The 57,671-nt window shown below is 64.0% G+C and carries 45 protein-coding genes and 3 pseudogenes (1 of these 48 running past the window's edge); 22 read left to right on the top strand and 26 right to left on the bottom strand.

Going from position 1 to position 57,671, the window contains the following annotated elements:
* Together X727_RS137940 and X727_RS137945 are read right to left on the bottom strand one after the other, a co-directional pair.
* Nucleotides 1-257: the beginning of a F0F1 ATP synthase subunit delta gene (locus X727_RS137940; protein ID WP_023688887.1), read on the bottom strand. It extends 304 nt beyond the left edge of the window; only the first 257 of its 561 coding nucleotides appear in the window; it begins with the start codon at nt 255-257; its stop codon lies beyond the left edge, outside the window.
* Nucleotides 258-503: 246 nt separating this feature from the next.
* Nucleotides 504-899, bottom strand: a complete 396-nt coding sequence (locus X727_RS137945) for a DUF4345 family protein (RefSeq protein ID WP_023684099.1) — start codon at nt 897-899, stop codon at nt 504-506.
* Between the two features lie 138 nt (nt 900-1,037).
* On the opposite strand from X727_RS137945, the gene X727_RS137950 reads away from it, so the two are divergent.
* Entirely contained in the window at nt 1,038-1,226 is a 189-nt protein-coding gene (locus X727_RS137950) for a hypothetical protein (protein WP_023726136.1), read from the top strand.
* A 16-nt stretch (nt 1,227-1,242) separates the two neighbouring features.
* On the opposite strand, the gene X727_RS137955 is transcribed toward X727_RS137950, so the two are convergent.
* The 5 genes from X727_RS137955 to X727_RS137975 form a co-directional block, all read right to left on the bottom strand.
* Entirely contained in the window at nt 1,243-1,938 is a 696-nt protein-coding gene (locus X727_RS137955) for an aspartate/glutamate racemase family protein (RefSeq protein ID WP_023726135.1), read from the bottom strand.
* Nucleotides 1,939-2,048: 110 nt separating this feature from the next.
* Nucleotides 2,049-3,383, bottom strand: coding sequence for a SidA/IucD/PvdA family monooxygenase (locus tag X727_RS137960; protein ID WP_023835223.1), 1,335 nt, complete (start codon nt 3,381-3,383; stop codon nt 2,049-2,051).
* Nucleotides 3,380-5,200 carry an IucA/IucC family siderophore biosynthesis protein gene (locus X727_RS137965; RefSeq protein ID WP_023835222.1) on the bottom strand — a complete coding sequence of 607 codons (1,821 nt, stop codon included), beginning with the start codon at nt 5,198-5,200 and terminating at the stop codon, nt 3,380-3,382. The genes X727_RS137960 and X727_RS137965 overlap by 4 nt, the downstream gene beginning before the upstream one ends.
* Nucleotides 5,197-6,261 carry a GNAT family N-acetyltransferase gene (locus X727_RS137970; protein ID WP_023835221.1) on the bottom strand — a complete coding sequence of 355 codons (1,065 nt, stop codon included), beginning with the start codon at nt 6,259-6,261 and terminating at the stop codon, nt 5,197-5,199. Before X727_RS137970 ends, X727_RS137965 begins: the two co-directional genes overlap by 4 nt.
* Nucleotides 6,258-7,919, bottom strand: a complete 1,662-nt coding sequence (locus tag X727_RS137975; protein ID WP_245274217.1) for an IucA/IucC family protein — start codon at nt 7,917-7,919, stop codon at nt 6,258-6,260. The genes X727_RS137970 and X727_RS137975 overlap by 4 nt, the downstream gene beginning before the upstream one ends.
* A 244-nt stretch (nt 7,920-8,163) precedes the next feature.
* Here X727_RS137975 and X727_RS137980 point away from each other — a divergent pair, with 244 nt between their 5' ends.
* A complete protein-coding gene (locus tag X727_RS137980; RefSeq protein ID WP_031204741.1) occupies nt 8,164-9,330 on the top strand; it encodes an MFS transporter in 1,167 nt (388 codons plus the stop codon).
* An 11-nt stretch (nt 9,331-9,341) separates the two neighbouring features.
* Here X727_RS137980 and X727_RS1000000169240 read toward each other — a convergent pair whose 3' ends face one another.
* The 5 genes and pseudogenes from X727_RS1000000169240 to X727_RS137995 all read right to left on the bottom strand — a co-directional run bounded on the left by X727_RS1000000169240 (nt 9,342) and on the right by X727_RS137995 (nt 15,762).
* On the bottom strand, nt 9,342-10,040 hold the full coding sequence (locus X727_RS1000000169240; RefSeq protein ID WP_023835219.1) for a hypothetical protein: 699 nt from the start codon (nt 10,038-10,040) through the stop codon (nt 9,342-9,344).
* Between the two features lie 52 nt (nt 10,041-10,092).
* A pseudogene (locus X727_RS1000000169235) lies at nt 10,093-10,704 on the bottom strand (MFS transporter); the annotation flags it as partial.
* Nucleotides 10,701-11,081: a hypothetical protein gene (locus tag X727_RS137985; RefSeq protein ID WP_155923622.1), complete on the bottom strand. Its 381-nt coding sequence runs from the start codon at nt 11,079-11,081 to the stop codon at nt 10,701-10,703. The pseudogene X727_RS1000000169235 and the gene X727_RS137985, both read right to left, overlap by 4 nt.
* Nucleotides 11,082-11,089: 8 nt before the next feature.
* A complete protein-coding gene (locus X727_RS137990; protein WP_050591331.1) occupies nt 11,090-13,294 on the bottom strand; it encodes a TonB-dependent receptor in 2,205 nt (734 codons plus the stop codon).
* A gap of 284 nt (nt 13,295-13,578) precedes the next feature.
* Nucleotides 13,579-15,762, bottom strand: a complete 2,184-nt coding sequence (locus tag X727_RS137995; RefSeq protein ID WP_023684089.1) for a primosomal protein N' — start codon at nt 15,760-15,762, stop codon at nt 13,579-13,581.
* Nucleotides 15,763-15,852: 90 nt separating this feature from the next.
* Between X727_RS137995 and fsa the strand changes: the two genes are divergently transcribed.
* Nucleotides 15,853-16,509 (top strand): fructose-6-phosphate aldolase, encoded by a 657-nt coding sequence (fsa, locus tag X727_RS138000; protein WP_023684088.1) that lies wholly within the window; start codon nt 15,853-15,855, stop codon nt 16,507-16,509.
* Nucleotides 16,510-16,598: 89 nt separating this feature from the next.
* Here the strand turns inward: fsa and lptE are convergent, their stop codons facing one another.
* Nucleotides 16,599-17,195: an LPS assembly lipoprotein LptE gene (gene lptE / locus X727_RS138005; RefSeq protein ID WP_023750361.1), complete on the bottom strand. Its 597-nt coding sequence runs from the start codon at nt 17,193-17,195 to the stop codon at nt 16,599-16,601.
* Nucleotides 17,182-19,824, bottom strand: a complete 2,643-nt coding sequence (gene leuS / locus X727_RS138010) for a leucine--tRNA ligase (protein WP_031204737.1) — start codon at nt 19,822-19,824, stop codon at nt 17,182-17,184. The genes lptE and leuS overlap by 14 nt, the downstream gene beginning before the upstream one ends.
* 148 nt (nt 19,825-19,972) lie before the next feature.
* On the opposite strand from leuS, the gene X727_RS138015 reads away from it, so the two are divergent.
* The 4 genes from X727_RS138015 to X727_RS138030 all read left to right on the top strand — a co-directional run bounded on the left by X727_RS138015 (nt 19,973) and on the right by X727_RS138030 (nt 22,565).
* Nucleotides 19,973-20,635, top strand: a complete 663-nt coding sequence (locus X727_RS138015; RefSeq protein ID WP_023745345.1) for a YggS family pyridoxal phosphate-dependent enzyme — start codon at nt 19,973-19,975, stop codon at nt 20,633-20,635.
* 89 nt (nt 20,636-20,724) lie between these two features.
* A complete protein-coding gene (locus tag X727_RS138020) occupies nt 20,725-20,979 on the top strand; it encodes a type II toxin-antitoxin system Phd/YefM family antitoxin (protein ID WP_023684084.1) in 255 nt (84 codons plus the stop codon).
* Nucleotides 20,979-21,380, top strand: coding sequence for a type II toxin-antitoxin system VapC family toxin (locus tag X727_RS138025; RefSeq protein ID WP_023684083.1), 402 nt, complete (start codon nt 20,979-20,981; stop codon nt 21,378-21,380). The genes X727_RS138020 and X727_RS138025 overlap by 1 nt, the downstream gene beginning before the upstream one ends.
* Nucleotides 21,381-21,515: 135 nt before the next feature.
* A complete protein-coding gene (locus X727_RS138030) occupies nt 21,516-22,565 on the top strand; it encodes an aldo/keto reductase (RefSeq protein ID WP_023700208.1) in 1,050 nt (349 codons plus the stop codon).
* Between the two features lie 51 nt (nt 22,566-22,616).
* Here the strand turns inward: X727_RS138030 and X727_RS138035 are convergent, their stop codons facing one another.
* Complete coding sequence (locus X727_RS138035) at nt 22,617-23,525, bottom strand: LysR family transcriptional regulator (protein ID WP_023700207.1); 909 nt, start codon at nt 23,523-23,525, stop codon at nt 22,617-22,619.
* Nucleotides 23,526-23,648: 123 nt separating this feature from the next.
* Between X727_RS138035 and X727_RS01000000165130 the strand changes: the two are divergent.
* Both X727_RS01000000165130 and X727_RS138040 read left to right on the top strand, forming a co-directional pair.
* Nucleotides 23,649-24,760: pseudogene (locus X727_RS01000000165130) on the top strand (MFS transporter).
* A 43-nt stretch (nt 24,761-24,803) separates the two neighbouring features.
* Nucleotides 24,804-25,838 (top strand): aldo/keto reductase, encoded by a 1,035-nt coding sequence (locus X727_RS138040; RefSeq protein ID WP_023688867.1) that lies wholly within the window; start codon nt 24,804-24,806, stop codon nt 25,836-25,838.
* Between the two features lie 60 nt (nt 25,839-25,898).
* Here X727_RS138040 and X727_RS138045 read toward each other — a convergent pair whose 3' ends face one another.
* Nucleotides 25,899-26,171: an usg protein gene (locus X727_RS138045; RefSeq protein WP_023668649.1), complete on the bottom strand. Its 273-nt coding sequence runs from the start codon at nt 26,169-26,171 to the stop codon at nt 25,899-25,901.
* A gap of 305 nt (nt 26,172-26,476) precedes the next feature.
* On the opposite strand from X727_RS138045, the gene acs reads away from it, so the two are divergent.
* Entirely contained in the window at nt 26,477-28,432 is a 1,956-nt protein-coding gene (acs, locus tag X727_RS138050) for an acetate--CoA ligase (RefSeq protein WP_023835211.1), read from the top strand.
* Between the two features lie 9 nt (nt 28,433-28,441).
* Nucleotides 28,442-29,179: an MOSC domain-containing protein gene (locus tag X727_RS138055; RefSeq protein ID WP_023835210.1), complete on the top strand. Its 738-nt coding sequence runs from the start codon at nt 28,442-28,444 to the stop codon at nt 29,177-29,179.
* A 66-nt stretch (nt 29,180-29,245) separates the two neighbouring features.
* Here the strand turns inward: X727_RS138055 and X727_RS138060 are convergent, their stop codons facing one another.
* Together X727_RS138060 and X727_RS138065 are read right to left on the bottom strand one after the other, a co-directional pair.
* On the bottom strand, nt 29,246-30,514 hold the full coding sequence (locus X727_RS138060) for a cyclopropane-fatty-acyl-phospholipid synthase family protein (protein WP_023818257.1): 1,269 nt from the start codon (nt 30,512-30,514) through the stop codon (nt 29,246-29,248).
* Nucleotides 30,515-30,900: 386 nt separating this feature from the next.
* Nucleotides 30,901-31,770: a transglutaminase family protein gene (locus X727_RS138065; protein ID WP_023700201.1), complete on the bottom strand. Its 870-nt coding sequence runs from the start codon at nt 31,768-31,770 to the stop codon at nt 30,901-30,903.
* 178 nt (nt 31,771-31,948) lie between these two features.
* Here X727_RS138065 and X727_RS138070 point away from each other — a divergent pair, with 178 nt between their 5' ends.
* Nucleotides 31,949-32,614 (top strand): HAD-IA family hydrolase, encoded by a 666-nt coding sequence (locus X727_RS138070; RefSeq protein ID WP_023668644.1) that lies wholly within the window; start codon nt 31,949-31,951, stop codon nt 32,612-32,614.
* A 142-nt stretch (nt 32,615-32,756) separates the two neighbouring features.
* On the opposite strand, the gene X727_RS138075 is transcribed toward X727_RS138070, so the two are convergent.
* A complete protein-coding gene (locus X727_RS138075) occupies nt 32,757-32,963 on the bottom strand; it encodes a DUF1674 domain-containing protein (protein ID WP_023688862.1) in 207 nt (68 codons plus the stop codon).
* Nucleotides 32,964-33,068: 105 nt separating this feature from the next.
* On the opposite strand from X727_RS138075, the gene htpX reads away from it, so the two are divergent.
* On the top strand, nt 33,069-34,094 hold the full coding sequence (gene htpX / locus X727_RS138080) for a zinc metalloprotease HtpX (RefSeq protein WP_023835209.1): 1,026 nt from the start codon (nt 33,069-33,071) through the stop codon (nt 34,092-34,094).
* Complete coding sequence (locus X727_RS138085) at nt 34,085-35,545, top strand: RsmB/NOP family class I SAM-dependent RNA methyltransferase (RefSeq protein WP_023835208.1); 1,461 nt, start codon at nt 34,085-34,087, stop codon at nt 35,543-35,545. The genes htpX and X727_RS138085 overlap by 10 nt, the downstream gene beginning before the upstream one ends.
* 19 nt (nt 35,546-35,564) lie before the next feature.
* Here the strand turns inward: X727_RS138085 and X727_RS138090 are convergent, their stop codons facing one another.
* The gene (locus X727_RS138090; RefSeq protein ID WP_023835207.1) at nt 35,565-36,455 is read right to left on the bottom strand and encodes a phytanoyl-CoA dioxygenase family protein; all 891 of its coding nucleotides are present in this window, start codon (nt 36,453-36,455) and stop codon (nt 35,565-35,567) included.
* A gap of 141 nt (nt 36,456-36,596) precedes the next feature.
* Here X727_RS138090 and X727_RS138095 point away from each other — a divergent pair, with 141 nt between their 5' ends.
* The 3 genes from X727_RS138095 to purH all read left to right on the top strand — a co-directional run bounded on the left by X727_RS138095 (nt 36,597) and on the right by purH (nt 41,101).
* On the top strand, nt 36,597-37,436 hold the full coding sequence (locus tag X727_RS138095) for an AraC family transcriptional regulator (RefSeq protein ID WP_023693199.1): 840 nt from the start codon (nt 36,597-36,599) through the stop codon (nt 37,434-37,436).
* A gap of 217 nt (nt 37,437-37,653) precedes the next feature.
* Nucleotides 37,654-39,378, top strand: a complete 1,725-nt coding sequence (locus X727_RS138100) for a heparinase II/III family protein (protein WP_023742197.1) — start codon at nt 37,654-37,656, stop codon at nt 39,376-39,378.
* Nucleotides 39,379-39,484: 106 nt separating this feature from the next.
* Complete coding sequence (purH, locus tag X727_RS138105; protein ID WP_023835205.1) at nt 39,485-41,101, top strand: bifunctional phosphoribosylaminoimidazolecarboxamide formyltransferase/IMP cyclohydrolase; 1,617 nt, start codon at nt 39,485-39,487, stop codon at nt 41,099-41,101.
* A 44-nt stretch (nt 41,102-41,145) separates the two neighbouring features.
* Here the strand turns inward: purH and X727_RS138110 are convergent, their stop codons facing one another.
* Entirely contained in the window at nt 41,146-42,525 is a 1,380-nt protein-coding gene (locus X727_RS138110) for an MFS transporter (RefSeq protein ID WP_031204734.1), read from the bottom strand.
* A 275-nt stretch (nt 42,526-42,800) separates the two neighbouring features.
* A complete protein-coding gene (locus tag X727_RS138115; RefSeq protein ID WP_023704965.1) occupies nt 42,801-47,588 on the bottom strand; it encodes an NAD-glutamate dehydrogenase in 4,788 nt (1,595 codons plus the stop codon).
* A 131-nt stretch (nt 47,589-47,719) separates the two neighbouring features.
* Between X727_RS138115 and X727_RS138120 the strand changes: the two genes are divergently transcribed.
* Nucleotides 47,720-48,283, top strand: a complete 564-nt coding sequence (locus X727_RS138120) for a peroxidase-related enzyme (RefSeq protein ID WP_023835202.1) — start codon at nt 47,720-47,722, stop codon at nt 48,281-48,283.
* A gap of 26 nt (nt 48,284-48,309) precedes the next feature.
* Here the strand turns inward: X727_RS138120 and X727_RS138125 are convergent, their stop codons facing one another.
* Nucleotides 48,310-48,921, bottom strand: coding sequence for a LysE family translocator (locus X727_RS138125; protein WP_023835201.1), 612 nt, complete (start codon nt 48,919-48,921; stop codon nt 48,310-48,312).
* Between the two features lie 140 nt (nt 48,922-49,061).
* Between X727_RS138125 and X727_RS02960 the strand changes: the two are divergent.
* Nucleotides 49,062-50,104, top strand: a pseudogene (locus X727_RS02960) (L-idonate 5-dehydrogenase).
* A 335-nt stretch (nt 50,105-50,439) separates the two neighbouring features.
* Nucleotides 50,440-51,066, top strand: a complete 627-nt coding sequence (locus tag X727_RS138130; RefSeq protein ID WP_196815023.1) for a DUF1062 domain-containing protein — start codon at nt 50,440-50,442, stop codon at nt 51,064-51,066.
* A gap of 59 nt (nt 51,067-51,125) precedes the next feature.
* Here X727_RS138130 and typA read toward each other — a convergent pair whose 3' ends face one another.
* Nucleotides 51,126-52,955, bottom strand: coding sequence for a translational GTPase TypA (gene typA, locus X727_RS138135; protein ID WP_023835198.1), 1,830 nt, complete (start codon nt 52,953-52,955; stop codon nt 51,126-51,128).
* Between the two features lie 143 nt (nt 52,956-53,098).
* Between typA and X727_RS138140 the strand changes: the two genes are divergently transcribed.
* On the top strand, nt 53,099-53,431 hold the full coding sequence (locus X727_RS138140) for a hypothetical protein (RefSeq protein ID WP_023681425.1): 333 nt from the start codon (nt 53,099-53,101) through the stop codon (nt 53,429-53,431).
* 47 nt (nt 53,432-53,478) lie between these two features.
* On the opposite strand, the gene X727_RS138145 is transcribed toward X727_RS138140, so the two are convergent.
* Nucleotides 53,479-55,053, bottom strand: a complete 1,575-nt coding sequence (locus X727_RS138145; protein ID WP_023835197.1) for an alkaline phosphatase — start codon at nt 55,051-55,053, stop codon at nt 53,479-53,481.
* Between the two features lie 260 nt (nt 55,054-55,313).
* Nucleotides 55,314-56,597, bottom strand: a complete 1,284-nt coding sequence (locus X727_RS138150; RefSeq protein WP_023835196.1) for an MFS transporter — start codon at nt 56,595-56,597, stop codon at nt 55,314-55,316.
* A 73-nt stretch (nt 56,598-56,670) separates the two neighbouring features.
* Between X727_RS138150 and X727_RS138155 the strand changes: the two genes are divergently transcribed.
* Nucleotides 56,671-57,288, top strand: a complete 618-nt coding sequence (locus X727_RS138155) for a TetR/AcrR family transcriptional regulator (RefSeq protein WP_023835195.1) — start codon at nt 56,671-56,673, stop codon at nt 57,286-57,288.
* The last annotated feature ends 383 nt before the right edge of the window (nt 57,289-57,671 follow it).

The raw sequence follows: 57,671 nt of genomic DNA, 5'->3' as shown, positions 1-57,671 counted from the left end.
ACGCGCAGGAAATTGCCGGTCAGGCCGGTGATGCCGGCCTTGTCGGCGATCGACGCGATTGCCTTGGCCTGGTCCTCGCTGGAGAACACCGGGCTGTTGATGAGGCGCGTCAGGTCGGCGCTGTCATCCAGCATCCTGGCGAAACTGTCGAGGTCGGCCTCGACCTTGGCCACCGAATTCGACTGCCGCGCAAGTTCGAACAGCGAACCCGCGTAGCGTTCTGCGACACCCGAGATTGGCGATGACGATTGAGCCACGGACCGTCTTTTCTCTTGTCTGAGGGGCCGCAGATTGTTGGCGCGAGCAAAAACTCTGGCTAAATCTTTGACCTTACTAAGTTTTTCCAAGCACGGAGGCGCGGCTTCCGCTATCCCCGGCCGAAAGTCGATTGCCGTCTAGCACAGGCATTTTAAGACCGCAATGCGTCGTCCCGCATGCTTTTCGGGCACTATTGTCGCATCCGGCCGCAGAGTTCAACCGAAGCCTTTGGATTGGCTGCCGATTCAGGGCAGAAAGCCGAAGACGAAGGCAAGCGGCAACGCGGCCAGGACGAGTTCGACGACGATCGACGCCCAGTTGAAAGGCGTGTTGGCGCCGTCCGACATCATCGACAGCAAACGGCCAAAAGCGGTGAACAGCCAGGAAAAGCCGAGTGCCATATAGAGCCACGGCTGCGCCAACAGAATGCAGCACAGGCTGACGCCGAGATAGAAGCCCGACATCCGGCCGCGCCCTTCCGCGATTGCCGCTGCCCTTTCGGGCCGGACCTGCAGCCGCAGAATCCGAAATGCCAGCCCTGGCGCGAGGAAAAACAGCAGACCGAGCGCCAAGGTGACGACGGCGCTGGACCAAGCCAGCCATTCGCCCTGGCTGGTCGGCCACGGAAACGCAAATTCCATCTTGCTTTCATCCCCTCACAGCAATGCCGGATGTATTGAATGTCGCTGCAAAAAGAAGTCAAGCGCGCGGCAGTTTTGGCACGCAATTCGTGAAGGAGCGGAAGGCTGTTTAGGCCGCGCGCGCGTCCGGCCAGCATCGTGGCCAACCTGTATTGTCAGGCGACGCCTCACTCCTATCTGCAGGACCGGTTTTGCACAGCCAAAGGCCCCGACACCGATCGCCTTTATTTCCTGACCGGGCACCTCAATCTGGCCGGCACGGAAGCAGATCGATGGAAGCTGAAAGTGGTCGGCAGCGGCAATGTCGCCGTGGCCGCCCAGCCCTGATCTCTGTTTTGGCCCTTCAGGGCAGCATGAATGCGACCGCCGCCTCGGCATGGATGCGCGTGGTGTCGAACACCGGAATGTCGAAATCGCGCTCGCCAATCAACATGGTGATCTCGGTGCAGCCCATGATGACGCCATCGATCTTCTCATCGCGTCGCAGACGGGCGACCTCGTCGATATAGGCCGCCTTCGATGCCGCGCTGACGATGCCCCGGCAGAGCTCGTCGTAGATTACCTGGTGCACCATGTCGCGCCCGGCCTGGTCCGGCACCACGGGCTGCAGCCCGTATTTCTCCGTCAGTCGGCCCTTGTAGAAATCCTGCTCCATGGTGAAGCGGGTCGCCAGCAGCGCCGGCCGCTTGACGCCGGCGCCCTTGACCGCGACGGCCGTGGCGTCGGCAATGTGGATAAGCGGGATCGACACCGCCGCCTGCACCCGGTCGGCGAGCTTGTGCATGGTGTTGGTGCAGATCAAAAGCCCCTCTGCGCCGCCCGCCTCCAGCTTGCGCGCCGCATCCGCCAGCAGCACGCCCGCACTGTCCCAGTCGCCATGATGCTGCCGGTCGGCGATTTCGGCGAAGTCGAAGGAATAGAGCAACAGCTTTGCCGAATGCAGCCCGCTCAGCCGCTCGCGCACGATCTCGTTGAGCAGGCGATAATAGATCGCCGTCGATTCCCAGCTCATGCCGCCGATGAGGCCAAGGGTTTTCATGCGCTGAGCCTCCAGCAGGACCGAACGATCTCTCTCACAGAAAAGCTTTACGGGTCGATGTCAACCTTAACGCGCGCCGTACCACGCTCTTCGGCCCGCCTCCACAAACATCACCGCGCGCCCGATTCGGTCATCCTCGCATTGGCGCCGAGATGATGCAGGCTTTGTGTCGTGTGCCTTGAACTCCAGGCAACCGGCGGATCGGGCAGATCGAGATCGAACTGTGCCCGCCCGAGCAGCGAATTGACGATCTTGGCGCTGCGCCAAGCCATCAGGCTGAGCTGCGGCTCGGCTATGCCATGGCTGAGCCGGCCGGCATTGAGCGCGTAGATCCGGCGGTCGTCGGGCCCGTCCCATTCGACCTCGAAGCTGGCGTTGAGCCTGTAATGACCGCGCTCGTCCAGCGCGATCCTGTTCATGAGCGGCGCCATGCAATCAGGAATGGCAAAGGCATAGCCGGTGGCCAGAACCACCGCATCGACGGTGCGCGTCTCGATGGCGCCGTCGAAGCCGTTGCGCATGATCAGCCGGTATTCGCTGCCTTCCCGCGTCACGTTCAGCACTTCGCGGTGCGGCGTCATGTTGACCGCCGTCGTTTCCTCCGAGAGGTGCCGCAGCGTGTAAAGCTGGCGATAGATCGCCTTCAGTGTGCTCGTCGATGCGCCGTCACCGGCAAGCAGTTGCTGTTCCAGGATCGTCTCACGCCGCCCTTGCGGCAGCCGATGGAAGCTTTCGACATAGCCCGGCGTGAAGAGTTCGTCGGTGAAAGGCGAGTCGTCCAGTGGCAGGAAATTCGGCCGCATCGAGATCCACTCGATTTCGCGGCCGGCGAAGCGGTCGGAGGAGATCAGATGCAGAAGCACTTCGGCGCCGCTCTGGCCACCGCCGATCACGGCGACACGCTGTCCGCTCAGGCGATCGAGGCGGTTGGCGGCCTGGGCGTTGTGGAAGCATTGATCGGAGGCCGCCGCCCGCGCCCAGGCGGGGATGTTGGGCACCAGCCCGACGGCAATGGCGAGATTGCGCGCGTTCACCTGCTCGCGGCCGATATGCAGCCTGAAATTCGTTCCGTCGAAGTCGATCCGGTCGACGGCGCTGGCGAAGCGCAGCGAAGACAAGTTCTCACCGACCCATCCGAGATAGCGGGCGAATTCCGGCCGCGGGATGGCTGAGAAATCCGCGTTGAGGAATTCATAGAACCGCTTCTGCGCGACCAGATAGGACATGAACGACCATGGGCTGGTCGGATGCGTCGCGGTGACGAGATCCTTGAGGAAGGATGTCTGCAGTTCGACGCCCGGCAGCATCATGCCCGGGTGCCATTCGAGCCGCGTCGCCCGATCGAAGAAGCGCGCTTCGACGCCGTCCACCGCATCGAGATGGGCGGCGAGGCTGAGATTGAACGGCCCGATGCCGATGCCTGCGAGGTCAAGCGTATGGGTCATGGCGAACTCCTTATGGAGCTGGCTGGGCTGATGGGAGATCGCCGGGCTGACTCGGGGTTAAGCGGATTGTCGAGCGGTGTGCCAAGGTCAGGCAGAGGGCGTTCGTCGCTGTCGCCGTAGCCGATGGCGAAGCGCACCTTGTTGATGGCGATGCGTGGGATCTTCGGAGCAAACAGATCGAAGAGCGCGAACCGTTCCGACAGCTCAGGGTTCTGCGCCTGGTAGCGCCGGATGGCGGCGGCCAGGATGGCGTAGAAAGTCCTCTCGTCGAAGCGGTCATAGGCGGCCAGCGCCTCGGATAGGAAGCGCAGAACGCTGACGATGTGTCCCGTTTGCAGATGCTGGAGAAGATGTGCCGGTGGCCGACGCTTCAGCGTCGACAGGATTTTGGGGTCGAGGCCGGCCAGTTCGGGAAACGGCTGGTCGACGAGATCGAGGTCGCCCTGGAAATCCTTGACCGCCACGCCGAGAGGCGTCGCTCCGTCGAGGATGATGGTGACGTTCTGGCCATGGGCGATGAAGCCGACGCCGTAACGGCACATGAAGTGGTAGAGCGGCACGAAGGCCGTGGAGAACAGGCGATCGAGCCATGCCTCCGGACCAAGGCCGGACTGCTCCATCAGGGCGCTGGCGATCGGCCTGCCATGCGCGTCGCGCTGCGGCAGGGCGCCCATCATCATCGGCCGCTGGCCCGCTGTCAGATCCTTTTCGGGGCTTTCGCGCCATATGGCGCCCAGCATCTCGCAAAACTGATAGGGCGCGCCTTCAACGCCGGTATAGTGCGGATGCGGATAGAAGGCGCCGGCGACTTCCTGCAAGACCTTGACGTCCTTGAGCACCGGGTCCGCGGCCGCCACCGTGGCCAGCCAGCGCGACAGATCGGCGCCGATCGCCATGTATTTGCCCGGCACGCCGCGCCACGCTGAGGTGTTGAGGATGGTCAGCGGCAGCTTGACATGCAGCGCCTCGGGCCGTGCCACATTGGCAAGCGTGCGCAGCGACTGCAAGGGCAGGAACGCGTCGCCGAACTGGCCAAGCGGCACCAGCCGGCCGGCAGCGATCTCGCTACCATATTGCGAGGCGATCATCGCCTGCCACTGCCAGGGGTGGACCGGCAGCAGCCTATGCGTCGATCGCGAGATCCCGGCGGCGCTGAAAGCCGCTTCGAGCCTTGCGCGCTCGTAGTCGCCGAGTGCGGCCTGCAGCAGCGCCTCTTCGTCGAGCCCGCAGTCAAGCGCCAGCAGGCAGCGATCGCTGGCGGCGGCAAGCCAGAAGAGCTGGAATGCGGTGGCCGATTCTGGCGCGTAGCGCTCGAAGTCGTCCCGTCCCCAGCCGAGCCGGCCCTTGTTGGCGGGCGCCTTCGGATGGCCGTCGAGCAATGCCTGCAACTCGGTATCCGGCAGCGCGGCTAGTTCGGCGGCTGGTCGATTGCCGCGGGCTTTGGCGATCCGCATGTCGGCCATCAGCGTGTTGTAAAGCTCCTTCGCATAGGTGCAGAATGTTGCCGGCGGCATGCCGAGCGTCTCGCGCGCGTCGGCGAAGAAGGCGACCGCATCGTCGACCGGCAGCTCGATGCCGGCATCGCGGGTCAGCGTCTCCGGACGGACGGCGATCTGACCCCACAGGCGCCGCGTCGCGGCAAAGCGATAGGTCAAGCCGGGGCCGAGCGTCAGTTTCCATCGGCCGGGCGAAAGCTCGCGGGGCGACAGGCACTCCTCGAAGGTCAGTTCGGAAATGGCCTTGGCGACGGCATCGCGGTTGATCGCGGCCCAGCGTGTCGCCTCGCCCGCTTTGGCAATCGGTTGCTGCACCGTCACATCGGCACCTCGCGGAAGAAGCGTTCCCGCTCGCAGCAGACCAGTGCCGCGCGCTTGTGCGGGAAGTCGAACTCCTTGACTTTGTCGTAGGCGGCGCCGGCGCAATAGCTCAGCATCTTCTGGTGCGCTGCGCGTGGCTCGCCGACGACGCGCTGCGTGCGCGGCTCGTCGAGGAACAGATAGTGGGTGACGGAACGGAACAGAGCCAGCGTCTTCGGCCGGCCGAGATGGCGCGTATTGCCGATCAGCCCATGCCAGCCGCGGTCCCAGTCGAGCGGCTCGTAATAGGGCCCGAGCCGGTCCTCCTTGGCCCAGTAGAACTCGAAATAGCCGGTCGGCTCGCCGTCGAAGCTGGCGATGACGCCGAAAATATGCGGATCGCTTTCCTGCTCGGCGAGATATTTGTCGAGCTCCTCATGGCCCCGGGCAAGCTCCCAGAAGAAGGCGATACGGCCATCGTTCATCCAGCGATGGAAGAGGTCGAGATCGGTCCGGCGGTCGATCGGCCGCAACGACACGGTGAGACCGATCTCGGCAATCCAGCGTTCGTACATCGGGCCGCAGGGGCGCGGTTGGCGCAATGGCGGCAGCCGGTCTTGCGGGCCGATAGCGGTCGTCAATGCCGGATAGGTGACATGCGAGGCCTGGCTGCGCCACAGCAGCGGCAGCTGGCGGAGGACCGAGCGATGGATGACGGCGCGTTCCGGTTCACCCGGAACCGTCTCGGTGGCCAGCGCCGAAACCGGCCACAGCGTCTTGGCCGCCGGCAGGAAGGCGCGGTCGAAGGAAGGATGCAGGCGCAGCGCGGCGTCGACGAGACCTGCAAGGATTTGCGGTTGGTCGAGGCGGCCGCCAGTGAACGCGACATCGTCGATGAGCAGGCGGCCATCCGCGATGGAGATGCGGGCCTGTCCCACCGCTGTTCCCTCAGCGTTGACCAGGCTGACATGGCCATCGCCGGCACGGATGGCGAGCGGCTCCGCGGCCGAGGCCAGATGCTGCCATCCTTCGTTGCCGGCGACGGTGGCGGGTGACCAGTTCTTCGCAGCCTCGATGTTCATGCGTATTCTCTCACATGCAGGGGGTTGGGAAGCTCGACGTAACCTGCCAGCGGATCGGTCACCTCGGTGTTCTCATTGATGTCGCGCAGCGCGATCAGGAAATTGCCCTTGGCAGCCAGCGTCGGCGCGTTGAGCAAATAGTCGACGCAGGACCGGTCAGCCATCGGCGTGGCAGCCAGCCGCTCGAGCGAGCGGCGGAATATCGCCAGCAGATCGTCTTCGTTGGTGAGGCCAGCGGCGGCAAGGGCTGCGACGGCGGCGAAAGCGCCATTGACGACCAGATAGTAGCCGAACAGCTTCGCAGCCGCTTCCGCTGGGAAGACATGATCGCCCGCCTGACCAGCCTCGGGCACGAATTCGCGCAGCCTGGGCAGGAATTCCTCGACATACCCGGTGCCCTGGCAGTCGCGAAAATAGAGCGCATTCGGCCAGCCGCCGGCGAGGCCGACGACGAGGTTCTGCTGATGGGCGCCGAACAGCAGGCCGAATTCCGAGAAGGCAACGATAAACGGCTCGATGGCGGCATGAAGGAAACGCTCGAACCACAAACGCGCCGTTTCCTCGACAGGTCGCTTCTCGTCGCGGGCGATACGGTGGACCAGGTCGGACAGATGGCTTTCGGTACGGCCGGGATGGCGCTCGCAAAGCGCGCCGAGAACGGCAGCCGGCGGATTGCCCGTGCCGCGAAACGGATTTTCGCGAAACGAGACGATGGTATCCGTCATCAGCCGGCCGTCTTCGTCACGCAGGCCGAACCAGGCGGGCTCACCCAGCACCGTCATGGTCGGGCAGCGCCGCTGCAAGGCATAGCCGAGCTTGCCCTTGACCAGCCGGTGCACCGAAAGGCCGCGCCGGCACTCATGCTCCTCGACGATGCGCCTGGAATTGGTCAGGCGCAGGCTGAGCGAGAATTTCAGCATCCACTCGGCTTCAGCTGAATGAACCGTGCGCAGCGAGGTCGTGGCCCGCCACGCTGGTCCGCCGAGCCCAACATCAACGATACGGCCGGCGCGAAACAGGCGCTCGACGGGGTCTTCCAGCACGAGCCGTACGGCCTGCCACGGATGCATCGGAACGAGAACCTTGCCCTGTTGCTTGCCAGCCCGAGCAAGCAGCTGCGGATCGCTGGCGGCAAGCCCGCGGACCATCTCGGTGACATCTAGCGGCTCGACGCTGCCCCCAGTGAGGATGGTCGGGTCGACGGCCCACCAGCGCAGTTTGAACGCATTGCAGTATTCATGCCCGAAGCGCGCGGAATCCGTGTGCGTGAACTCTTCGCGACTCATCGGCGCCGGATGCACGGCATGGCCGAAGCGCAGGGCGCTTTCGGCATCGATGAAATCAGGATCGCCTTCGGAGAAGGGCCGCGACGATCCACGCGCCGCAGTCGCGTCAGCGATTGCGGCGATGCTGGCCAGGCTGCGGCGCAGGAAGGTCAGTCGGCTTTTCGCTGTCGCCCGGCCGGCAATGTCGGGATCCGCCAGGATCAGCGCCAAAAGGCTGAAAAGGTCGATCTCGGTCGCTTCGCCATCGGCCCCCTCGTTACTAATATCGAGGCGCCAGAGCGGCATCGCTAAATCGTGGTAACCGACCTTCGAGCGATGCCGCGCTTCGACGAGCACCGCCGCGCGCGAGGCAGGGAAATTCAGACGCAGCACGGCTGCCTGCGGCCGAAACAGCGCGGTTTGCCTGGCGTCGACGAATTCCCAGCCATTCCATTCCCGCAGCAACGCGTTGAGTAACGGGCTTAATGCAGAGGAAGATTCTGGTCCTACTTGTTCCATGTGCATCTCGATAAATCCTAATAATACTGCAGATTACATCTATAAGTCGTCGTCTTTAAACATTTATGTTGATTAACTATTATAAACAAGAAATAAGCTTGGTCTTATGACGACCGGTATGAAAAATCGATCTTCGCTTCTGCGCCGCCTGGCGATCGCGGTCTCGGCAATCGGCTTCGGCCAGTCGGCCTTCGTATCGCTCGTTCCCCTGGTGATGGAGCGGCTGAGGCTCGACACGTTTGCCATCGGCGCGGCAACTGCTGTCGGCGCGGCGGCCTTTCTGGTCGGCTCGCCGCTGTGGGGTCGCATGGGCGAGCGGCTTGGCCATGCCAGGCTGCTGCGCTTGCTCGGCCTCGCCATGCTGGCCGGCCAGGCGGTGTTCGCCATTCTGCTGATAGCCGGCACGGGAGCCGCGCTGGGCATCGCTTTGCTGATGCTTTCGCGAACCGTGTACGGTTTTGCCGCGTCCGGCGTCATGCCGACGGCGCAGGTCTGGGCCAGCCGCTCGGCTGCCGATGACAGGCGACAGGCCGCGCTGGGACTGCTTGGCGCCGGCGTCAGCATGGGGCGGCTGGCCGGCGCGCTGGCGGCAACGGCTGCCGTCCTGTCGCCGCTGCTGCCGCCCATCCTGTTCCTGTTCAGCCCGCTGTTGCTGTGGCTCGCGCGGGGCAAAGGGGAAGCCGGCGGACGGACCGACGGCAGGGCGGCCGACGTTGGCCGTGGAATATCGCCCTTCGATCGCCGCGCTCTGCCTTGCCTGGCGATGGGCTTGTGCCTGACGCTCGGCTTCGGACAGGTGCAGATGATGCTCGGCCCGATGGCCCAGCAGCGTTTTGGCCTTGGTGCGACGCAGGCCACGACGGTGACCGGCCTGGCCCTGATGCTGGTCGCCATCGTCATGGTTCTGGTCCAGGGACTGCTCATGGCGCGCCTGCGGCTGGCGGAGCGCAACAGCGTCGTCGTCGGCTGTCTCATGGTTTGCGTCGGCATGACGGCGCTGGCCGTCACGGCCAGCCATGTTGCCTCGGCAGCGTCTCTGGTGGTGGCGGCGGCCGGCATTGCCCTGGCGACACCCGGCTACACCGCCTGGCTGATGAAGCGCCTGGAGCCCGGCGAGCAGGGCGCGGCGGCCGGCTGGCTCACCAGCACCCATGTGCTCGGCCAGAGCATCGGCGCATTGGCCGGCGGCTTTGCCTTCACGCTCTGGCCCTTTGCGCCGCTGGCCGACTGCGCGGCGCTGGCGCTGGCCGCTGCCTGTCTCGCTGCCATGGTTCGCAAGCGCTAGCCAAACCGCGCTCATTCGGCGAGCTCCGGCAATGGCGGCATCGGAGTACCCGGTTGGGCTTTTGCGGTATCGGCGAAATGGGCATTCAACATGCGATAGGTCGCCACCACGGCGATGCCCGACAGCACGGTCGCCAGGGTGAACAGCGCGGAGTAGCCGAGCATGTCGGCGAGGCGCCCGGCAAGCATGGAGCCGACGAGGTAGACGATAAGCTGGGCGCAGGACAGGATGGTGAAGTCGGTGCCCGGCTGGTCCGACGACGTCACGGCCATGAACAGGCTATAGAGCGCCACGATCTCCATGTAGCGCACCAGCGTCTGCAGGAACGAGGCGCCGAAGATCGGCCAGAAGCCGGCGATAGCGCCGAAAGCATGCAGTGCAAAGATCAGGAAGCAGATGGTGCGCAGCGCGCCGAGCAGGCCGAGCACCGAGGCGGCGCCCCTTTTGTGCAGCAGCCATGCCGCCAGCGCCGAGCCGCCGAGCCCGACGGTGAGCGCGGCGCCGCCCGAGAGATAACCGATGATGTCGAGCGGCACGCCGGCATCGACGAGATAGGAGCCTTCCATCGACTTCACCAGCCCCTCGCTGGCGCGGTAGATGAGCGCGATCCACAGGATCTGGCGTGCCTCGGGCCGGCGCAGGAAACGCAGGATCGAGGGGCGGTCGATGGCCGCCTGCAGCGCGCTGGCGACGGGATCGGTCTCGCGCATGGCGAAGGCNACGCAGGATCGAGGGGCGGTCGATGGCCGCCTGCAGCGCGCTGGCGACGGGATCGGTCTCGCGCATGGCGAAGGCAGCAAACAGCGGGATGACGGACAGCGCGGCCACCATGGCCACCATGGTTTGCCAGCCGGCATGATGATAAACCAACAGGCCGAGCGTGCCGCCGAGAACGACGCCGAGCGCGAAGGCGCCGCCCTGGATCGCATTGCCGATCGGCCTGTCCTTCGGGTCGAGATATTTGGCCGCGTAGCCGTCGGTGGCGATGTCCTGGGTCGACATCAACAGGCTCACGACAAGGCCGACGGCAAAGATACCGGCGACATCGGTCGGCTCGATCCAAAGCATGGCCGCGATGCCGGCGATGACGCCGATCTGGGTGATGATGACCCAGCCGGCGCGATGGGCGCGGGCCACTGGCCGAAAGTGATCGACCAGCGGCGCCCACAGGAATTTCAGCACCAGCGGCAGCATCAGCAGCGCCATCATGCCGATGGCGGTGCGCGACACGCCTTGCTCGCGCAGGATCGGCGGGATCGTCGCGGCAAACAGATAGCTCGGGATGGCCTGCGCCAGATAAAGGCAGGCGAGAACGACGAAAAGCCGCAGGCGCGAAAGCCCGGCGGGCGCCGGCCGGTCTGTGTCGCCGCTCATTTGACATAGTCCTTCGGTGCGTAACCGTTCAGGAAGGCGCCGGCCTCCGCCCGGCTGCGGGTGACGAGCACTGGAAAGCCGAACAGGCTTTGCCAGACGCGCTGCATGTTCTCGTCGGCGGCGGTGCGCACCAGTGCGCAGGCGCGACAGATCTTTTCGAGCTGCTCGCGTTCCGCCTTGTACCAGAGGTTTTGCGCCTTGCGCTGGGCGTCGCTCAGCGCGATCTCGATGCCGATATCGACCAGCAGCACGAACGGCTCTAGTTCCTGCGAAAGGCGGCCGAGCGCCTCGATATAGCGCGCGCCATCCGCCGGATCGGCGGGCGCTTCTGCCAGCAGCGAGACCAATGCACCGTTTCGTTGGAGAGACACCGCCATCGCCGCCCTCAGAATGTGATCTGGTAGGACAGAGCGACCGAACGCCCCAGCCCCGGAACGTCGGCGCCGCGCGTCGCCGATGCGGAAGGGTTGATGTAGTAGGTGTCGAACACATTGCGCACGGCAAGGTTCAGCACGCTTTCATTGGCGAACGTCTTCGATACGGCGAGATTGACCAGCGCAGCGCCGTCCAGGTCCTGGGTGGCGATGCGGTCGCGCCCGGAAAACAGCTCCAACTCGCTGCGCAGGGTCAGCTCGTTCTCGAAACGGGTGGTGAGATAGACCAGGCCCTTGTAGGTCGAGGGGATACGGTTGTTCGGCAGATACTCGTTAGCTTCGATGTGGCCGTCGTGATCCGCATCGTATTTGCCTTCGACATAGCCGACCGATCCGCCCAGCGTAAACATGCCGCTGAGATCTGCCTCGAGATTGGCTTCCACGCCCCAGATGCGTTCCTTCTGCTGCGATACCCGGTTGTTGACGATGTCGTAGCTGACGCCGTTGTCCGAGGTCGACAGATAGGCGCTGACGCCGCCGCGATAGTCGCCCCAGTCGCCGCGCAGACCGGCTTCCCAGGTGTTCACCAGCTGGGGTTCAGGCGCGATATCGGCATAGCTGATCGCGTAATCCGGCGCGTTGGTGCACGGCAGCAGCGGCCGGATGGCGGTGCCATAGGCGTCGCAGGTTTCGGCGTTGGAGTTCAACCCGGCCCGGCGGGTGAAGCCGCCAATGTCGGTCAGGCTGTAGCCTTGCGAGAAATTGCCGAAAAGCTGCATCCTTTCGGTCAGATCGTAGACGGCGCCGGCGTTGAAGGTGACGGCGTCGTAGTCGAACGAGCCGCCGGTCACCTGGATCGCCGGCAGGCCGATAATGTTCCGGCCTAGCAGAACGGCAGCGGCAGGCCGGGTGAAGTCTTCAACGTTGAGATAAAACTGGTCGTAGCGCGCGCCGCCGCTGATGCGAAAGCGATCCGTCACCGGAATTTCGCCCTGCGCAAACAAGGCGACCGAGTTCTGGGTCGTGGGCGAGATGGCGTCCTGGCCGTTGGTCAGCTGCTGATCGGTGGCATCGAAGACGTGGTCGGCGCCCCAGGTCAGCGTGCTGCCCTGAGTGATAAAGTCCATCGGAGTGTTGACGGTCAGGTTGACGCCGCTGCGCCGCGATTGCAGCGCCGTCTGGTTGAAGTCGGCGGTCGGGTCCGTACCCGGCGGCAGGATCACCGGCCGCGTCGGGTTCGTCGGTAAATACACCTGGCTGTTGACGGCCGAGAATTTGGTAAAGGGCGACTGCTTGAAGATGTCGTTGTAGAACGCCTTGACCTCGAGGTTTCCGAGCGCGAAGTCGCTGTCGGTGTATTTGGCGGTCAGATATTTCGAATCTTCCTTCAGCGGCTTGCCTTCATAGGGATCGCCGAAATCCGGGGAGACGGGATTGGTCGTGTAATCGGTGAACCAGTCCGGCTTCTGGTTGGCATAGGTCCAGTCGACGCTGGCCTCGAAGCGCCTGGAATCGAACTGGTAGCCGGCCACGCCGAACAGATTGCCCGTGCCGGTGCGGTCGCCGCCGCCTTGGCCAAGCATGGCGTCCGAAGCCACCTCGTTGCCGTGGCCGCCATAGGTGCGACGCGACAGATCGCCGGACGCCGAGAAGAAATAGTCGAAATCGCCTTTCTTGCCCTCGACCGAGACGCTGGTGCTGGGCCCGGCCGATTTGCCGGGATTCTCGGTGAAGGCGGTGACGCCGGTGCGCACTGTCACCTTCGGCTTGTCGCTATCGCCGCGCTTGGTGATGAAGTTGATCGTGCCGCCGGTGGCCCCGGCGCCATAAAGGCTGGACGCGCCATTGATGACTTCGATGCGCTCGACCGAATTCAGGTCGATCATCGACAGGATGCGTGAGACGTCCCGCAGCGGTGTGTTGCGCGGCACACCGTCGACCATGATGAGAACGCTGCGCCCGCGGAAGGTTTCCGAAGCGCCGGAAATGGTCTGGTTGCGTGGCGCGTAGCCGGGGACGATGCGGCTGATCAGGGTCGCGGCGTCGATATTTTCCTGCGTTGCTTCCTCGACCTGTTCCTGTTCCACGACCTGGACAGACTGGGCGACGCTGGAAATCGACCTTTCATTGCGGCCGGTGACCAGGATCTGGTCGAGCACGGTGGCTCCCTGCTGGTCTGTCGGAGCGGTTTCCTGGGCAAATGCCGCGCCTGCCATAATCGACGAACCCAAAGCCGATGACCAAAGAAGCGTACTGAAAAATCTGCGCATGCATGCTGTCCCCATCCATGCCCTGGTCCCCAGCGCCAGAGCGGAAAGGCCCAGTTATAATTCATGATAAAATGAGTCAACATTTATTTTGTGGCTTTTCAAATCAGGATTAGTCAGCGAACGGATGAGAGCCGGGTACATGAACGGCGCGCATTTTAGCCGGCACTAAGATGCTGAGTTTTCTTGACAAACGGCTTACGGGCGGCCGGCGGCGGCGTCAGCCTTTGTGCTTACAAGAAGCTCTGCGGATCGATGTCGACCTGCACGCGGACCGAGCCGCGCTGCTTCGGCCCTTCGGCCAGCATGGTTCGGATGAAGCCTTGGATGTCGGCGCGCTTTTCACCCTGGATCAGCAAACGGAAACGATGGCGCCCACCGAGCAGCGACAGCGGCGCCTCGGCCGGACCGAGCACGAACAGGTCGCTGGCCTGGGGTGCTGCACGGCGCAGGCCGCGCGCGTGGCCTTCGGCCTCGGCCCGCGTCACCGCACTGACGATGACGCCGGCAAGCCTGCCGAAGGGCGGCAGGGCTGCCCGTTCGCGCTCAGTGATCTCGCGTTCGTAAAAGGCCTCGGCATCGCCCGAGACGATCGCCCGCATCACCGGATGGTCCGGCTGGAAAGTCTGCAGCAGGCCGAGGCTCTTCTTGCCGGTGCGGCCGGCGCGGCCGGTCACCTGGCTGAGCAACTGGAAGGTGCGCTCAGCGGCGCGGGGATCGCCATTGGCGAGGCCGAGATCGGCATCGACGACACCGACCAGCGTCATGTTGGGAAAGTTATGGCCCTTGGCGACCAGCTGCGTGCCGATGACGATGTCGGCCTCGCCATTGGCAATGGCCTCGAGCTCCAGCCGCAGCCGGCGCACTCCACCCATCAAATCGGATGACAGGACGATCGTGCGCGCGTCGGGGAAATGCGCCACGACTTCTTCAGCTATCCGCTCGACGCCAGGCCCGCAGGCGACCAGATGGTCGAGCGTGCCGCATTCCGGGCAAGCCTCCGGCCGCTTCTCATTGTGCCCGCAATGATGGCAGACGAGTTGGCCGCGAAAGCGGTGCTCGACCAGCCAGGCCGAACAAACCGGGCAGCCGAAGCGGTGGCCGCAGACACGGCACAGCGTCAGCGGCGCATAGCCGCGCCGGTTGAGGAACAGCAGCGACTGCTCCTTCTTCTCCAGCGTACGTTGCATCTGGTCGATCAGCAGCGGCGACAGAAAGCCGCCGCGGGCCGGCGGCGCGCGCCGCATGTCGATCGTCTTGAGATCGGGAAGCGCGGCTTCGGCAAAGCGCGCCGACAGCACCGCCCTGCTGTAGCGGCCCTGCTGCGCATTGACCCGGCTTTCGACCGATGGCGTCGCCGACGCCAGCACCACCGGGAAGCCGCTGATATGGCCGCGCACCACCGCCATGTCGCGCGCATTGTAGAAGACGCGATCCTCCTGCTTGTAGGCGGGGTCGTGCTCCTCGTCGACGACGATCAGCCCGAGCTCGCGGAACGGCAGGAACAGCGCCGAACGCGCCCCGGCAACGACGCGCACGCCGCCTTCCGCCACCTGTCGCCAGACCTTTTCGCGCATTCGGGGCGGCAGGTCGGAATGCCATTCCGCCGGCTTGGCGCCGAAACGCTGCTGGAAGCGTTCGAGGAAGGCATGCGTCAGCGCGATCTCCGGCAGCAGGATCAACACCTGCCTGCCCTGGTCGAGGGCTGCCGCCACCGCCTCGAAATAAACTTCCGTCTTGCCCGAGCCGGTGACGCCGTCGAGCAGCGTGACGTTGAAAGCAGCGGCCGCGACATTGGCGCGCAGCATGGCGGCCGCGTCTGCCTGGTCCGGCATCAGCTCCGGCATGGCGTAGGAGGGATCGGGCGCGGCGACCACCGGTCGAGGCGGGATCATCACCGTCTCGAACACGCCTTGCGCCTTGAGTCCCTCGACCACCGTCGACGACACGCCCGCCGCGTGCGCCAGGCCGGATCGCGTCCAGGCAAGCCCCCCTTCCGCCGTCTCCAGCACGCGCGTCCTGGCATCCGTCATCCGGTCGGGCATGACGAGGGTCCGCTGCAGGCCCTCGATCCATGGTTCGGGATCGAACGCCTCCGGCGCGCGCAACAGCATGCGCGCCACCATGCCGGGCGGCGACAGCGTGTACTGCGCCACCCAGTCGACGAAGCGGCGCATGCCGCGGTCGATCGGCGGGCAGTCGAAGACCTGTTCGATCGGGCGCAGCTTTTTGGCGTCGATATTCTCGACCGCACCATCCCAGACGATGCCGGCAACCTGGCGCGGACCGAGCGGCACGCGCACGATCGAGCCCGGCACCACGCGCACGCCGGCAGGCACAGCGTAGGTGTAGGGCCGTTCGGCCGGCATCGGCACCAGCACCGGCGCGGCTGCGACAAAGGGCGAATCTTCGATCATCGGGCGTGACCTTGCCCCGACTTTGGTCTAGATCAAAGGGCAACCCGGAATGTGCATGGCATGCACATGGAAATCTTTCAGGAGACCCCCATGAAATTTTTTGTCGACACCGCTGACATCAAGGACATCAAGGAACTGAACGACCTGGGGCTGCTCGACGGCGTGACCACCAATCCCTCGCTGATCCTGAAATCCGGCGGCAAGATCGCCGAGGTCACCAAGCAGATCTGCGACATCGTCAAGGGCCCGGTTTCGGCCGAGGTCGTTGCGATCGAATACAAGGACATGATGGCCGAGGCCAACATCCTGGCCAAGATCGCCGACAATGTCTGCATCAAGGTGCCGCTGACGCTCGACGGCCTGCGCGCCTGCAAGACGATCCGCACCGAGATGAACCGCATGGTCAATGTAACGCTGTGCTTCTCGGCCAACCAGGCGCTGCTGGCGGCCAAGGCCGGCGCCTCGTTCATCTCGCCCTTCGTCGGCCGCGTCGACGATACCGGCGCGGACGGCATGGAACTGATCCAGGAGATCCGGCAGATCTACGACAATTACGATTTCGACACCGAGATCCTCGTCGCTTCGGTTCGCACCGTGAATCACGTCAAGCAGGCAGCCCTGATCGGCGCCGATGTCGTTACCGCGCCGGCCGCGACGCTGAAGGCGCTGGTCAAGCACCCGTTGACCGACAAGGGCCTGGATCAGTTCGCTGCCGACTGGGCCAAGACCGGCCAGAAGATCGGCTGAGATCGGTTCGATACAAACGAAAAAAGGCCGGGAAACCGGCCTTTTTGTTGCGGACTGCTAAAAGTCTAGTTGGCAGCGCCAGGGAATGCTCAGGCCTTCTTGCCGTGCCTGACCAAGTCCTGGGCGACCGACAGGCTCACCATTTCAGCCAGTTCACGCGCGGCGCGGTTCTCGGCGTCGAGCTGCGCCCGGTAGGAGGCGAACTCCTGCGTCGGCTTGTCGAAGGATGATGGGATCGACCGTTTGCCGGTTGCGATCACCACGCCGGTCCTGGCATCGGTCAGCACATAGTTTGCGGTCAGCGTCACCGTGCCTGCCGTCGGCTCGTCTTCGTCGGTCTGGATCTGCACCACCGCGGCCGATTCGACCAGTTCGGTGACGCCGAGATCGAGCATGTAGACCGGCGCCGGCGGCTCGCCGGCGCCTTGACCAAAGGCAAATATCAGATTGTTGCGGACCTGCTGGGCGTAGCGGGTCTTGACCGGCTTGACCGCGACCGACGCCAGTTCCGCTGAAGCGCTGAGCGTCGAGCCGGCCGTCAACGGCGCGCTGGAATAGAGCGGCCTGACCGTACAGGCCGAAACCAGCGCCATCGAAGCGACCATGCCGTACAGCGCTGCGCGGCGCAGCAAGCGCGTCGTCTTTTCCAGATCGGGCCCCATCCTTCTGAGGTCAAGCAACGACATTGACGATCCTCTGCGGCACGATGATCACCTTGCGGGGCGCCTTACCTTCCAGCGCTTTCTGCACGAAGTCGAGAGCCAGAACCGCTTTTTCGACCGCACCTTGGTCCGCGTCGCGGGCAATTGTCAAATCGCCGCGCTTCTTGCCGTTGACCTGGACCGGCAGCACGATCTCGTTGTCGACGACCAGCGCCGGATCATAGACCGGCCATGGCCGTTCGGCGACCAGATCGGTGCCGCCCAGCGTGTGCCAGCACTCTTCGGCCAAATGCGGCATGACCGGCGCGACCACATGCACAAGAATCTCCACCGCCTCGCGGCAGGCGCCTTTCAGCGCCGCGTCGGCCTTGCCCTCGGCGACGTCGTTGAGCGGCGCGGTCAAGGCATTGGCCAGTTCGTAGATGCGGGCGATGGCCCGGTTGAAGCCGAGCTTCTCGATATCCTCGCCGATAGCCTTCAGGATCTTGTGCGCGGCCTTGGAAACGGCGCCCGCCTCGCCCTCCGGCGCCGCCTGCGGCTTGGCGCCGTCAAGCGTCTCGGCGGCAATGGACACCAGGCGCCAGACACGCTGGATGAAGCGATGTGCGCCGGCGGCGCCATCGTCCGTCCACTCGACGTCGCGCTCGGGCGGCGAATCCGACAGCATGAACCAGCGTGCGGTGTCGGCGCCGTAGCCGTCGGTGATGTCTTCCGGGCTTACCGTATTCTTCTTCGACTTCGACATCTTTTCGAGCGAGCCGATCGCCGCCTCTTCGCCGGTGGCGATCTCGATGGCGCGGCGCTTGCCGCCGACATCCTCGATCCTGACCTCAGCCGGCGACAGCCAGCGGCCATTGCTCGACGCACCGCCGACGCGGTAGGTCTCATGCACCACCATGCCTTGCGTGAACAGGCCCTTGAACGGCTCGGCCAGGTCGAGATGCCCGGTCGCGCGCATGGCGCGGGTGAAGAAGCGCGAATAGAGCAGATGGAGGATCGCGTGCTCGATGCCGCCAATATACTGGTCGACGGCCAGCCAGTCATCGGCAGCCTTCGGCTCCGTCGGCTCATTGGCCCAGGGCGCTGTAAAGCGCGCGAAATACCAGGACGAATCGACGAACGTGTCCATCGTGTCGGTCTCGCGGCGCGCATCCTTGCCGCATTGCGGACACTTCACATGCCGCCAGGTCGGGTGGCGGTCGAGCGGATTGCCGGGACGGTCGAACTCGATGTCGTCGGGCAGCTTGACCGGCAGGTCGGCTTTCGGCACCGGAACCACGCCGCAATCCTCGCAATGGATCATGGGGATCGGACAGCCCCAGTAGCGCTGGCGCGAAATGCCCCAGTCGCGCAAGCGGAAGTTCACCTTGCGCTCCGCCATTGGCCGCCCGCCTATGGTTTTCTGCTCCAGGAGCTTTGCCACCTCGTCGAACGCCTGCTCCGGCTTCATGCCGTCGAGGAAACGCGAATTGATCATCACGCCGTCATCGACATAGGCGTCTTCCGTGACCTGGAAGGTTTTGGCGTCGGCATCTTCCGGCATCACCACCGGGATCACCGGCAGGCCGTATCTGTTGGCGAAATCGAGGTCGCGCTGGTCGCCCGACGGGCAGCCGAATATGGCGCCGGTGCCGTATTCCATCAAAACGAAATTCGCGACGTAGACCGGCAGGGTCCACGAGTCGTCGAACGGATGCACGACGCGGATGCCGGTGTCGAAACCTTTCTTCTCGGCCGTCTCCAGTGCGGCCACCGACGTGCCCATATGTCTGATTTCTTCGATGAACTTGGCCAGTTCGACATTGCTCTCGGCGGCCTTCCTGGCCAGCGGATGATCGGCGGCGACCGCCATGAAGGAGGCGCCGAAAATGGTGTCGGGCCTGGTCGTGTAGACTTCCAGCTCGCTCGTGTCGCCACCAATCTTGCTAGAACTTGGCTCTGCCAGCGGCCAGCGGACCAGCAGCCCTTCCGAGCGGCCGATCCAGTTCTGCTGCATCAGCTTGACCTTTTCCGGCCACTCGCCGAGACCGTTCAGCGAATCCAGCAAGTCCTGCGCGTAATCGGTGATCTTGAAGAACCACTGCGTCAACTCACGCTGTTCGACCAGCGCGCCCGAGCGCCAGCCGCGCCCGTCGATGACCTGCTCGTTGGCGAGCACCGTCATATCCTCCGGGTCCCAGTTGACCTTGGAGGATTTGCGCGTCACCAGCCCCTTCTCGACGAAATCGAGGAACAGCATCTGCTGGCGGTGGTAATAGTCGACGTCGCAGGTGGCGAACTCGCGCGCCCAGTCCAGCGACAGGCCCATCATCTTGAGCTGCTCGCGCATGGCGGCGATGTTGGCGTAGGTCCATTCCTTGGGATGGACCTTGTTCTGCATCGCCGCGTTTTCGGCCGGCATGCCGAAAGCGTCCCAGCCCATCGGGTGCAGCACGTTGAAACCCTTGGCCCGCTTGTAGCGCGCCACCACGTCGCCCATCGTGTAGTTGCGGGTGTGGCCGATATGGATCTTCCCCGAGGGATAGGGGAACATCTCCAGCACGTAGTATTTCGGCTTCGGATCGTCGTTATGCGCTTCGAACAGCTTCTTTTCGGCCCAGGCCTTCTGCCATTTGGGCTCTGACGCGCGCGGATTGTATCGTTCGGTTGCCATCGGATGATTTTCACTTAAAAGCAGGCGCAGACCGCCGGACAAGGCCCGGTGGCCGAGGTAAATGTCGTCGCGGTGTTCACCATGGATTGCCGGACCCGTCAACTGCGGCGAGCCGGCCAAGACGATTAAAGACAGGCAGGATATGGGCATGGCCAGCGCCGTCGAACAGTTTTTCGCCGTCAAGACGAGGATCGCTGCCGCCGAGCGCGAGGCCGGCCGTGACGCCGGTTCGGTGACGCTGGTTGCGGTGTCGAAGACTTTTGAGACCGACGTCATCCGCCCGGTCATCGAGGCTGGCCAGCGCGTCTTCGGCGAAAACCGCGTGCAGGAAGCGCAAGGCAAATGGCCGGCCTTGAAAGCGGAATTCCCTAATATCGAACTGCATCTGATCGGCCCGCTGCAGTCGAACAAGGCGAGGGAAGCCGTCGCTCTCGCCGACGTCATCGAGACCGTCGACCGCGAAAAGCTCGCCGCCGAGCTCGCCAAGGAAATCGTGCGCCAGGGCCGCACGCCAAAGCTTTATGTCCAGGTCAATACCGGTTCGGAGCCGCAAAAGGCCGGCATCGAGCCGCGCGACGCCGTCGCCTTCGTCGCCCGCTGCCGCGATGTCCATGGCCTCGCCATCGAAGGCCTGATGTGCATCCCGCCGGCCGACGAAAACCCCGGCCCGCATTTCGCCTTGCTGGAAAAGCTCGGCAAAGAGGCCGGAGTCGCAAAACTGTCGATGGGCATGTCCGGCGACTTCGAGACCGCCATAGCCTTCGGCGCCACCAGCGTCCGCGTCGGCTCGGCGATTTTCGGCGGCCGATAAACCTCGGTGATCTCGCCGCCCTAACAGTAGCATTGTTGCTGCATCGCTGCAGCGATGCTATATCTAGCCAAGCTAGCTAGGTACCTTCCATGAACTGGCATCTGCAGGACGCAAAAAACAATCTCTCGAAGCTGGTTCAGCAGGCTCGTGAAAAGGGCCCGCAGACCATCACCTTGCGTGGAAAGCCCGCTGCTGTCGTGTTGGCCGCTGAAGAATACGAAAGGCTCGTCGGCTCTAAGCCCTCACTTGCGGAATACCTTCTTTCCGGTCCCGAATGGGACGACGACTTCGTCGAAGAGGTCAATCGCCGCTCCAAGGGGCCCGGCCGAGACGTGGACCTCTGATGTTTCTTCTGGACACGAACGTCGTGTCGGATGCGCGAAAGCGAGGGGGGCCAGTGGCGGATTGGATAATCAAGCAAGAGCGCCAGTCTCTGTTTCTAAGCGTCATCACGCTCGGTGAAATCGCACGCGGAATCGAAATGAAGCGGCGAAACGACCCCGACACTGCAAACCATTTAGCAACGTGGTTCCACGGTCTGCGCCACAGCTACGAAAACCGAATTCTCGGCATAGACGAGAACATCGCTGCCCAATGGGGTCGCATCTCCGCGATCCGCACGCGCGGCGACGCAGATGGGCTTATAGCCGCGACGGCGCTCTTCCACGATCTCATACTGGTCACACGCAACGTCGCCGATTTCGACGATACTGCCGTCACAATGTTCAACCCTTGGGAAGCCTGACCCGCCTGTGTTGATCCGGTGTTGGGTCGGCCGCAGGTTGTGCCAGAGCCGGCCCATCATTGTGCCACCACTGGAAACGAAACGTACCGTTCCTATTTGCTTTGCGTAATCACCAAATCTTCTGGAGCTGCCACCATGCGCTACAATCAACTCGGAAATACGGGGATGTTCGTCTCCGAACTCTGCCTCGGCACAATGACCTTCGGCGCCGCCGGCGAGAATGCCCAATGGGGTCTGATCGCCAGCCTCGACCAGAAGGGCGTCAACGACATCGTTGGCCGTTCGATCGCCGCCGGCGTCAATTTCTTCGACACCGCCGACGTCTACTCCTTCGGCCAGTCCGAGCGCCTGCTCGGCCAGTCGCTCAGGGATCTCGGCGTCAAGCGCTCGGACGTCGTCATTGCCACCAAGGTGCATGGCGCCATGGGCCAGGGCCCGAACGAGCGCGGCTCTTCGCGAGGCCACATCATGGATTCGGTCGAGGGCAGCCTGGAGCGGCTGCAGCTCGACCATATCGACCTCTATCAGTTGCACGGCACCGATACGGTGACGCCGATCGACGAGACGCTACGGGCACTTGATGACCTGGTTGCCAGCGGCAAGGTTCGCTATGTCGGCGTCTCCAACTGGCAGGCATGGCGCATCGCCAAGGCTCTGGGCATTGCCGAGCGCAAGGGGTTCTCCCGCTTCGAGACCATCCAGTCCTATTACTCGATCGCCGGCCGCGATCTCGAGCGTGAGATCGTGCCGCTCATCAACGAGGAGAAGCTCGGCTTGATGGTGTGGTCGCCGATGGCCGGCGGCCTGCTGTCGGGCAAATACGGTCCCGGCGCGCCCGGCAATGGCGAGGGCCGCCGCGCCGCCTTCAACTTCCCGCCGGTCGATGAGGACCGCGCCTGGGCAGCCGTCGCCGTCATGCGCGACATCGCCAAAAAGCACGATGTCAGCGTCGCTACGGTCGCGCTCGGTTATGTCCTGGCCAAACCTTTCGTCATGAGCGTCATCATCGGCGCCAGCCGCATGGAGCAGCTCGAGCAGAACCTAGCCGCGGCCGAGGTGAAGCTCGACGCCGACGATCTCGCCAAACTGGATGAGGTCAGCGCGCTGCCGGCCGAATATCCCGGCTGGATGCTGGAGCGTCAGGGCGCCGGTCGCCGCCCGGCGCCGTTCACCCCGAAGAAATAGTCATCGCTGTCGCCTGATGCTTGGGGGGTCATCTGGCTCCCCAACGTCTTTTCAGCTCATCCGCACGCTCTCGACCAGAAAGTCGAGAAACGCCCGCACCCGTGCGGGCAAATGCCGGCCCTGGCCGACATAGACGGCGTGGGTAGGCTCCTCGTCGCCCGGATTGAAATCCTCCAGCAGCGCCGTCAGCCGCCCCGCCGCGATGTCATCGGCCACATGCCAGTGTGCCAGCCGGGCGATGCCGGCGCCGCCGACCGCCATCAACCGCATCGACTCGCCATCGCCGACCAGCGTGTTTCCGGTGATCGGCACCATGACGGCGTTCCCGGTTGCATCGACAAACGACCAGCCATCGACATGCCGGACAAAGCCGAAAGCCATGCGATTGTGCCGGTCGAGATCTGCTGGAACCAGCGGCGTGCCATGCGTCTTGAGATAGGACGGTGCGGCAACGACTGTCATCCGGCTTTGCCCGAGCTTGCGCGCCACCAGCCGCGACTCGCCGAGCGGCCCGGCGCGGATGGCGACGTCGGCACGCTCAGCCATCAAATCGATGACGCTGTCGGTCAGCACCAGATCGACCGAAATCCCGGGGTAGCGTTCGAGGAAATCAGGCAGCAGCGGGATCAGCCGATGCACCCCGAAGGGCACATAGGAGTTGACGCGCAGCCGTCCGCGCGGCGCGGCACCCACGGCCGCCTCGCGCTCGGCCGCCGCCATATCGGCCAGGATGCGCACCCCGCTGTCATAGAACGCCGTCCCTTCCGGCGTCAGCTGCAGCTTGCGCGTCGAGCGCGTGACCAGCCGCGCGCCGAGCCTTGCCTCCAGTCGCGCGATCAGCTTGCTCACCGCCGACGGTGTCATACGCAGCGAACGAGCCGCAGCCGAGAAACTGCCCGCCTCGACGACGCGGACGAACACTTCGATCTCGCCGGAACGGTTGATATCGGGTCTGGCCATTTGTGAATCTATTTCACAGGAAATATGCCCAAGGCAAGTCTGGTTCACAAGGCATGGCAACACGATCTCTGCGGTCGGGGCGCGGGTCTGGTCGCGTTCATCGAGTTCGAACTGGAAACCGCCATGCCTCTTGCTCTCTACGCCCTCGCTGCCGGCGCCTTCGGCATCGGTGTCACCGAATTCGTCATCATGGGGCTGCTGATCGATGTCAGCAAAGATCTCGGAGTCTCGATCTCGGCCGCCGGCCAGTTGATTTCGGGCTACGCGTTGGGCGTCGTCATCGGCGCGCCGCTTTTGACCATCGCCACCGGCAACTGGCCCCGCAAGACCGTCCTTCTGGCCCTTATGGCGATCTTCACGCTCGGCAACCTCGCCTGTGCGATCGCCCCCGACTACTGGACGCTGATGGGCGCCCGCATCATCACCGCCTTTGCCCATGGCACTTTCTTTGGCGTCGGCTCGGTGGTCGCCACCGGCCTGGTCGCGCCCAACAAGAAAGCCTCGGCGATCGCGCTGATGTTCACCGGCCTGACTATCGCCAACATCCTCGGCGTGCCCTTCGGCACTTGGCTCGGCCAGACCTTCGGCTGGCGCGCCACCTTCTGGGCCGTAACCCTGGTCGGCTTGGCAGCCTTTGCCGTCATCCTGCTTCTGGTGCCGCGCAGCAAGGAAGCGCCCGAGAAGACCAATCTGCGCGCCGACCTCGCAGTGCTGCGCCGCACGCCGGTGCTGCTCGGCGAGCGGCAAGGCCTGCCAGATCAACTGCCCCTGACGCCGGNCTCGTCTTCGGTGGCGGTCTTATCGCCGGCAATCTGCTTGGCGGCAAGGTCGCCGACCGCTGGCTGGTGCCGGCGGTGCTCGGCAGCCTCGTGGTGCTGGCGTTGGTGCTGGCCACAATGACCTTCGCCGTCCACAGCCAAATCCTGGCCGTCATCTATGTCGGCCTGCTTGGTGCCGCCGCCTTCGCCACCGTGGCGCCGCTGCAGATGTGGGTGCTGGAAAAGGCGCAAGGCGCGGGCCAGAGCCTCGCCTCGTCCTTCAACATCGCCGCCTTCAACCTCGGCAATGCCGCCGGCGCTTGGCTTGGCGGCGCGGTGATTGCCCATGACCTCGGCCTCGGCTCACTAACCTGGATCGCCGCTTTGCTGCCGGTCGCGGCTCTTGGCGTCGCTGCCCTGGCGCTGCGCCTCGATCGCGCCCCCACAATCGGGGTGCCGGTCTGCGCCCAGTCATGAGCATCACGCGCAATCCTTCTTCGACATCATCAAGGAGCATAAAATGGATTATCGACGTCTCGGCGCATCGGGCCTGAAAGTGCCCGCACTCTCTTTCGGCGCCGGCACTTTCGGCGGCTCCGGGCCGCTGTTCGGGGCCTGGGGCAACAGCGATGCCAAGGAAGCGCGGCGGCTGATCGACATCTGCCTCGAGGCCGGCGTCAATCTGTTCGACACCGCCGATGTCTATTCGAACGGCGCCTCCGAGGAAGTGCTTGGCGAAGCCATCAAAGGCCGCCGCGACGCGGTGCTGATCTCGACCAAGACTTCGCTGCCGATGGGCGACAGACCGGCCGACTACGGCTCGTCGCGCTCGCGGCTGATCAAAGCCGTCGACGCCGCCCTGAAGCGCATGGGCACCGATTACATCGACCTGTTGCAGCTGCACGCCTTCGATGCCGGCACGCCGATCGAGGAGGTGTTGTCGACGCTGGACGACCTCGTGCGCGCCGGCAAGCTGCGCTATGTCGGCGTCTCCAACTTCTCCGGCTGGCAGGTGATGAAATCGCTGGCGGAAGCTGACAAGCATGCTTATCCGCGCTACGCCGCGCATCAGGTCTACTACTCGCTGGTCGGTCGCGACTATGAATGGGAGCTGATGCCGCTCGGTATCGACCAGGGCATCGGCGCGCTGGTGTGGAGCCCGCTCGGCTGGGGCCGCCTGACCGGCAAGATCCGCCGCGGCCAGCCCCTGCCGGAAAAGAGCCGGCTGCACGACACCGCCGATTTCGGCCCGCCGGTCGCGGACCAACATCTCTACCGGGTCATGGATGCGCTTGATGCGATGGCTGAAGAGACCGGCAAGACCGTGCCGCAGATCGCCATCAACTGGCTGTTGCGGCGCCCGACCGTGTCCTCGGTCATCATCGGCGCCCGCAACGAGGAACAGCTGCGCCAGAACCTCGGCGCCGTCGGCTGGGCATTGACGCCGGAGCAGGTCAAAAAGCTCGACGCCGCAAGCGAAGTGACCGCGCCCTACCCGTACTTCCCTTATCGCCGCCAGGAAGGTTTCGCCCGACTGAACCCGCCTGCGGTGTGATCGCACGACGTTGAAGCTGCCAATCTCCCCCCTTGCGGGGGAGATCAGCTATACTGCCGCTCAGTGCAGCACGAACTCCCCATCCACCTTCCGCCATTCGTTCGGCGCGATCAGCTTCTGGTGCGTGTAGCTGATCGAATGCAGCGGCCCGTCGAGCCTGGCCTTCCAGAACTCGATGAACTTGATCAGCACCGGAAACTTCGGCGCCAGATCGTAATCCTGCCAGATGAAGCTCTGCAGCAGATGCGGGTGGTCGGGAAAATGGTACAGAATCTTGGCCGTGGTCAGGCCATACCCCTTGAGCATCAGGTCCATTTCGGAATGATCGCGCATGACAGCCCCTTGGCCTAGTTGATTCTCCATTCCTCCCAACACCGAATTGTGCGCGCCGTTCCTTAACTGTCTATGATTTTCCTGATCCCAGTCGGGTTTTATGCACGAAAACATGCAGTTAGCAGCGACCGCCGCCGAGTGCTGATACAACCGAAACGGGAGCTGCGGCATCCCGCCACGCGAATCCAACGTCTAATGTTGCCGTCAGCGCGGAACTGTTAATAATGCCGCCGAATTCGCGGCTGCGTCGCCGTGATCCTGGCTGTGGTCAAGCCGGCGGGGTGGTTTGGGAGGAAAGTGAAGACATGTCCGAGGTGAAGATCCACCGCGTCCAGCCGGCGTGGAAGAAGAATGCGCTGATCGACAATGACACCTACCTCAAATGGTATGCCGACAGCGTGAAGAATCCGGACAAGTTCTGGGGCAAGCACGGCAAGCGCATCGACTGGTTCAAGCCGTTCAGCAAGGTCAAGAACACCTCCTTCGAGGGCAAGGTCTCGATCAAATGGTTCGAGGACGGCGAAACCAACGTCTCCTACAACTGCATCGACCGCCATTTGAAGAAGCGCGGCAACCAGACAGCCATCATCTGGGAAGGCGACAATCCCTACGACGACAAGAAGATCACCTACAACGAGCTCTACGAGCATGTCTGCCGGCTCGCCAATGTGATGAAGAAGCACGGCGTCAGGAAGGGCGACCGCGTCACCATCTACATGCCGATGATCCCGGAAGCGGCCTACGCGATGCTGGCTTGCACCCGCATCGGCGCCATCCACTCGATCGTCTTCGGCGGCTTTTCACCGGACGCGCTGGCCGGCCGCATCGATGACTGCAAGTCGACCTTCGTCATCACCGCCGACGAAGGCCTGCGCGGCGGCAAGCCGATCCCGCTGAAGGAAAACACCGACAGAGCGATCGAAATCGCCGCCAAGGCCGGCACCAAGGTCGATAAGGTGGTCGTCGTTCGCCGCACCGGCGGCAAGACCGGCTGGGTCCAGGGACGCGACATCTGGTACCATGACGAGATCGCCACGGTGAAAGGCGACTGCAAGCCGGAGAAGATGAAGGCCGAGGATCCGCTGTTCATCCTCTATACCTCAGGTTCGACCGGCAAGCCGAAGGGCGTGCTGCACACCACCGCCGGCTATCTCGTCTATGTCTCGATGACCCACCAATATGTCTTCGACTACCATGATGGCGATATCTACTGGTGCACCGCCGATGTCGGTTGGGTCACCGGCCACAGCTATATCGTCTATGGCCCGCTCGCCAACGGCGCCACCACGCTGATGTTCGAGGGCGTGCCGAACTACCCCTCGCAGTCGCGCTTCTGGGAAGTCATCGACAAGCACAAGGTCAACATCTTCTACACCGCGCCGACGGCACTGCGCGCGCTGATGGGCGCCGGCGACGAACCGGTGAAGAAGACCTCGCGCAAGTCGCTGCGCGTGCTGGGCTCGGTCGGCGAACCGATCAATCCGGAAGCTTGGGAGTGGTATTTCAACATCGTCGGCAACGGCAAGGTGCCGATCGTCGACACATGGTGGCAGACCGAGACCGGCGGCATTCTGATCACGCCGCTGCCCGGCGCCACCGACCTCAAGGCCGGCTCGGCGACGCGGCCCTTCTTCGGCATCAAGCCGCAGCTGGTCGACGGCGAAGGCAAGGTGCTGGAAGGGGCGGCCGACGGCAATCTCTGCATCGCCGATTCCTGGCCCGGCCAGATGCGCACGGTCTATGGCGATCACGACCGCTTCGTGCAGACTTATTTCTCCACCTACAAGGGCAAATACTTCACCGGAGACGGCTGTCGCCGCGACGCCGACGGCTATTACTGGATCACCGGCCGCGTCGACGACGTCATCAACGTTTCCGGCCACCGCATGGGAACGGCCGAGGTCGAATCGGCGCTCGTCAGCCATGAGAAGGTGTCGGAAGCAGCTGTCGTCGGCTATCCCCACGACATCAAGGGCCAGGGCATCTACAGCTACGTTACCTTGATGAAAGGCGTGGAGCCGAGCGAGGAACTGCGCAAGGAGCTCGTGGCCCATGTCCGCAAGGAGATCGGCGCCATCGCCTCGCCCGACAAGCTGCAGTTCGCGCCCGGACTGCCGAAAACCCGCTCCGGCAAGATCATGCGCCGTATCCTGCGCAAGATCGCCGAGGACGATTTTTCCGCGCTCGGCGATACCTCGACACTGGCCGATCCGGCCGTGGTCGATGATCTGATCGCCAACCGCCAGAACAAGAAGGGCTGAGGGGATTTGATGGCTGCACTGGGCGCAGTCACGGAGCTCTGGCGTTACCCTGCAAGTTCGCTTGCCGGCGAACGCCAGGACGCCATTTCGGTCGGCCTTGAAACCATCGACGGCGACCGGCTGTTCGGCCTTGTCGATGTCTCGGACAATGAGATCGCGCGGCCCGACCGCGACGCCAAGTGGCACAAGGTGCCGCGCATCTGCACCCGGCTCACCAACGATCGCGAGCTGGAGATCGCCGTTCCCGACGGCGACTGGCTGGCAGTGCCGGGTGTGGAATGCGACCAAGCCATCTCGGCCTATCTCGGCTTCTTCGCCTCGATCCGGCCGTTCAGCCAGGACAACGCCCCCGGCTACACCGGCCCGCTCACCGCGGCGCGCTACCGCAAAGCGCCGATCCATCTCTTGACCACCGCATCGCTGGCGCGGCTAAAGGCGCTGCACCCCGAAGGCATTCCCGATCCGCGCCGCTTCCGCCCCAACATTGTCGTCGACATGGCGGCGGTCGAGAGCTCGTTTCCCGAGACCGAATGGATTGGCCGCAAGCTTGCCATCGGCGACCTGCTGGTGACCGTCTCGGAGCCGTGCCGCCGCTGCGGCTTCACCATCATCAGCCAGGACGGCTTCGACCACGATCCCGGCATCCTGCGCAATCTGGTCCGCCACAACGCCCATAATCTCGGCGTCTATTGCACTGTGGACAGGCCTGCCCGCGTCGAGATCGGCGCGCCGATGCGGTTCGTGTAGGCCTCTACCGCGAGGCAGCGAATCGCAGACCTTGGAAAGCGTGGGGTTCGGCCCCGAATCCTATCTCTACCGATACAGATCCGCCCGTGTCGGCGGCAGCCCGCTCGGGCCGCGTGCCCGTTTGGTGACGACGGTCTGAAAAATCTGCGCCGAGGCGCGCTCGAAGGTGATCGAGCAGCCGGTGAGATAAAGCAGCCACAGCCGTGCCTTGGCCTCGCCGACTTCGGCGACCGCCTCGTCGAAGCGAGCCTGTAGCCGCTGGGCCCACAGCCGGCAGGTGCGCGCATAGTGCTCGCGCAGATTCTCGACGTCGTAGACCAGGAAGCCATGCGCCTCCAGATTGCCCAGCGTCATGCCGATCGTGTCGAGTTCCCCGCCGGGGAAAATGTATTTGAGCAGCGCCTTGAACTCCGGCCCCTTGCGCAAGGTTTTCTTCAAGTCGCCCTTGCTTCGCCTGGTGATGGCGTGGTGCAGATAGATGCCGCCGGGCTTCAGCAAGCGATGGATGGTCTTGAAATAGGTGGCGTGGTTGGCGAGGCCGAGATGCTCGAACATGCCGATCGACGATATCTTGTCGAAGGAGCCTTTGAGTTCCGCATAGGATTTGATCTCGATGGTGATGCGGTCCTGCAGCCCTTCGGCGCGGATGCGCTCGCGGGCGAGATCGGTCTGCGCCTGCGACAGCGACACGCCATGGCCGACGACGCCGTAATTTTTGGCCGCATGGATCAGCATGGCGCCCCAGCCGCAGCCGATGTCGAGCAGCTTTTCGCCCGATTTCAGCCTGAGCTTGCGGCAGATATGGTCGAGCTTGTCGGCCTGCGCTTGGTCGATGCCATCGGCGAAATCCTTAAAGTAGCCGCAGCTGTAGACCATGCGCTCGTCGAGGAAGAGCCGGTAAAAGGCATTCGAAATGTCGTAGTGATGCTGGATCGCCTCCTGGCTCGACCCGCTGACATAGGGGTTGCGACCCGACAGATCGGTGCGTGCACTCATCTGCTTGCGTGACAGGAGCACCGCCGGCAGGTCGCGCAGGATCGCCAGCTTCGGCAGCGACTTGAGCTTGGTCCTGAGCTTGCCTTGCGACGGCAGTGCATAAAAATCGAAAATCGTCCCGTCTTCGATGTCTATCGTCTTGGAAATCCACATCTCGATCAGCGTCGACAGTGATGGCCGCTTCACCACCTGCCAGACGATGTCCTGGTCGTTGATGGTGAGCACGGGCCCGGTGGCGGGACCGATCCGCTCGCCGGTCCACAGCTTGACCGCAAAACCCGGCTTCAGCGTTTCGATCACCGTTCGCACGATGCGCGCGGCCTTCTCGGCTGCCTCCATGGCCATCCTCCCGAGTCCTGACAATCCACCTTGCATGGATTTTGCCCGCCCGCGCGGCTCTTCGCAACCCGGCGCAAAAGGCGGCTCGCCAGCTATTTCAAATCGGCATCTTGTTTTTTGCTGCAACGCACCCCATCATCTGTACGTGTTCAACAATCGAAAGGAGGTGATCCGATGTCGAGTGATTTCGTTTTCCAGAACGTGGCCTCAGCGGATTGCACTTTCGGGAAGCAGTCTTCCCGTTAAGGCGCGCGAAGCGCGGCGGGTGACCTCGGTCGCCGCCATTGGCCGCGCCACGGACGGAAACACGGAAGGCCGCCGGCTTCGTCAAGAAGCGGCGGCCTTTTCCATTCCCGGATTGTGTGTCGAAGCGGATCAGAGTCCGGTCACGCCAGCATCCGCGCGCTCACCGTCTTGTCGACGCCGTGATAGGGCGGGTTGAACAGATTGCCTTCCTGCTCATAGGTCCAGACCTTGAACAGCGAAAGTTGGTGCGGGCCGAAGCTGTGCAGCAGCGGGACATCCGTGGCATCACGACCGCGCGCGATGACGACGCGGCCTATCCTTGGACGATTATGACGCGGGTCGAACGTGTACCATTTGCCGTCGAGGAACACTTCCATCCAGGCCGAAAAGTCCATCGGCGCCGGGTCGGCCGGTACGCCGATGTCGCCGAGATAACCGTTCACATAGCGGGCCGGGATGTTCATGCAGCGGCAGAGCGTGATCGCCAGATGGGCGAAGTCGCGGCATACACCAACCTGCTCCTCATGCGCTTGGGCTGCGGTGCGCGTCGACCGCGCATAGCCATAGCCGAAGGACAGCCGGTTGTGGACATAGTCGACGATCGCCTGCACCCGCGCCCAGCCGGAGGGGACATGGCCGAAAAGCTGCCAGGCCAGACTGCTCAGATGATCGGTCTCGCAATAGCGGCTGCCGAGGAGGTAGCCGAGCACATCGTCCGGCAGTTCCGCCACCGGCACTTCCCTGGCCAGCGTGTTGACCGCGTCAGGCTCGCCGCTGTCCTCGACGGCTGCGTCATAGAGAATGCGGAAACTGCCGGCGGGTACGGTGAAGCGGCGGCAGGTATTGCCGAACAGATCGTGATAGACCTTGCTCGGCACTGAAGGCGACGTCAGCACGCGCGTCTGCCGTTTGATGTCGGCCTGACGATCCCTGTGGATATCAAGCAGCGAGATGACCGGCGTGGCGCCGACGCATTCAATGGCGATTTCGTAGCCGAGCCGGATCAGCACAATGATTGCCCCTTCGATCCCGTGGAAAACAGTATGCTCAAAACGCCAGAGGCGGGACCATGGTTCCCTGGAACTATCGAAAAGGCTCTCCCGCGGCTTCCCAGGCAGGCGTGGCGACGTTACGGTCGAACGACATGTTTCGACCTCCCGAAACGATCCCTAACCCGTGGAAAATCTGATGTTTGCAGGCAGAAAATTCGCCGCGTTCCTGTTCGATATGGATGGCACGGTGCTCAATTCGATCGCCTCGGCCGAGCGCGTCTGGGCGGCGTGGGCGCTTAAGCACGGTCTCGACGTCGAAGCCTTCCTGCCGACGATCCATGGCGTGCGGGCGGTCGAGACCATCACCAGGCTGGCGCTTCCCGGCGTCGACCCTGTTCATGAGGCGTTTGTGCTGTTGCAGGCCGAGTCGGACGATGTCGAAGGCGTGCTGCCGATCGCCGGCGCAGTACGGTTTCTCAACGCGCTGCCGGCCGAGCGCTGGGCGATCGTCACCTCCGCGCCGCGCCCGTTGGCGCTGCTGCGCATGCGGGCCGCCGGCATCCCGGTTCCCGCCTTGGTGGTCGCGGCCGAGGATGTGTCGCACGGCAAACCGGCGCCCGACTGTTTCCTGCTGGCGGCAAAACGGCTCGGCGTCGACATCGGCGACTGTCTGGTCTTCGAGGACGCACCGGCCGGTATCGCGGCGGCGGAAGCAGCGGGCGCGTCGGTGATGGTGATCAGCGCCACTCACCAGCATCCAATGACGACTCAGCACAACTCGATTGGCGGCTACGAAACCGTCTCCATCGCCATCGATGACAGCGGCTGGATGACGCTGGGGGCACAGCGCAGCGCGGCCTGAGGAACTGGAGGACTGGAGGACTGGAGGACTGGAGGACTGGAGGACTGGAGGACTGGAGGACTGGAGGACTGGAGAACTGCTATGCGCCTTTTTCTTCAACTCTTCAGTTCACCAGTTCCCCAGTTCTTCCGTTCCTGAACCCCTAGAAATCGCTAGCCAGTCCCTTCACTTCCCAGTCGCCGTAGCGGCCGGGTTCCTTGCCGCCGCGGCCGCCGATTTCCTTCGGCAACGCAGCTTCCTTCTGGCGATACGCTTCACGGCGCGCCTCGGCTTCAGCCAGCGCTCGGCTGGCCGCCGGCGTCAGGTCCTTCTCCCGGTCGGCATCGGCTTTGCTGGGTTGGTCGGTCATGCGATAGTCCGGGCGGATTGAAACGAAGGGCGGCGTTTCCCATCATATAGCCATGAGTTCACCCCGATCGACCTTTTTTTGCCACGGCCGCACAGGGAGCAGATGATGAGCACGCTACGCACCACCATGCTTCTGGCCGCGATGACGGCGCTGTTCATGGGCGTCGGCTTTCTGATCGGCGGCACCGGCGGCATGATGATCGCCTTCCTGGTCGCCGCGGGCACCAATCTGTTCAGCTACTGGAATGCCGACAAGATGGTGCTGTCGATGAACCGCGCCGTCGAGGTCAACGCGAAGAACGCGCCCGAATTCCACGCCATCGTCGAGGCGTTGGCCAAGCAGGCCGGCCTGCCGATGCCCAAGACTTATCTGATCGACAATCCGCAGCCGAACGCCTTCGCCACCGGCCGCAATCCCGAGAACGCCGCGGTCGCGGCCTCGACCGGGCTGCTGGAGCGCCTGTCGCATGAGGAGGTGGCGGCAGTCATGGCGCATGAGCTGGCCCACATCCAGCATCGAGACACGCTGACCATGACCATTGTCGCGACACTCGCCGGCGCCATCTCGATGCTCGGCAATTTCGCCTTCTTCTTCGGCGGCAGCCGCGACAACAACAACCCGTTCGGCTTTGTCGGCGTGCTGGTGGCGATGCTGGTCGCACCCTTCGCCGCCATGATCGTGCAGATGGCGGTCAGCCGCACGCGCGAATACGAGGCCGACCGGCGCGGCGCCGAAATCGTTGGAAATCCGCTTTGGCTGGCATCGGCGCTTGACAAGATCGCCCGCGGCGCCGAACGCATCCGCAACCAGGATGCCGAACGCAATCCCGCGACCGCGCATCTCTTCATCATCAATCCCCTTCACGGCGAGCGCATGGACAGCCTGTTTTCGACCCACCCGAATACCGACAACCGCATCGCCGCGCTGCAGGCGATGGCGCGCGACATGGCAGGCCGCCAGCCGGCGCCGCGCCAAGCGCCGACGCCAGAGCCGATCGAAGAATTGCCGGCCGATGTCGAGCAAGGCCCGTGGGGCAAGGCAGCACAACCCACGCCGCCGACCAAACCGGCCAAGCCGAAAGCCAATCCGTGGGGCCGCAATCCGACCGGACCCAAAGGTCCGTGGTCGTGAGCGGCGCCAGATCCCGGCCCGCACATTCAGGCGATCGCGAAAACAGCTCGGACGAATTCGTCGCCGGCCTCGCCGCGCGCAAGGCCGCGGCGCGGCTGCTGGCCGCCGTTATCGACGCCAAGACGCCGCTCGACGGGCTGACCGACCACGAGAACGGCCATCCGCAATACAAAGTGCTCGACCTGCGCGACCGCGGCCTGGTGCGCGCCATACTGGTGACCGCGCTGCGCTACCGCATGACCATTGCCGGGCTCCTCGCCCGCCGCCTTGAAAAGCCGCTGCCGCCCAACGCCACAGCTTTGTTGCACATCCTGCATGTTGCGGCGGCGCAGATCCTGTTCCTCGACATCCCCGACAGCGCCGCCGTCGATTTGGCTGTGACCCACGCCAAGTCGGACCCACGCACGCAGCGCTTTTCCGGCCTCGTCAACGGCGTGCTGCGCACTTTGGCGCGCGCCAAGGAGACCGAACTGCCTGCCGCTCTTGCCGCCACCGATGAGGCGCCAAAATGGTTCTCCGACCGGCTGAAGGCTGCCTNGACCGAACTGCCTGCCGCTCTTGCCGCCACCGATGAGGCGCCAAAATGGTTCTCCGACCGGCTGAAGGCTGCCTATGGCGCCGAGATGACCAGACAGATCCTGGCGGCGCATCGCGTTGAGGCGCCGGTGGATTTCACGGTCAAGGCCGATCCCGAATTGTGGGCCGAAAAGCTCGGCGGCATCGTGCTGCCGACCGGCACGGTGCGAGTGGAAAAGCTCAGCGCCTCCGTCACCGAACTGCCGGGCTTCAGCGAAGGCGCATGGTGGGTCCAGGACGCCGCCGCCAGTTTTCCGGCGCGGCTGTTCGGCGATGTCAAAGGATTACGCGTCGCCGACCTCTGCGCCGCCCCCGGCGGCAAGACCGCTCAGCTTATCCTTGCCGGCGCCAAAGTCACCGCCTTGGACACCTCGAAGAACCGGCTGGCGCGGCTGACGCAGAACCTCGAACGGCTTGGGCTGTCCGCCGAGATCGTGCAGGCCGATCTGCTGAAATACCAGCCGGCGGAGCTTTTCGACGCCGTCCTGCTCGACGCGCCCTGCTCTTCCACCGGCACGGTTCGGCGCCACCCTGACGTGCCATGGACCAAGACGGCAGCCGACGTCGAAAAGCTAGCCGATCTGCAAGCAAAGCTGCTCGCCCGCGCCGTCACTTTGGTCAAACCGGGCGGCCGGATTGTTTTTTCCAACTGTTCGCTGGACCCGATCGAAGGCGAGGATCTGTATCGCGCCTTTCTGGCCGGCAGCAAGACCGTCGCCGACGATCCACTGCAGCCCGGCGAAATCGCCGGCATCGACGCCTTCCTGACCCCGCAAGGCACGCTGCGCACCACACCCGCCGATCTTGACCTTGGTTCGCCAGGGGTTTCCGGCCTGGACGGCTTCTTCGCCGCCCGCATGCGACGACTGGCCTGACTCCGACGCGACGACATGCCTAAAGCATGTCGTCCAAGGACCAGTGCTTCCCCCACCTTGCATCGATCTCATCATCGATATTCTGGTAGCGGATATCGGTGGAGAGCCGGATACGCCCCTCCGCGCTCTGGTTGGTTGTCGAGGCGTGGATCATGTAGGGCGAGTGGAGGACGACATCGCCGGCCTCGAAATCCGCGATCAGCCAGCGTGTATCGAACCGCTCCGCCATGTCGGGCAGGTCCTTCGACACCCAGCCGCCCTCGCTCATGTTCCGGTTGTAGGCGCTGATGCGCTCCTGCGGGCTCAGCCCGGCATTGTCCCTGGCGAACCGGGCCTCCATGTCGAGGCCGATGGCGTGCGATCCCTCGAGATAGACCAGGCCGCCCATGTCGACGGGAACGTCGCCGATCGGGATCCAGGCAGTGACGATGCGGCTGGTGCCGCCGCGCAGATAGACGAGATCGTAATGCGCCGGCGTCGCCACTGTGGTGCCCGGTTGGGTGAAACGCATGATCTTGCGCTTGTGCAAATAGGACAGCCCGCCGACGAACGCATCCATCAGCCGCGCCATCAGGGGCTGTGCGCAGAACCCTTCATAGGCGGTGGAGCGAACCAGCGCCATCAACCGGCGATCGGCGAGCTGACGGTCGAACGTGCCGGCGGCCGCCGCCAGGCCAAGCGCGGGATCGGACCCGGGCTGCAGCAAGCCGGTGTCGGCCAGATATGAAAACACCCAGCCGCGAAAATCGATGACGTCGCGGCGCGGCAGCATACTTTTCAGCCAGACATAGCCTTGCTCGGCAAGGAGGCCGCGAATGGCATCGATGCCGACCCCGGCGTCGGTTGGCACGAGATGACCCAACCGGTTCGGCGCCATCGATAATGTCTTGCCGTTGGCGTTCAGATCCATTGACGCAACAGGAATCCGTCGTTGCGTGCCACCTGTTGAGCTTGACATTTCAGCCACCTGCGATTTTCCATCCTTAGCTGGAAATGTCATACTGTTCGCACACTCGCCCATGGACAGAACGAAGCCATGGACTTTTCGCTCATGAACGATCTCTCTTACGCACTCTACAGATCCGCACCGGCCGCGGCCGGCGGCCTGTCGGTTACAGGGATTGGTCGGCATCGCGTCACTCAGGCGATCCAAGCGCGCAAATTGCCGGAATTCGCCGTGGTGCTGATTGAGAACGGTCAAGGCTGGCTTGAAACCAGGACTGCCGGCATGCAGACGATCCAAGCGCCGGCCCTGTTCTGGCTGCTTCCCGGGAGAATGCATTCCTACGGGCCGGACGCATCGGGCTGGCTCGAACGCTGGGCGCTCTTCGACGGGGCCTTGATACGCGATTTCACCCGGCTGCGGCTGATCGCCGAGGACGCCCCTGTCGTCCCCTTGCGCGACCTCGGCAAAATGCAGCGGCTGTTCGACAGGCTGCACGGTGAGCTGTCGCTCGATACGATGCTGAGCCAGGCAGAAGCCGCCGCCACGATGCATCGCATCGTCGTGCGTGCTGCCCGCCAGGCAATGGATTGGAACAACCGTCAACGAAATCCCGGCTTCCAGCATGCCGACATGCAGCCCATCATCGACGAATTGCGCCGCTGCGCGTGCGACCCGGTGGATCTCGATGCCTTCGCCGCGAAATTCTCGATGTCGCCGGCAACCTTGCGGCGCAGATTTGCGCGGGCAGCCGGCATGTCGCCCAAGGCCTTCCAACTGCGCACGAGGCTCGACCGCGCCAAACAGATGCTGGCCGCCTCCGATTCGCCCATCGAGTCCATTGCGGCCGCCGTCGGCATCCACGACGCCTTCTATTTCTCCCGTCTGTTTCGCGACCGCGAAAACTGTTCGCCCAGCGAATTTCGGTCTCGCCACAACCGCAAGTGAGTGCCGGATTGCCGGGCTTAAGCCCGCGAAGCGCTTGACTTTTTTCGGGGTGGGTCGGTGGCCGGCAGCGTGAGGCGCTTCACGTCGGCGGAATTCGACTTCGCATAAGTTCTTGAATCATATAAGCTTGTGCTGGGGTACCGGAACATGATGCCGAAACCTGCGACGCGGTTTTCGGACGACAGCATGCTCTAGCTCCAGGCGACGAGGAGGGGTTTTGGCACTGGCTGCCGGCAGCACGACACGTCTGTGGACGCTTGTCGCTAAGGAGTTTTGGCGCAAGACGCGCCGGCGCCTTCGCGCAGGGCCAGTCTATCGCTGGCGCTATTCCGGGCGCACGCCCGAACGCGTCCTGATCGCACCGCCCGACCTCAGGCTCGCCGATCCGCAGATCGCGCTCGAGATTTATTATGGCCGCTATCCGCTGTCGGGACATCTGGTCGAGACCGGCGGCAAGTCACCATTCCAGATCGACGTCGCCAACCGCGGCTGGGTGAAGACGCTGCACGGTTTCCGTTGGCTGCGCCATATGCGCGCCGCCGGCACCGAGCTGGCCGCCGCCAATGCACGCGCGCTTGTCTCCGACTGGATCGCCATGCATGGCAACCAGATTTCCGGCATAGCCTGGGAGCCCGGCACCACCGCCAAGCGAGTCATTGCCTGGTTGCAACACTCCTCGGTTGTCCTACAAGGGGCCGAATTTCCGTTCTATCGCGCCTTCCTGAAATCGCTCGCCGTGCAGATCCGCTATCTCCGCTCGATGGCGCGCGAGATGCCGGACGGCAAGGACAGGCTGCGCGCTCGTATCGCGCTTGCCTTCGCCGCGCTGTCGCTGCCGGCGCCGGCCTCGGCACTGCGCGGCGCCACCCGCAGCCTGGCGGAAGAACTCGACCGCCAGATCCTTCCCGATGGCGGCCATATTTCGCGCAACCCGATGGCGGTGCTCGAATTGCTCGCCGATCTCCTGCCGCTGCGTCAGACCTATGCCAATCAGGCAGAAACGCCACCGGCCGCCCTGATGGGCGCCATCGACCGCATGCTGCCGGCGCTGCGCTTCTTCCGCCATCAGGATGGCAGCCTCGCCCGCTTCAACGGCATGGGCGCCACCATCCACGACCGTATAGCCACCATCTTGCGCCACGACGACACCGCCGGCGCGCCGCTGCTGCACGCGCCGCATTCCGGCTATGAGCGCCTGTCGATGGGCGGCGTGACGGTGATTGCCGATACCGGCCCGTCGCCGGCCGTCGATGTGTCCAACGCCGCGCATGCCGGGTGCCTGGCCTTCGAACTCTCGTCCGGTCGCCAGCATTATATCGTCAATGCCGGCATCGACACCTATGGCGCCGCCGAGTTCCGGCCGCTGGCCCGTGCCACCGCGGCGCATTCGACCGCCACCATCAACGACACCTCGTCGGCGCGGTTTTCCCATTCGCTGCGCGTCAACGACCTGCTCGGCTCACCCTTGCTCGGCGGCCCGCAGCATGTGCCTTGCAAGCGCATCGACCAGAAGGGCACGCAAGGCTTCATCGCCCGCCATGACGGCTATATGCAGCGCTTTGGCTTCCTGCATGAGCGCGAGCTGAAACTGTCGAGCGAGGCCAATGTGCTCGCCGGCAGGGATCGCTTCCTCCGCCCGGGCGGTGCGGCGATCCGCAACAATGGCCGCGACTTCGTCGTGGTGCGCTTCCACATCCACCCTGACATCAACCTTTTGCAGGACGAGCATGACCGCCTGGTGCTGACCGCCGACCAGGCCGACACCTGGGTGTTCACCTGCACCGAAGTGGTGCCGGAGGTCGAGGAATCGATCTATTTCGCCGGCCTTGGCGGCCCGCGCCGCAGCCGCCAGATCGTGCTCGCCTTCAAGGCCTCGGAGATCGCCGAGGTGCATTGGCAGCTCACGCGCACCGGCATCGCCGGCTATCCCGAGAACAGCTGAGCGTCGTTGCCGGCGCCGGCTTGATCGAGCTTCCGGCTTGATTTCCTGACCTCATGTGCTACGGCCCGGCAACGCTCTCCAATCAGCCCTGAAAGGCCGCCAGCCCATGGCCGTCGCCGCCAAGAACATTCCGGCACCCGACCTCGTTCCGGTCCGCCGCGCCCTGCTTTCCGTCTTCGACAAGACCGGCCTGATCGACTTCGCCAAAGGGCTGGTCGCGGCCGGCGTCGAGCTGGTGTCGACCGGAGGCACGGCAAAGGCGATCGCCGAGGCGGGGCTGGCGGTGCGTGACGTCTCGGAACTGACCGGCTTTCCCGAGATCATGGACGGCCGCGTCAAGACGCTGCACCCGTCGGTGCACGGCGCGCTGCTCGGCGTGCGCGACGATCCCGAACACGCCAAGGCGATGCACGATCACGGTATCGAGCCGATCGATCTGCTCGTCTCCAATCTCTACCCGTTCGAGGAGGTCCGCCGCTCCGGCGCCGACTATGCCGCTGTTGTCGAGAACATCGACATTGGCGGCCCGGCGATGATCCGCGCCTCGGCCAAGAACCATGCCTATGTCGCCATCGTCACCGATCCCGGCGATTATGCCTCGGTGCTGAACGCGCTGGAGATGAACATCGGCTCGCTGTCGCTGGATTTCCGCCAGAAGCTGGCGGCCAAGGCCTTTGCCCGCACCGCCAGCTACGACGCGGCGATCTCCGGCTGGTTCGCCGAAACGCTTGAGATCGAGCACCCGACCTGGCGCGCCTTCGGCGGCAGGCTGGAAAGCGTCATGCGCTATGGCGAGAACCCGCATCAGAGCGCCGGCTTCTATGTCAATGGCGACAAGCGGCCGGGGGTCGCCACGGCTCGCCAGTTGCAGGGCAAGCAGCTGTCCTACAACAACATCAACGACACCGATGCCGCCTTCGAGCTGGTCGGCGAGTTCGACCCCAACCGCTGCGCCGCCGTTGCCATCATCAAGCACGCCAACCCGTGCGGCGTCGCCGAGGACGCTTCGCTGGCTGCTGCCTATGCGAGAGCGCTGGCCTGCGACCCGGTTTCGGCCTTTGGCGGTATCGTCGCCATGAACCGCATCCTCGATGCCGAAGCGGCGCAGGAGATCGTAAAAACCTTCACCGAGGTGATCATCGCGCCGAACGCGTCGGAGGACGCTGTCCGCATCGTCGCCGCCAAAATGAATTTGCGCCTGCTGGTCACCGGCGGTCTCCCCGATCCGCACGCCGGCGGCATCACTGTGAAATCCGTCGCCGGCGGCATGCTCGTCCAGGGCCGCGACAACGCGGTGGTCGACGATCTCGAACTGAAGGTGGTGACCAGGCGCGCACCGACGGCGGCCGAGATGGCCGACCTCAAATTCGCTTTCCGCATCGCCAAGCACGTCAAGTCGAACGCCATCGTTTACGCCAAGGACGGCGCCACGGTTGGCATCGGCGCCGGCCAGATGAGCCGCGTCGATTCCTCGCGCATCGCCGCCCGCAAGGCCCTCGACGCGGCGGAAGCAGCTGGCCTCGCGGAGCCGTTGACCAAGGGCTCGGTGGTCGCCTCCGACGCTTTCTTCCCTTTCGCCGACGGGCTCATATCCGCGATCGAAGCCGGCGCCACGGCGGTGATCCAGCCCGGCGGCTCGATGCGCGACGACGACGTTATCGCCGCTGCCGACGCGCATGGCATCGCCATGGTGTTTACCGGCGTGAGGCATTTCAGGCATTGAGCGCCTCTGCCTTTTCCCACAAGGGGAGAAGGAAAAGTGCGGCGCTATTCCACCGGCTGATCCGCCGGGTACGGCGTCCAGATCAATATCGCGATCCCAACGCCCAGGAACAGCACGATGGCCGCCATGCCGAGCCGCGCCGAGCCGCTGGCGAGCGTGATCGACGCCACCATGAACGGCGCCAGGAAACTCGTCGCCCTTCCGGCCAGCGCATAGATGCCGAAATAGCGGCCGGATTCGGCCGCGGTCACGCTGCGCGCCATGTAGGAGCGTGACGACGCCTGCACCGGTCCGAACGCCAGCCCGATCAACAGGCCATAGAAAATGTAGGCCTTTTCCGCCGCCGTGCCGAACAGGCCGCCGCTATCGGCTCCCGGCATCATCCAGGCGCCGAACAGCGTGTACCCCGGGCCGGTGGAGACGATGCCGATGGTGGCGATGCTGAGCAGGACGAGCGAAATCATCACGATAATCTTGGACCCAAGCGCGGTGTCCAGCCATGCGGCAACCAGGCAGCCGACGATGGCGACGACGTTGAGGATGATGCCGAACATGCCGATCTCGGTGATCGACCAGTGGAACATCGCTGCCGCAAAGGTGCCACCCAAAGCGAGCAGCGCATTGACGCCGTCTTGATAAATCATGCGGGCAATAAGGAAGCGGAAGATGCCTTTGCGCCGGCGCACTTCAGTCAGCGTCGACTTCAGCTCCGACAGCCCCTCGCGCACCGCCGGCCCGATCGGAATGCCTTTGATGGCGTCTGGCGTGAAGAAGAACATCGGCAGGATGAACAGGAAATACCAGCCGGCCGACAGCGGCCCGGTGGCGCGCGCGTCCTCGCCGAGATTCGGGTCGAGCCCAAAGAGCGGGTCGATGCCGATGATCGTCTTGCCGGTCTCCGGCGAACCCGCCAGACAGGCGACGACAAAGATCAGCGCGATCATGCCGCCGAGATAACCAAGTCCCCAGGCAATGTTGGAGACGTGGCCGATCTCGCTCTTCGGCACCAGGCGCGGCATCATCGAATCGTTGAACACGGTCGAGAATTCCGCCGCGACCGAAGCGAGAGAAAAGAACAGCACCACCAGGAAAAGGTTCGAGCCGGGAGCGGCGAACCATAGCAGGCAAAGGCTGATGATCTTGATCGAGGCGAAGAACGCAATCCACGGCTTGCGCGGCCCGGTCTGGTCGGCAATCGAGCCGAGGATGGGAGACAGCACGGCAATGACCAGGCCCGCAACAGCGATGCCGTAGCCCCAGGCCGCCTGGCCTGAGACCGGATCGCTCGCCATGCGCGAGACGAAATAAGGCCCGAAGATGAAGGTGGTGACGACGGTGAAAAACGGCTGCGCCGCCCAGTCGAAGAACATCCATCCCCAGATGCCGCGCCCGGATGCCCGCTGCACTGTTTCTACCGCCGCCATGATGATTCCCCCGGGACACCGCGCTTGTCGGATGCCATGTCTGCATGTTTCGAATGCTCATGCAAACCGCCAAAGATTCGCGCTGCCCCTCACCTGCCTGCCAGCATCCTCTCCCCGAATAGTGACGGGGAGAGGGTTGCTCTCATCGATGATTTCGCTAGTCGCCAGCGTTGCAACAAGGGCGCCAAGGCTACGGCCCGCCCTTTCTCCTCGTCACTATACGGAGAGAAATGCCCGGCAGGGCAATGAGGGCGGCGCCGGCGTTTCGGAGATGTTCACATCCCCGTCAGATCGCTCATCAGCCCCGAAGCCACCGACAGCCTGGACACGGTGATATCCCCGCCTTCGGTCAGCGCCTGCAGCCGCTCGCGGATGCGCGCCACGCGCTCGCCTCCGGCTTCCAGCCAGGCCGCCACAGGATCCGCCGTCCCGGCATGGCCGGCGAGAGCCGCCACCGCAATGCCGCGCCGCGCCGCGCCGATCGTGTCGGTGGCGCGCGACAGCGCCAGCTGGTCGTAATAGTCCGACGGCGTGATTGAACGCGCCGCCTCTTCGACGCGCGGAATGCGGAAGGCATCGCTGACGGCGAAGAACGCCTTGGCCGAGGCGACGACGTCGGCATTGGCCGTGCGCGCCGTCAGTGCGATGTCGGGGATCAGTCCCGCCACATCGGCCATTGCCAGCTGCCCGGCGAGCTTTTCCGGGGCGCCGGCCTTGAACAGGCCATCCCGCCTCTCCTCGACCCGCTCGCGGGAGAAGGCCGGCAGCAGCGAGAGCAGCTTCGGCTCCAGCGCCATGCGCGCCTCTTGCAGTTCGGCAATGCGCTGGCCGAGAGCGGTGCCGGCATCGTTCTTCAGGTACCAGCCGCTGGTCACGAAGATAAGCCGGCTGACGGACTGGTAGAGATCGAGCTGCGCCTGGCCGTCGATGTGGCTGTCCAGCGCATCGATCTCCCGATAGAGCGCCGGCAACGCGAAGCCGTCGCGCACCACGGCGAAGGTGCGCACCACGTCGGCCGCGCTGCGCCCCGTGGCTTCCTGCAGCCGGTTGACGAAGGACGGTCCGCCGCGATTGACGAGATCGTTGGCGACGACGCGGGCGATGATTTCGCGGCGCAGCCGGTGGCCATGGATCTCGGCCGCATATTTCTTCGCCATCCGGTCAGGGAAATAGGCCATCAGATCGCGGTCGAAATGCGCGTCGTCAGGCACGTCGCTGGCGACGATGTCGGAAAACAGCACGATCTTGGCATAGGCGAGCAGCACGCCAAGCTCCGCCCGGGTCAGCGGCTCGCCACGCGCCTCGCGCTCGGCAAGGGCGGCCGGCGACGGCAGCGTCTCGACAGCGCGGTCGAGCAGGCCCCGAGCCTCCAGCGCCGCCATGAACCGGCTCTGGTGCGCGATGTCGGCAAGGCCGCGCTTGCGGGCGATGGAAAGCGCCAGCGTCTGTTCGTAATTGTTGGACAGCACGAGGCCGGCGACCTCGTCGGTCATCTCGGCCAGCAGCTTGTTGCGCGCCGGCCGGGTCAGCGACCCCTTGCGCATGGCGGACGCCAGCGCGATCTTGATGTTGACCTCGACGTCGGAGCAGTTGACGCCGCCCGAATTGTCGATGGCGTCGGAGTTGCAGCGGCCGCCATTCATGCCGAATTCGATGCGGGCGCGCTGCGTGACGCCGAGATTGGCGCCCTCGCCGATCACTTTGGCCCGCACATCGAGCGCGGTGATGCGGATGGCGTCGTTGGCGCGGTCGCCGACTTCGGCATTGGTTTCGCCCGAGGCCCGTAAATACGTGCCGATGCCGCCGAACCACAGAAGGTCGACGTTCGCCTTGAGGATGGCGGTCATGATCTCGGCCGGGGTCGCGGTGATCTTGGCGAGGCCAATCGCCGCCGCCGCTGCCGCAGGCAGCGTGATCGACTTCTGGCTGCGCGAGACGATGACGCCGCCTTCCGACAGCTTGGTCTTGTCATAGTCCTGCCAGGACGAACGCGGCAGCGCGAACATGCGCTCGCGCTCGGCCATCGACGCCACTCTGTCTGGATCGGGATCGATGAAGATGTCGCGATGGTCGAAGGCGGCGATCAGCCTGGTCTGCGGCGACAGCAGCATGCCGTTGCCGAACACGTCTCCCGACATGTCGCCGACGCCGACGACGGTGAAGGGGGTGGCCTGGATGTCGCGGTTGATCTCGCGGAAATGCCGCTTGACCGCTTCCCAGGCGCCTTTGGCGGTGATGCCCATCTTCTTGTGGTCGTAACCGGCCGAGCCGCCGCTGGCGAAGGCATCGTCGAGCCAGAAACCGTGTTTCTCCGAAATGGCATTGGCGGTGTCGGAGAAGGTTGCCGTGCCCTTGTCGGCGGCGACGACAAAGTAGGGGTCGTCAGGATCGCGCCTGACGACGCCGGCTGGGGGTATGACGCCATCGAGGCCGATATTGTCGGTGATCGACAGCAGGCTGGAAACGAAGTTCTTGTAGGCCGAGGTGCCGGCCTCGAAGATGGCGTCGCGGCCGGCGCTCATCGGCAGCTTCTTCGGATAGAAGCCGCCCTTGGCGCCGACCGGCACTATGACGGCGTTCTTGACCTGCTGCGCCTTGACCAGGCCGAGCACCTCGGTGCGGTAATCCTGGGCGCGGTCCGACCAGCGCAGGCCGCCGCGCGCAACCGGGCCGAAGCGCAGATGCACGCCCTCGACCTCGGACCCATAGACGAAGATCTCGCGCCACGGCCTCGGCGCCGGCAGGCCATCGACCGCTTGCGAGTCCAGCTTGATCGCCAGCGACTGGCCCCGCGCCTTCGTTCCCGCAACGAAATGATTGGTGCGCAACGAGGCTTCGATCAGGTTGAGATAGCGGCGGATGATGGTGTCGTCATCAATGTTGGGGACTTCCTCCAGCGCGTCCTTGATCTTGGCCTTGAGGTGCTTGGCGGCGACGACGCCTTCCGTCTCGGCGGTCGGGCCGAGACGAGCGACGAACAGTGCATGCAGGCCGCGCGCAATGTCGGGATAGCGGTTGAGCGCGGCCGCGATGAAATCCTGGCTCTGCGGGATACCGGCTTGCTGCAGGTAGCGGCCATAGGCGCGCAGAATGCTGACTTCGCCCGACCACAGGCCGGCGGTCTGGGCAAGCCCGTTATAGCTGTCATTGTCGATGTCGCCGCGCCAGACCGACAGGAAAGCGTCCTCGAACAGCGCGCCGCCATCGCTGAGGTCGATCGGCTTGCCGTAGCTGTTCTCCAGCTCCATGTCGTGGACGAAGACGGTGTCGCCGCCGTCCTCGCCAACCTCGAAGGTGCGCTCGCTGATGACGCGGAAGCCGATGTTTTCCAGCACCGGCACGCGACGCGACAGCGCTACCGGGCTGCCGTGGTGGTAGATCTTCAGCGCTGCCTGATGCGGTTTCTGCTCGGCATGGCGGTAATAGTCGATGGCGATCGGGTTGGCGGTGCTGATGCCGGCGATGCGCCCCGCATCCTTCAGCGCGATGGCCGCGCTGAAGGAATCGCGATAGCTCTCAGGCAGACGCGCGGCGATCGCCTTCAGCGATGGATCGCCGCCGACGGCTTCCGCGGCTTCGGCCAGCGCGTCGTCCCAGGTTCGCACGATATCGCGGATCGCCGCTTCGATCGCCGCCTGCTCGACCTTCGGCGTCTTGCCGCCCGAGCGGCCGATGATGAAATGCACACGCGCCAGCCCGCCCTCCGGAAACGCCGGATAATAAGCCGACAAACGGCCCTCGAAGACGGTCTTGAGATAGGTGCCGATCTTCTCGCGCACGACGCTGTCATAGCGGTCGCGCGGCACGAAGACGAGGATCGAGACGAAGCGGTCGAACTGGTCGGCGCGCACCAGCGCCCGCACCCGCGGCCGCTCGACCAGGCCGAGAATGGCCGCGGCGTGCTTCTTCAGGATCGGCACCGGCACCTGGAACAGTTCGTCGCGCGGATAGCTCTCCAGAACGTTGATCAGTGCCTTGCCGGAATGGTCGTGCCGGTCGAAGCCGGACTTGGCGATGATGGTCTCGGCCTTTGACCTCAGATACGGGATTTTCATCACCGAGCGCGTGTAGGCAGTCGAGGTGAACAGGCCGACCATGCGCAACTCGCCGGCAAGCGTGCCCTTGGCGGTGTAGGTTTTGACGCCGATATAATCGAGATAAATGCGGCGGTGCACCAGCGACTTGGCGTTGGCCTTGGTAACGATCAGCGGCTCCGGCCCATGCAGGAAGGCGCGGATTTCGGGCGTCGTCGTCACCGCCTCGGTGCCGCGCCGGAGCACCAGCACATCCGGGTCGGCGAGGATGCCGAGACCGGGCTTGTCGGCGCGCTCCAGATTGCCGCTCTCCGTGCCGCCGGAATATTTGAACTCGCGCATGCCAAGGAAAGTGAAATTGTCGTCGCGCAGCCATTCAAGGAAGGCGATGGCCTCGGCAACGCTCTTCTTGTCGAGCGGCACGGCGGAATAGCGGAATTCGGAAATCGCCTGGTCGAGACGGGCGAGCATCGGCTTCCAGTCGCTGACGGCGGCGCGCACCTGGTTGAGCATCTTGCGCAGGCGGTCGGCCAGCGCGTCGGCCTGCTCCGCCGTCAGGCGCGGAATATGGACATGGACGACGCTCAGCCGGTCGTGATTGCCATCGTCCTTGAGGGCGCTGCCGTCGCCGAGGATCTCGTCGACGCCGGCCTTGCCGTGGCGCACGACGATGACCGGATGGGTGACCAAAGTCGGTTCGCCGGCAGTTTCTGTGATCTCGCCGAGGATCGAATCGAACAGGAACGGCATGTTGTCGTTGACGACGGTGATGATCGTCATCGGGCGGCCCTCGCGGGATACGCCCGACCCGGCATCGACGGCGACGACACTTTGGCCCTTCTTGTGGGCGGCGACCGCACGTCCTGCCAGGTCGGAGGCGCGCTCCAGGTCGGCGGCGTCATAGGCGGCGATGTCTTCGGCCGGCGCGCGGGCCAGCAAATAGTCGGCGAGCCTGGCCGGCTTCCCGTCGGGTTTCACCCCGGCAGTGGCTGTTTTCCTCGGCTTAGCTGCGGATTTCACGCTCGCCATGTTGTCCTCCCGTCACATGCTTTTACGACTATGGTAGCAGATGACCGCTGTTTGGCGACAAAGGTTTGACGGCTCGATAAGAATTACAGGAATTCGACGGTCAGGCGGCGGTGAACCAGGAGGAAGACCCCATGTCCGGCAAAATCAGCGCACTTGACCTCGGTATCGCGGAACTGAGCGAGGCGACAAAAGCCTATTTCGCCAAATGCGAGGAAAAGCTCGGCCTGGTTCCCAACGTGCTTCTTGCCTATGCCTTCGACGAGAAGAAGCTGCGCGCCTTTACCGACACCTACAATGATCTGATGCTGGGTGAATCCGGCCTGTCGAAGCTGGAGCGGGAGATGATCGCGGTCGTCGTCTCCTCGATCAACCATTGCTATTATTGCCTGACCGCGCATGGCGCGGCGGTGCGCCAGCTCTCCGGCGATCCGGCTTTCGGCGAGATGATGGTGATGAACTTCCGCGCTGCCAATCTTTCACCGAAACAGACGGCGATGCTCGAATTCGCCGTCAAGCTGACGGAAGAGCCGGCAAAGATCGTCGAGGCGGACAGGGAAACACTGCGCAACGCCGGCTTCACCAACCGCGACATCTGGGACATCGCCTCGACCGCCGCCTTCTTCAACATGTCGAACCGCGTGGCGGCGGCCATCGACATGCGGCCGAACGACGAATACCACGCCATGGCGAGGTGAAAGTTTCCTTCTCCTCGTAGGAGAGGTCAACGCGCCGCGATGGCCCCGGCAGCGCCGGCCATCGTCGTGGCGCTGATTCGGTTGGCGATCTTCATGGCGCGCCTGCTTTTGAGCAGCTTGCGCGCCTGTGAGGCCGCGACGACCCAGGCGAGATCGATGGCGATCAGAACCACCGCCATCGTCGCCGTCAGTTCGACCCAGCCGATGACACTCACCAAAGCGAGGTCGATGATCGTCGGCAGCAGCGCCAGATAGAACATCATGATCTTGGGATTGCCGAGCGTCACCGCCATGCCGGCAAAGAACAATTTTGCCGGCGAATCCTCGCGCGGCATCTCGCCTTCTTTTGCGTCGACAGGTGCGGTCCACATCTTAAAGGCGAGGTAGGTGAGGTAAGCGACGCCGATCCATTTCACGACGACGAAGGCGAAATGGAAGGTCTGCGCTACGACCGCCAGCCCGAACACCGCCAGCGACAGCCAGATGGCCTCGCCGATCCACATGGCGAGCAGGAACGGAAACACGTCACGAAAGCCCTTCGAGATGACGCGGGCAACCAGTGCCGCGATCGATGGGCCGGGCGAGCCGGCGGCAACGAAGAGAGCGGCGGCGAAGATCAGCAGCGAGGTGAGGTGCATGGCGGAGCCTTCGAGCGTTGGATGGCAAATGATATCCGATCGGCGTCAATTTGGCACCCCTCTGCCTGATGGGCCAAGAACGCGACACATTTCGGAGATCGGACTTGCCCGTGCCAGCGGTTTGAGAAAGGATCGCGGCCGTGAAATCAATCGTCATCCACGCCGCAAAAGACCTGCGCATCGAAGAGACCGATTCGGGCGCGCCTGGCGCCGGACAGGTCGAAATATCGGTCGAGGCCGGCGGCATCTGCGGCTCGGACCTGCACTACTACAATCATGGCGGCTTCGGCGTGGTGCGCCTGCGCGAGCCGATGATCCTCGGACATGAGGTCGCCGGCACGGTGAAGGCGCTTGGCGCCGGCGTCTCCAGCCTCGCCGTCGGCGACCGCGTCGCTATTTCGCCCAGCCGGCCCTGCAATGCGTGCCGATACTGCCTGCAGGGCGTGCAGAACCAATGCCTCGACATGCGATTCTACGGCAGCGCCATGCCGATGCCGCACATACAGGGGGCCTTCCGCCAGCGCCTCGTCGCCGAGGCCTGGCAGTGCCACAAGATCGCCGACCATGTCTCCATCAACGAAGCCGCCTTTGCCGAGCCGTTCGCGGTAACGCTGCATGCCGTCAACCGCGCCGGCTCGCTGCTCGGCAAGCGGGTCTTGGTCACCGGCTGCGGGCCGATCGGTGCGCTCAGCATCCTTGCCGCACGTGTCCACGGCGCGCGTGAGATCGTCGTCACCGATGTCATGGACGCGGTTCTGGCCAAGGCCAACGAGATCGGCGCCGACCGCACCATCAATGTCGCCACAGATGCCGACAAGCTCGCTGGCTACAATGTCGAGAAGGGCAGTTTCGACGTCATGTTCGAATGCTCCGGCAATGAGCGCGCGGTGCGAGCCGGGCTCGATGTGCTGAAGCCGCGCGGGGTGCTCGTGCAGCTCGGCCTAGGCGGCGACATGTCGCTGCCTCAGAATCTCATCGTCGCCAAGGAGATCGAAATGCGCGGCTCCTTCCGTTTCCACGACGAGTTCGCGCTGGCCGTCGATCTGATCAACAACCGTCGCGTCGACGTTAAGCCGCTGCTGACCGGCATCTATCCAATGGACGAGGCGGTTGCGGCATTCGAGNATTCGAGATCGCCGGCGACCGCAACAAATCGATGAAGGTACAGATCGCCTTCGCCTGAGCAGGGCGAGACACCCTATGAACCTTGCCCGCTCGGCATCTTGCCGCTAGAAGAACCGTCCCGACATTCATTTCGAGCTTCATTTTGCCTCAGTAACCGCCGGTCTCGCCAACTCCCCTGATCACACTTGGCAGGGCGCCGCATTAAGCGGTGCCTGCTCCATTTCACGTGTTCCTCAGGCGGCGGTTCGAGACCGGTTTGGCACTGCTGAACCGTTGTCGCGCGCTTTGCCGCCCGTGACAGCTGATTTCCGACATAGCTAGCTCTCGCCACGCCGTGCCCGCATGGGCATCTCGCCATTGCCGGCCTGAAGAACTTCCCGACGGGAAGGGCTTATCGGCATGTCTCTGCGCATACACTGGGCGATTGCGCCCGAAATCGCACCTCGACCCCTGATCAACTGCAATCGCTGCGGCACGGTGAAGGCCTATCGCTGCAGCGACAAATTCCGCGTCAACGCCAATGGCAAACGCATTGATGTCTGGCTGATCTATCGCTGCATCGACTGCGACAATTCGTGGAATTTCGGCATTTTCGAACGCTGCAACCGCCGCGACATCGAACCCGCGCTGCTGGCAGCGCTCGAAAGCAACGATCCGGCCCTCGCCCGCCGCCATGCCTTCGATGTCGTGGCTTTGCGAAACCGGGTCGGCCGCGTCGAGGAGTTTCCCGATGTCGCCGTTCACAAACACCGGCTCGGCGGCGAAGGCCGACCCGCAGCCGCGCTTGAAATCAGGCTTGGGCTGGAAATGCCGACATCGCTGCGGCTCGACCGTCTGCTCGCCGGCGAACTCGGCATCTCCCGATCAAGGCTTCAGGCGCTGGAGGAGAAACGATTGCTGTTTGTCGTTTCCGAAGGCGCCAGGGCTTTGCGCAAGCCGGCTCGCGATGGCACGATCGTGCGAATTGATCTCTCCGGCGAAGCCGACCGAGAAACCATCATCTCAAGGGCGAGCAGATAATCGAAATAGGGCGAAGCACATCGGTGCTTCGCCCCTCTCGAATTTAGACAATCAGACGATTACGCCGCGCCCACAACCTTGGCCGACTTCTCGAAGCGCTTGCGCTCGTTCGGGTCGAGATAGAGCTTGCGCAGGCGGATGGTCTTCGGCGTCACCTCGACCAGCTCGTCGTCCTGGATCCAGGCCAGCGCGCGCTCCAGCGTCATGCGGATCGGCGGCGTCAGCTTCACCGCCTCGTCCTTGCCGGCGGCGCGGATGTTGGTCAGCTTCTTGCCCTTCAGCACGTTCACTTCGAGGTCGTTGTCACGGCTATGGATGCCGATGATCATGCCCTGATAGACCTTGACGCCCGGGTCGATGACCATCGGGCCGCGGTCTTCGAGGTTCCACATGGCATAGGCCACTGCCTCGCCCTGTTCGTTGGAGATCAGCACGCCGTTGGTGCGGCCCGGCAGTTCGCCCTTGTAGGGCTGGTAGGCGTGGAACAGCCGGTTCATCACGGCGGTGCCGCGCGTGTCGGTCAACAGTTCCGACTGGTAGCCGATCAGTCCGCGCGTCGGCGCGTGGAAGACGATGCGCTGACGGTTGCCGCCCGAAGGCCGCAGCTCGACCATCTCGGCCTTGCGCTCCGACATCTTCTGCACGACGATGCCGGCGTGCTCCTCGTCGACGTCGATGACGACTTCCTCGACCGGCTCCAGCAATTCACCGTTCTCGCCCTTCTGCATGACGACGCGCGGACGCGACACGGCGATTTCAAAGCCTTCGCGGCGCATCGTCTCGATCAGCACGGCCAGCTGCAATTCGCCGCGGCCGGAAACGAAGAACGAATCCTTGTCGGGCGATTCCTCGATCTTGAGCGCGACATTGCCTTCGGCTTCTCGCAGCAGGCGGTCGCGGATGACGCGGCTGGTCACCTTGTCGCCTTCAGTGCCGGCGAGCGGCGAATCATTGACCAGGAAAGACATGGTCACGGTCGGCGGATCGATCGGTTGCGCATGCAACGCCTCGGTCACCGCCAGGTCGCAGAACGTGTCGGCGACGGTGCCTTTGGACAGGCCGGCAATGGCGACGATGTCACCCGCCTGCGCCTCTTCGATCGGCTGGCGCTCGAGGCCACGGAAAGCGAGGATCTTGGAGATGCGGCCGGTTTCGATCTGGGTGCCGTCATGGTGCAGCACCTTGACCGCCTGGTTGGACTTCAGCGTGCCGCTCTCGATACGGCCGGTAATGATGCGGCCGAGGAATGGATTGGCTTCCAGGATGGTGCCGATCATGCGGAACGGGCCGGGATGAACGGTCGGCTCCGGCACATGCTTGATGACGAGGTCGAACAGCGGCGCCAGGCCCTGGTCCTTCGGGCCTTCCGGATTTTCCGAGACCCAGCCATCGCGGCCAGAACCGAAGAGGATCGGGAAGTCGAGCTGCTCGTCGGTGGCGTCAAGCGCTGCAAACAGGTCGAACACCTCGTTGACCACTTCGACGTGGCGGGCGTCCGGACGGTCGATCTTGTTGATGACGACGATCGGCTTCAGGCCGACCTTGAGCGCCTTGCCGACGACGAACTTGGTCTGCGGCATGGGGCCTTCGGCGGCGTCGACCAGCACGATCGCCGAATCCACCATCGACAGGATGCGCTCGACCTCACCGCCGAAATCGGCGTGGCCGGGCGTGTCGACGATGTTGATGCGGGTGTCCTTCCAGTCGACCGAGGTCGCCTTGGCCAGGATGGTGATGCCGCGTTCCTTTTCGAGGTCGTTGGAATCCATGGCGCGCTCGGCGACGCGCTGATTGTCGCGGAAGGAACCGGATTGCCGCAGCAATTGGTCGACGAGGGTGGTTTTTCCATGGTCGACGTGCGCGATGATCGCGATATTACGAATTTTCATTTTGTGGTCTCGGGAGCGTTGCAGGCAGCAGGCCAAAGGGCGCCGCCTCTTTCGGTTGCGCGGCTCATACAGGGTTTTTCGCAATTGCGAAAGAGGAGGCGCACCACCAAATACTCATCAAATCTTAAGCATCTCGGTGTGAGATGGTTTTGTTAACCAAGGCGGGAACCTTTCTGGGCCCGGGTAGTTCGAAATTCATGACCGACAAACTCAACCGATTTTGGCCCCTCATCGCTTCGGTCGCATTCGCTGCCGTGCTGGCGGCCAATGCCGCTCAATCGGCCGCCACGGTGAAGGAAGCCAATCCGGCTTCGTCGTCCGACCGGACGGCCGAGCAGATGTTTGCCGACGCCCCTGATGGCGTCGACCCCGTGGTCACCGGCCCGGTCAGCGCCTCTTTCAAGCAGAGGCAGCAGGTTGCAGGCTGCGACAGCGCGGTGTGGCCGAAGATTCCGACGGTTTGCTACCCGGACTGACGGCTGCCCATTCCAGGCATAGCGATCCTTCGCACCGACCCAAAGGCTTACGCCGACCGCACCGGATCGAGCGTCACCTTGTAAAGCTCGATGTCGTCGCGATCCATCAGCCGCACGGTCAGCTGCTCTGTCGCCCCTGAAATGTCCACCAGGCCAAAGAACTGCAGGCCGGCCGAGGGTGGCAGGTTCTGGCCCTGTTCGGTGGTCGGCGCCTTGATGAATTTCAGCTCCGGGCCGAAGGTCATGTCGAAATCATTGGGACCGAAGGTACCGGCGTGGATCGGGCCCGAGACGAATTCCCAGAAAGGATTGAAATCCTGGAACCGCGCCTTGTCGGGGTTGTAATAGTGCGCCGCCGTGTAGTGGACATCGGCGGTCAACCAGACCGTGTTGGTGATGCCGGCAGTCTTGATGTAGCGCAACAGGTCGGCGATCTCGAGCTCGCGGCCTTTGGGCAGGCCATTGTCGCCATTGCTGATGGCTTCCGCGCCGACCTTCTTGGCGCCGTCGTCCCAGACGACGAGGCCGAGCGGCATGTCGGCGGCAATGATCTTCCAGGTCGCCCTGGAATTCGTCAGCTCGCGCTTCAGCCATTTCGTCTGCTGTACGCCCAGCATGCGTGACTGCGGCGTCATGTCCTCCTGCATGTCGGGGCCGTTCGGGCCGCGATAGGAGCGCATGTCGAGGAAGAACACGTCGAGCAGCGGCCCATGCGCGATCTTGCGGTAGACGCGGCCGGGCTCGGACGGCTCGTAGCGGATCGTCGTCATCTCATGGAAGGCGCGCGCCGCACGCGCCGCGAGCACATGGATGGATTTTTCGGTGTAGCGGCTGTCGGCGCCGAGATTCTTCGAATCCGACCAGTTGTTCAGCACCTCGTGATCGTCCCACTGGTAGAAGGTCGGGCAGATGGCGCTCAAGGCCAGAACGTTTTTGTCCATCATGTTGTATTTCCACTGGTCGCGGTACTCATCCAGCGTCTCGGCCACCTTGCGCTTGCCGTCGATCAGGACGACGTTTTTCCACTTGCCGCCGCCAGGCAGGTCTACCTCGTCCTTCATGGCGCCATCGGCATAGATGGTGTCGCCGGAATGCAGGAAGAAATCCGGCGTGTGCCTGGCGATGGTGGCGTAGGTTTTCATGCCGGTCTCATCGATTCCCCAGCCCTGGCCGGCCGTGTCGCCCGACCAGGCGAATTTTATGTCGCGCTTCGAGGCGGGTGCTGTGCGGAAACGGCCGACGATCGGTTCGGAAACGGCGTTGATATCCGACAGGTCGGCGGCAGTCATCCGGTAGAAGATATCCTGGTCGGAGGCGAGGTCGGTAAGCAGGCGCTTGACCGTGAAGTCGCTGGCCGGCGAGGTATCGAGCGGCGCCAGCCGCGTCGCATTGGCGAAGTTTTCCGTCGACGACACTTCGAACATGACGCGCGAAGGCCGGTCGGTGCGCGTCCACACCATGCCGCTCGAGGCATCGACATCGCCGGACTGGACGCCATGGGTGAAGGCCGGGCGCTGGCTGGCGCGCGAATAATAGGGCAAAGCGAGCCCCGATGCGCCGAGCAGACCGGCGGCGCTGGCAGAGGTGACGAAAGCGCGGCGGGTCAACGAGATCTTGTTCATGGCTGTCTCCTGATGGCTTCGAACGGTGCCAGCAAGCTCCAGCTTCAATGTTTCAGCCACATCTCGGGAAGATGAAACTTTGATAACAATCGACAGGTGATCTCCGCCCTTGAGGGGGGAGATGTCGCCGAAGGCGACAGAAGGGGGTCGCCTCGCTTGGAGCGCCGACCTCTGCGCAAGAGGCTGAGTCCGGTCGCACGGACCCCCTCTGGCCGCTTCGCGGCCATCTCCCCCCTGAGGGGGGAGATTAGTACCGCGCCTTACGCCGCTTGCGGCTCCGGATCGAAAGCCGGCCTGCTCGTATTGATCAGCAGCGACAGACACGCAGCCACGATCGCCGTCATGCCGGCGATCAGGAAAGCCAGTTCGTAATTGCCCTGCAGTTCGCGCATGGTGCCGCCGAAGGCGGCGGCGGTGGCGGCGCCGACTTGGTGGCCGGCTACGATCCAGCCGAACACGATCGGGCCGCTGCGGTCACCGAAGGCCTCGTTGGCGAGCCTGAGCGTCGGCGGCACGGTGGCGATCCAGTCGAGACCGTAGAGCACGGCGAAGATGATCAGGCTGGTCGCCGAGAAGCCGGAATAGGGCAGATAGATCAGCGCCAGACCGCGAATGCCGTAGTAGACGCCGAGCAGCTTGCGCGGGTCGAAACGGTCGGTGAGCCAGCCCGAGAGCGTCGTCCCGATCAGGTCGAAAATGCCCATAAGCGACAGCAGGCCCGCGGCCTGTACCTCGGGGATGCCCATATCGCCGCAGAAGGAGATCAGATGCGTGCCGACCAGCCCGTTGGTGGTGAAGCCGCAGATGAAGAAGGTGGCGAACAGATACCAGAAGACGCGGGTGCCGGCAGCGCGGCGCAGCGTGTTGAGCGTATGCGCCAGGAAATTGCCTTGCGATGCCGGCGATACCGGCGGCACGTCATCGGCCCCGGCGCCATAGCGCACCATGCCGATCGAAGCGGGACGCTCCGGAACCAACAGCCAGACCAGCGGCAGAAGACAGGCGGTGGCGATCGAGACGGCGGTAGCGACGGGCTGCCAGCCGCCCGACTGGGCGAGCGATGCCAGCAGCGGCAGGAACACCAAGAGGCCGGTGGCGCTGGAGGCCGACATCAGCCCCATCACCAAGCCGCGATTGGTCTTGAACCAGCGGTTGACGATGGTGGCGCCGAGCACGGTGGCGACCGCGCCGGAGCCGATGCCGGAAAACACGCCCCAGGTGAGGAACAGGTGCCATGGCTCGGTCATCAGCAGGCTGAGCGCGGTCGAGCCCGACATGATCACAAGCGAGGCAAGCAGCGTGCGGCGCAAGCCGATACGCTCCATCAATGCGGCGGCAAACGGCCCGGTCAGGCCGTAAAGGAAGATGCCGATCGCGGCGGCAATCGAAACCGTATCGCGCCCCCAGCCGAAGCTTTTATCCAACGGCAGCATCATCACCGAGGGTGCGGAACGAAGCCCGGCCGCGATCAACAGGCAGAGGAAGATGACGCCAACCACGACGAAAGCGTAGCGCTGGCCAAACGGACGGGATTGAGCTATCATGTTACTGACCGGTACGTTGCAGGGTGAGGACCTGTATACGTACCGATCGGTAACACGTCAATCGAGTCATACCATGCCAACGGACAAAAATTTTGAACTGACCATCAAGGACGGTCATGCAGTGGCACCGCCCAAGGCTGCCAAGAAAATCCTCGACGTGGCGTACGACCTGTTCTACCGCCGCGGCATCCGGGCGATCGGCGTCGACGAGATCGTCAAGCGCGCCGGCGTCACCAAGCCCAGCCTCTACCGCAGCTTTCCCTCCAAGGACGAGCTCGCCGCTTCCTATCTCAGGCAATATGACCGTGAGTATTGGGAGCGTTTCGACGAAGCCGTGGCTGCCCACCCCGGCGACCCGCGCGCACAGCTCAGGGCTTTCCTGACTCGCGTCGGCAAGCGCACGCAAAGGCCGGACTATCGCGGCTGCGGCATGACCAACGCGGCGGTGGAATATCCCGAACATGGCCATCCGGCGCGTGTCGTCAGCGAGGCCAACAAGCAGGAGCTGCGCCACCGCCTGCGCGCCATGGCCGCAGCGATGGGCGCTAAAGACCCTGACACGCTCGGCGACGGCCTGCTGCTGTTGATCGAAGGCGCCTATATCAGTGGCCAGCTCTTCGGCCTCGGCGGCCCGGCGCAATCGGTGGCCCGCAACGCCGACCTGCTGATCGAAGCGAGCTTGAAGAAATAGCATTTTCTAACGTTGGCACCGCCCCTCACCTGCCTGCCGGCATCCACTCCCCGTAAACCGCATAGGCGCTAAGATAGGTATTGCCCTGCGGAATCGGGTGTGATTCTACACTGCGATGACACACGAATCGCTTGNGCCCGCGAGACGAAGGCGTTCCTGCGCCCGCGCGGCGTCAGGTCGGCGAGCGACCTGTTGCGCCTGACACTGGCTTACTGCCTTGGCAAGGTTGGCATGCGGGGCGTCGTGGCCTGGGCGGCGGCGAGCGGGATTGCCGACATTTCGGACGTGGCGTTGCTCGGCCGGCTGCGCAATGCAGGACCATGGCTGCAGCAGTTGATTGGGCACCTTTTGAAGCGCGAGGATGCAGGTTTGGCCAAAGGCCG

The organism is Mesorhizobium sp. L103C105A0, assembly GCF_000502215.1.
GTDB lineage: Bacteria > Pseudomonadota > Alphaproteobacteria > Rhizobiales > Rhizobiaceae > Mesorhizobium.
This window is presented reverse-complemented; position numbering and strand designations above follow the sequence as displayed.

Excerpts from the sequence above, each read along its gene's own strand:
- X727_RS137945 (WP_023684099.1), bottom strand. The coding sequence starts at position 899 with ATGGAATTTGCGTTTCCGTGGCCGACCAGCCAGGGCGAATGGCTGGCT.
- X727_RS137955 (WP_023726135.1), bottom strand. The coding sequence starts at position 1,938 with ATGAAAACCCTTGGCCTCATCGGCGGCATGAGCTGGGAATCGACGGCG.
- X727_RS137960 (WP_023835223.1), bottom strand. The coding sequence starts at position 3,383 with ATGACCCATACGCTTGACCTCGCAGGCATCGGCATCGGGCCGTTCAAT.
- X727_RS137970 (WP_023835221.1), bottom strand. The coding sequence starts at position 6,261 with ATGAACATCGAGGCTGCGAAGAACTGGTCACCCGCCACCGTCGCCGGC.
- X727_RS137980 (WP_031204741.1), top strand. The coding sequence starts at position 8,164 with ATGAAAAATCGATCTTCGCTTCTGCGCCGCCTGGCGATCGCGGTCTCG.
- X727_RS1000000169240 (WP_023835219.1), bottom strand. The coding sequence starts at position 10,040 with ATGCGCGAGACCGATCCCGTCGCCAGCGCGCTGCAGGCGGCCATCGAC.
- X727_RS137985 (WP_155923622.1), bottom strand. The coding sequence starts at position 11,081 with ATGGCGGTGTCTCTCCAACGAAACGGTGCATTGGTCTCGCTGCTGGCA.
- X727_RS137990 (WP_050591331.1), bottom strand. The coding sequence starts at position 13,294 with ATGGCAGGCGCGGCATTTGCCCAGGAAACCGCTCCGACAGACCAGCAG.
- X727_RS137995 (WP_023684089.1), bottom strand. The coding sequence starts at position 15,762 with ATGATCGAAGATTCGCCCTTTGTCGCAGCCGCGCCGGTGCTGGTGCCG.
- fsa (WP_023684088.1), top strand. The coding sequence starts at position 15,853 with ATGAAATTTTTTGTCGACACCGCTGACATCAAGGACATCAAGGAACTG.
- lptE (WP_023750361.1), bottom strand. The coding sequence starts at position 17,195 with ATGTCGTTGCTTGACCTCAGAAGGATGGGGCCCGATCTGGAAAAGACG.
- leuS (WP_031204737.1), bottom strand. The coding sequence starts at position 19,824 with ATGGCAACCGAACGATACAATCCGCGCGCGTCAGAGCCCAAATGGCAG.
- X727_RS138015 (WP_023745345.1), top strand. The coding sequence starts at position 19,973 with ATGGCCAGCGCCGTCGAACAGTTTTTCGCCGTCAAGACGAGGATCGCT.
- X727_RS138020 (WP_023684084.1), top strand. The coding sequence starts at position 20,725 with ATGAACTGGCATCTGCAGGACGCAAAAAACAATCTCTCGAAGCTGGTT.
- X727_RS138025 (WP_023684083.1), top strand. The coding sequence starts at position 20,979 with ATGTTTCTTCTGGACACGAACGTCGTGTCGGATGCGCGAAAGCGAGGG.
- X727_RS138030 (WP_023700208.1), top strand. The coding sequence starts at position 21,516 with ATGCGCTACAATCAACTCGGAAATACGGGGATGTTCGTCTCCGAACTC.
- X727_RS138035 (WP_023700207.1), bottom strand. The coding sequence starts at position 23,525 with ATGGCCAGACCCGATATCAACCGTTCCGGCGAGATCGAAGTGTTCGTC.
- X727_RS138040 (WP_023688867.1), top strand. The coding sequence starts at position 24,804 with ATGGATTATCGACGTCTCGGCGCATCGGGCCTGAAAGTGCCCGCACTC.
- X727_RS138045 (WP_023668649.1), bottom strand. The coding sequence starts at position 26,171 with ATGCGCGATCATTCCGAAATGGACCTGATGCTCAAGGGGTATGGCCTG.
- acs (WP_023835211.1), top strand. The coding sequence starts at position 26,477 with ATGTCCGAGGTGAAGATCCACCGCGTCCAGCCGGCGTGGAAGAAGAAT.
- X727_RS138055 (WP_023835210.1), top strand. The coding sequence starts at position 28,442 with ATGGCTGCACTGGGCGCAGTCACGGAGCTCTGGCGTTACCCTGCAAGT.
- X727_RS138060 (WP_023818257.1), bottom strand. The coding sequence starts at position 30,514 with ATGGAGGCAGCCGAGAAGGCCGCGCGCATCGTGCGAACGGTGATCGAA.
- X727_RS138070 (WP_023668644.1), top strand. The coding sequence starts at position 31,949 with ATGTTTGCAGGCAGAAAATTCGCCGCGTTCCTGTTCGATATGGATGGC.
- X727_RS138075 (WP_023688862.1), bottom strand. The coding sequence starts at position 32,963 with ATGACCGACCAACCCAGCAAAGCCGATGCCGACCGGGAGAAGGACCTG.
- htpX (WP_023835209.1), top strand. The coding sequence starts at position 33,069 with ATGAGCACGCTACGCACCACCATGCTTCTGGCCGCGATGACGGCGCTG.
- X727_RS138090 (WP_023835207.1), bottom strand. The coding sequence starts at position 36,455 with ATGGATCTGAACGCCAACGGCAAGACATTATCGATGGCGCCGAACCGG.
- X727_RS138095 (WP_023693199.1), top strand. The coding sequence starts at position 36,597 with ATGAACGATCTCTCTTACGCACTCTACAGATCCGCACCGGCCGCGGCC.
- purH (WP_023835205.1), top strand. The coding sequence starts at position 39,485 with ATGGCCGTCGCCGCCAAGAACATTCCGGCACCCGACCTCGTTCCGGTC.
- X727_RS138110 (WP_031204734.1), bottom strand. The coding sequence starts at position 42,525 with ATGGCGGCGGTAGAAACAGTGCAGCGGGCATCCGGGCGCGGCATCTGG.
- X727_RS138115 (WP_023704965.1), bottom strand. The coding sequence starts at position 47,588 with ATGGCGAGCGTGAAATCCGCAGCTAAGCCGAGGAAAACAGCCACTGCC.
- X727_RS138120 (WP_023835202.1), top strand. The coding sequence starts at position 47,720 with ATGTCCGGCAAAATCAGCGCACTTGACCTCGGTATCGCGGAACTGAGC.
- X727_RS138125 (WP_023835201.1), bottom strand. The coding sequence starts at position 48,921 with ATGCACCTCACCTCGCTGCTGATCTTCGCCGCCGCTCTCTTCGTTGCC.
- typA (WP_023835198.1), bottom strand. The coding sequence starts at position 52,955 with ATGAAAATTCGTAATATCGCGATCATCGCGCACGTCGACCATGGAAAA.
- X727_RS138140 (WP_023681425.1), top strand. The coding sequence starts at position 53,099 with ATGGTTTTGTTAACCAAGGCGGGAACCTTTCTGGGCCCGGGTAGTTCG.
- X727_RS138145 (WP_023835197.1), bottom strand. The coding sequence starts at position 55,053 with ATGAACAAGATCTCGTTGACCCGCCGCGCTTTCGTCACCTCTGCCAGC.
- X727_RS138150 (WP_023835196.1), bottom strand. The coding sequence starts at position 56,597 with ATGATAGCTCAATCCCGTCCGTTTGGCCAGCGCTACGCTTTCGTCGTG.
- X727_RS138155 (WP_023835195.1), top strand. The coding sequence starts at position 56,671 with ATGCCAACGGACAAAAATTTTGAACTGACCATCAAGGACGGTCATGCA.